Origin of the sequence: Streptomyces albus subsp. albus (assembly GCF_000725885.1) — a bacterium.
GTDB classification, from domain to species: domain Bacteria; phylum Actinomycetota; class Actinomycetes; order Streptomycetales; family Streptomycetaceae; genus Streptomyces; species Streptomyces albus.
The window spans coordinates 1-56,994 of record NZ_JODR01000005.1 but is presented as its reverse complement, the minus strand read 5'-3'; the positions used below and the strand labels follow the sequence as shown (position 1 = coordinate 56,994).

Below are 56,994 nucleotides of genomic sequence, written 5' to 3'. Positions count from 1 at the left end.
GCCCGCCCTGGAGGGCACCTCGCTGGCGGGCGCGCTGGAGCGGCTGTGCGCGTCCACGTCGGCACAGCATCCGCTGGCCGTCCGCTTCCATGTGACCGGACAGCCCGTGCCGCTGCCGGCGCCGCACCGAACGGCCCTGCTGCGTATCGCCCAGTCCGCGCTGTCGAACACCGTGCGGCACGCCGCCGCCCGGCACGCCGAGGTCACCCTCAGCTACCTCGGGGACCGGGTGGCGGTGGACGTCGTCGACGACGGGGCCGGTTTCGACCCGGAGCGCACTGGGGCCCCGGACCCGGGCACGGGCGGCTTCGGGCTGCCGGCCATGCGGGCCCGGGTGCGTGCTCTGGGCGGCACCCTCATCGTGGAGTCCGCACCCGGCCGGGGCACCGCGCTGGCCGCCCAGCTGCCGGTGAGCGGTGTGCCTTCCGTCCCCTCGCCCTCCGACGACGAGGAGCGTCCGTGACCGGCTCCCCCATCCGCCTACTGATCGCCGACGACCACCCGGTGGTGCGCGCCGGGCTGCGTGCCGTGCTGGAGACGGAGGAGGACATCGCCGTGGTCGCTGAGGCCGCGACCGCCGAGGAAGCCGTCGCCCGTGCCGGGCAGGGCGGGGTGGATGTCGTGCTGATGGACCTCCAGTTCGGTGCCGGCATGACGGGCGCACAGGCCACCGCCGCCATCACCGCGCGCCCCGGCGCACCCCGTGTCCTGGTGGTGACGACGTACGGGACGGACGCGGACACCCTGCCCGCCATCGAGGCGGGCGCCACCGGCTACCTGCTCAAGGACGCCCCGCCGGAGGAGCTGGCGGCGGCCGTGCGCACGGCCGCCGCGGGCCGCACCACGCTCGCCCCGGCTGTCGCCGACCGTCTCATGCAGCGGCTGCGCAGCCCGCACAGTTCGCTGACCCAGCGTGAGACGGAGGTCCTCTCCCTGGTCGCGGAGGGGCTGTCCAACCAGGGCATCGGCCGCCGGCTCCACCTCACCGAGGGGACGGTGAAGTCCCATCTGGCGCGGATCTTCGCCAAGTTGGGTGTCGAGTCCCGCACCGCGGCGGTCGCCACCGCGACCGATCTGGGTCTCATCCGCCGCTGAGAATCCCCGGACGCCCGCCCGGCGCCCCCGACCCGGCCGTCCGCCCCCTCGGCGTTCGGGACCCGGCGCGCTCTGTTAGAAAGTGGGCCCGGAGGAGGGGGAGGTACGCATGGTCACCGCGGAAACGACTCGGCACAGCACGGACCAGCCGCACAGTGCTCGCATGTACGACTATTTCCTGGGCGGCAAGACCAACTACGAGGTCGACCGCAAGGCCGCCGCCGTGGCGCTCGGCGCGCTGCCGAACATCATGGTGGCGGCCCGGCAGAACCGGGAGTTCATGCACCGTGCCGTCCGGCTGCTGGCCCGCGAGCACGGTCTCACCCAGTTCCTCGACATCGGGACGGGCATCCCCACCGGTCCCAATCTGCATCAGGTCGCCCAGCGGGAGCGGCCGGAGGCGAGAGTCGTCTACTCCGACAACGACCCGATCGTGCTCACCTACGCCCGCGCGCTGATGAGCAGCACCCCCGAAGGCGCCACCGACTACATCGAGGCGGATGTGCGGCAGCCCCACGTCATCCTCGAACACGCCCGGCGGCGGCTGGACTTCACCCGGCCCGTCGCACTGTCCCTGGTCGCACTGCTGCACTTCGTGCCCGACGAGGACGGTCCGCACGCCCTGGTCCGCGAGCTGCTGGCTCCGCTGCCGCCGGGCAGCGCGCTGGTGCTCTCCCACGGAACCGCCGATCTGGAGCCGGACGCCGAGGAGGTGGCCCGTATCTACCGGGAGCGGGGGATCACCCTGCACGTGCGGACCCGTGCGGCCGTCGAGCGGTTCTTCGACGGGCTGCGGCTGGTGGAGCCGGGCATAGTGGCCAGTTGCGACTGGCGTCCGGAGTACATCGGCGAGGACGATCTGCCCGCGCTGCCCGGCTCCGTCACCCCCGAGCAGTCGTGCGTGTGGGCGGGCGTCGCCCTCAAGCCCTGAACGGGCCGCGCCCGCCCCCGCGTCACAGCGCCGGGTCGCGGTGGGTGGGGCGCCCGTCGAGGACGGTGAGCAGCACCGGGAGTTCGGCCAGTTCGGTGGCCGGAGTGGTGAGCGGGTTGTCGGCGAGGACGGTCAGGTCCGCACGGTGGCCGACGGCGAGGCGGCCGGCGTGGTGGCCGTCCCCCGTGGCGAGGGCAGGGTTGACGGTCATCCCCTGGAGTGCTTCGAGAGCGGTGAGTGCCTGGTCGGGACCGTGCGGCGGGCGGCTCAGATCGCGGGTGGGGCGGCGGTGGCGGGCCCCGGCCATGACGGTCAGCGGCCGGTGGTCGGCGACGGGCCAGTCCGAGCCCAGGACGACGAGCGCGCCGGAGTCCCACAGGTCGCGGCAGCGCCAGGCGCGGGCGGCCCGTTCCTCCCCGAGGCGGCGGGACCAGTTGTCGGTGTGGTCGGCGCGGGTGAAGTCGCAGCAGTGGGTGGGCTGCATGGAGGCGACGACACCGAGCCAGGCGAAGCGGCCGAGGGTGTCGTCGGGAACGGTCTCGATGTGTTCGACGCGGTGGCGGGGTGCGGCGGCGGCTCCGGGCCGGGCGGCGAGTGCCTTCTCGACGGAGTCGAGGACGTGACGCACGGCGGCGTCACCGATGGCGTGGGTGGCGGTGGGCACTCCGGCTCGGTGCAGTTCGGCGATGATGCGGCTGTAGTCGGCCGGGTCCGGCCAGAAGGCGTGGGTGGACCCGCCGTGGCAGTCCGGGCGCTCCAGCCAGGCGGTGCCGTTGTCCACGGTGCCGTCCATGAACAGCTTGACGCCGGCGACCTGCCAGAGCCGGCCGCCCGTGTGCTGCTGCCGGATCAGTTCGTGCAGCGCGTCGGCGTCGGTGCCGGGCTGGCACCAGGGGGCGACGCGCAGCCGGAGGGGGAGTTCGCCTGCCGCGTCGAGTTCGGCGAGGAGGTCGAGACCTTCGCCGTCCATGACGTGACCGCCGGTCAGACCGGAGGCCGCCATACCGCGCAGCGCGGTGGCGAGGCGGTCGCGGCGCCCGGCGCGGGTGGGCTGCGGGGCGGCGCGCTCGACGAGGTGGCAGGCGGCGGACTCCAGCAGCAGCCCGGTGGGCCGGCCCTCGGTGTCGCAGACGACCTCGGCGGCCTGGTCGAAGGTGCGCGGCCCGTCGACCCCGGCCAGTTCGAGTGCGCGGGGGCTGACCAGCATGGAGTGGGCGTCGAACATCTGGAGCAGCGCCGGCACCCCGTCCAGGACGGGGGCGAGGGGTGCGGCCTCGACGGGTCCGTCGCCGAAGACGTTGGGGTCCAGTCCCCAGCCGTGCAGCCACTCCCCGGGGGCGAGACGGCGCACCTCGCGGGAGAGGGTCTCGCGGAGCGTGCCGAGATCGGTGCAGCCCGACAGGTCGAGTCCGCGGGCCAGTTCGGCGCCGTGCACCGGGTGGAGGTGCCCGTCGACCAGGCCCGGGGTGACCACGGCTCCCTTCAGGTCGACGACGGTGGTGCCCGCACCGGCCAGGGCGCGGATGCCGGCGTCGTCACCGAGGGCGTGTATCCGCCCGTCGGCGGCGGCCAGCGCGCACTCCGGGAGGAAGGCGCCGGTCGCCGGGTCGAGCAGGCGGGCGGAGAGCAGGACGAGATCGACGGGCACGGGGGCTCCTCGGTGGACGGGTCGGACGGGCACGAGCGGTCCCACGTCGGCGTGGGGCGTGCGCCGGGGCGGACACGGATCCGCTCGTGCCGAGTGATCGGCGCCCCGGCCAGATGCTATTGAGTGGGCGACCAATAAACAAGGCGGGGCGGCACGGCGGCCACCGCGCCCCGGCCCGGGAGCACCACCGGGGACCTGGTCAGGGCCCGCCCTCGTGCCCCCGGCCCGCCCCCGCGACCGCCCGTCCCGTCGGGTCAGGCGCCGGCGGTGGCTGCCGCTCCGTCCTCCGGCCGGTAGCCGTAGCGCGCCCAGTTGCCGACGACGTGCTCGCGCAACGCACGCGGGAAGGACCCTTCGAAGGAGGCGGTGGTGCCCCGGAAACCGTCGGGCAGCAGACAACTGGTGACGGACTTGCCGCCCCGCGCGCTGCCCGCCTCCTCGGGCGTCAGATACGGAACCATCGGGATACCGGGAGCCTGCGGATAGTGGTGGTGCCCGGTGCCGGGGTGACTGCGGGTGGCCAGGGCCCAGACGACCTGACGGATGTCGGTGACGTCGATGTCGTCGTCGACCAGGATCACCTTGGGCACCAGCCAGCCGGCGTGCGAGGAGAACAGCGTCTCGGCCACCGCGTCCACCAGCCGCTTTTCGGTCATACCGAGCGCGGCACGCCGGGCACGGTTCACCGAGACGACGATCCAGCAGGTGGCCGCCTCGTACGAGCACCAGGCCATCTCGACAGGAAGTTCCGCGGAGCGCAGCACGTCCAGGGCGGACGCGGAGATCATCGTCCCCCAGATGGTGTGGTTCTCCTCCGGCGGCAGCCCCGCCGCGCAGACCGGCAGGATCGGGTCGTCGCGCCAGGTCACCGCCTCGACGTGGAAGACCGGCTGCCGCTTCCCCTCCGGGAACGCGTACCCGTGGTACTCCCCCATCGGGCTCTCGGGAGCCGTCTCGTCCTTGCTGAGGTAGCCCTCCAGCACGATCTCGGCCCGGGCCGGCACGTACAGGTCGTTGGTCTGCGCGCGCACCACCTCGACCGGGCCGCCGGCCAGCGCGCCGACGTACCCGTCCTCGCTGACCCGTTCCGGCAGGGGCATGCCCGCCGCCGCCAGGGCTGCGGGCGGGGCGCCCAGCACCATCGCCCAGGGGGTGTGTTCGCCGCGCTGCCGCCACATTTCGTGGATCATCCCGATGTGCTGCTGCGGCATGGCCGGGCCGACCAGTGTGGTGCGGTCGCGCAGCATGGTGCGGGCCACCGACCAACTGGTCCACTCGCCGTCCGGGCTGCGCACGATGTGGAACCCGTAGGTGCCGAAGTAGCGCCCGCCGTCCTCCTGGTGCAGCAGCGGCACCGGGAACTTCTCCAGGTCCACCTCGTCCCCGGTCCGGACGTTCTGGCGGCACGGCCCCGTGGGCACGACGACCGGGTTCGCGTGCATGGCCGCCACCAGCCGCTCCAGGATGTCGCGCGGCCCCGCGGTGCGCGGCAGCCCCAGATGCCGGGCGATCCTGCCGTACTCCCCCAGCCGCCCGCTGCTCATCCCGGCCGGGGCGCCGAGGATCCGGAAACCCGGTTCGGCGCCGGTGAGGGAGGTGAACAGCGGTGCGGGCGCGGCCAGTTCGTAGGCCCGCCGGGTCACCGCGCCCACTTCGAGATGCGGATCGACGGTCTGCTCGACGGCCACGGCGTCGCCTTCGTCGAGCAGTTGCTCGACGAAGGCGCGGAAGTCCAGCGCGGGACCGGCCTCGTCCGGCTGCTGGGGGCTTGTGGACTCTCCGGGATGCTCGGGGTGCGGCATGGGTTTCCCTTCTCCTCGGGCGGGGGCGCTCAGCCGGCCCGGCCGCCGCGCATGCGCCCGCCACGGGCCGGACCGCACGCGGGACCGGCGACGACGGACCGCGTGCCGGTTGTGCGATATCGGTCGGCGGGAACGGTGATGCGGGGCGACCACGGCACTGTCCGTGCCGGGCCGCGGAGCTTTCTCCCTGCTCACCGTAGGGGCGTCCATGCCGGTCGAAGAGATAGTCTCGGGCAGGTGATGAGCCAGAACGGACAGCCTGATGTGGCGGACTTCCCGTTCCCGGGCACCCCCGGCGGGCCGCCCGGCATCGAGGTCACCGACCTGCCGGGCCTCGGCGAGCGGATCCGCCGGCTCGGGGTCGCCGCCGGGGCACCCGTCCGGCCGGGCTTCCACCTGGTGTTCACCGTGCACGAGGGAAACCTGCCGTGCGCGGTGGACCTGACGACGTGCACCGTGGAGCCCGGTCACTGGCTGTGGGTCCGGCCGGGACAGGTCTTCCGGCTGCATGCGGAGGGAGCACCGGCGGACGGCCACGACGGCTCCCGCCCGGCGACGGGGACAGTGGTGCTGTTCGAGGCGAGCGTGCTGGACCCGGGCACGGTGACCGAAGCCCGGCTGGACCGGCGGGCCTGGCGGCTCCCGCTGGAGCCCGCACCGCAGGTCAGGGCGCCGGTGGAGCAGACGTTGAACCTCCTGGAGAGCGAGTACCACCGGCTGCGCGACCTGCCGCTGGAGGCGCACGTCGAGGTCGTCCGCCATCTGCTCGCCGTCCTCGTGCTGCGGCTGTCGCATCTGCCCGGGGGGCAGCGGCGGAGCACCGCGGGGGACGAGACCTTCCGCTGCTTCCGCGCCGCGGTCGAACGGGACTACGCCCGCGCGCACCAGGTGGAGGACTACGCCGCCCGGCTCGGCTACAGCGTCCGCTCCCTCACCCGGGCCAGCAACGCGGCTGTCGGACGCGGCGCGAAGGCCGTCATCGACGACCGTCTGGTGCTGGAGGCGGAACGACTGCTGCTGCACACGGACCTGACCGTCGGTGCCGTCGCGGAACGGCTGGGGTTTACCAGCACCACGGTCTTCACCCGGTTCTTCCGGCACCGGGCGGGCGAGACCCCGACCGGCTTCCGGAACCGGGCGCAGGCCCGCGCGCCGGAGTGAGACGACCACCGACCGCGCACAGACGGCCTCCGGCCTGGGCCGCGGACGGTCCCTGCCCCGGCCGCCGTTCCCGGGCCGCAGGCGGCTCCTGCCCTGGGCCGCCGGTCCCGGGCAGGAGCCGCCGCGTTCCTCCCGTCCGGCTCAGCGGGCCCCGGCGTCCCGCAGCAGCCGGGCGATCTCGTCGAAGCCCCGGCGCCGCGCGTGCTCCAGGGGCGTCACGCCGTCCTTGTCGGCCAGCTCCGGGTCCGCGCCGTGGTCCAGCAGCAGGGCCACCACCTTCCGGTGGTCGGGCCCGCCGTCACCGAGGATGACGGCCTCCAGCAGCGCGGTCCACCCGAGCCGGTTGACGTGGTCGACCTCGATCGAGGTCCGCTCCAGCACCTCCCGTACGTAGGCGACGTGGCCGCGCTCGCTCGCCGGGATCAGCGAGGTGCCGCCGAACCGGTTGGTCAGCCCGAGATCGGGCCCGGCCTCCAGCAGGACCCGCGCCATCCGCACGCTGCCCGTCACCCCGGTGACCAGCCACGGACTGTCGGAACGCTCGTCCTGCGCATCGGGGTCCGCGCCCGCCTCGACCAGCACGCGGGCCGCCGCCACATGGTCGCCGAGTGCTGCCAGCAGCAAGGGCGTACGGCGCTTCGCGTCCCGCGCCTCGGTACGGGCGCCGGCGCGCAGCGCGGCACGGACGGCCGCCTCGTCCCCCTCGCGGGCCGCCTCCAGCAGCCGCCGGTCGGCCCCCGGCGAAGGGGAGGACGAAGTGGGCGGGGCGGAGGACGACGCCGAGGGAGCCGCGGACTTCCCCGGCGACGAGGATGCCGGGGCGCCGGCCTTCGTGCCGTGCTCGCCGCCCGGGCTTCCCCGGCCGTCCTGCACCGTGCACGCCGCCAGAACCGTGAGCACCACCATGCCGAGCATGCGGACCGTCCTCCTTCTCGTCACTCGCCGAGAGCCTTCGCACCGGCCCGGGCGAACTCCTCGTCCAGCGCGCCGCTGGGCGCTCCGGCCACCCCGATGCCGGCCACCGGGGCGTCACCGGCCCGCACGGGGACGCCGCCGGCCAGGAACAGGGTGCCGGGTATGTCCTTGAGGTTGGGGGTCTTCTCCAGGTTCTTCACCAACTGGGAGGTCGGCGCGTTCCACGACACGGCCGTGAAGCCCTTCCGCTCGGCCGACTCGTACGACTGCGGACCGGCGCCGTCCCCGCGCAGCGTCACCACGGTGTTGCCGTTGCGGTCGACGACGGCGACGGACACCTTCTGGCCGCCCTTCGCCGCGGCGGCGAGCACGGCCTGCGCGGCGCGGGTCGCCGCCGCGACGGACAGATGCCGGCTGGTGGTCAGGTCCTTGCCCGCCGCCTTGGCCGCGACGGGGGCCGTCCGCTGCGCGGAGGGGGACGCGGTGGCCTGCACCGCGCCGAAGGTGCCGAGTCCGGCGACCGCGACCACACCGACGGCGGTGCCGGCCAGGACACGGGTGCGGCGCCTGCCGGCGCGCTCGGGCGACGGGGAGGGGGCTGCGGAAGTACGGCGGGCGTCGTCCATGGGGTACTCCTCGAAGACTCGTGGCTCCGCGCCCCGGCGGGGCGCCGGGGCCGGGTGGGGCGCCGCCGGCAGGCCGGTGCGCCGTGTCTCCATGCTCTGCGGCGTGCACCGCCCCGGGGGTCGCCGGGACGGCTGCCGTCCGCGGGCATGATGGGGGATGCCGGGGTCGACCGATCGGCTGATGCGCGGGGTGGCCCGCGCGGGTTACGACTGCCTCGGAAGACCCTGTCGAGGAGGCCGCCGCGTGCACAGTGAGCATGCACAACCCCAGGACCGCTGGCTGGCGCCCGTCATCCACGCGGCCTTCTTCCTGCTGCTCGGGGCCTCGCTCTCCCGCTACCTGCTCAACCATCCGGGCAATCCCCGCACCCCGTGGGTCGTCGCCCTGAGCACCGTGCTCGCGCTCTGCTACGTACTGGGCCACGTCCTCGCCCCGGGCTTCGGGGCGGGTACGCGATCCGGGGCGAGAGCGCGTACGGCGGCCGGGAAACGGACCGGCACGACGCGGACAGGCGGGGCGGCGGACCCGCGGACGGGCGGCCCGGCAGGGGCGCAGGCAGGCGCGACAGCGGACGCGCGAACGGACGGGCCGGCGAGGGCGCAGGCGGGCGCCGCAGCGGAACCGCGGACGGGCGGCCCGGCAGAGGCGCAGGCGGACCCGCGGACAGGTGCGGCGACGCCGCGGCCCCGAGGCGGACCACAGGCCGGTGCGGCGGCGGACGTCTCCCACGTACGAGGCGGCCGTGCCGGGTCACGGCCCCGTTGGCTGCGTCCGCCCTCCCGCGGTCTGTACCCGCTGGGCGCGGTCCTCGCCGTATGGGTCGTCCTGGTCCTGCTGGCGCCCAGCTTCGCCTGGTGCGCGGTCCCTCTCGTCTACACGGGGCTGCGCACCCTGCCGCCGCGCGCCGCCGTCGCGCTGGTGGTGCTGCTCACCGGGCTCGTGGTCTTCGCGCAGGTGCGGCTGGCCGCGGTGTTCGACCCCAACCTCCTGCTCGCGCCGCCCGCCGTCGCGGCACTGGCGACCGCCGTCTTCCTCCATATGGAACGGCAGGCGGAACGCCAGCGCTCCCTCATCGACGATCTGCTGCGCACCCGCAGGGAACTGGCCGCCACCGAGCGGCGCGAAGGCATGCTCGCGGAGCGGCAGCGGCTGGCCATGGAGATCCACGACACCCTCGCCCAGGGGCTGTCCAGCCAGCAGATGCTCCTCCAGGCCGCCGAACGCACATGGGAGGCCGACCCGGCCGCGGCCCGGGCGCACGTGCGCACGGCCGCCGGCATCGCCGGACGCGATCTGGCGGAGGCGCGCCGTTTCGTCCACGGCCTCGCTCCCCCCCCGCTGGCCGGCGGCGTCCCGCTGGAGCGGGCCCTGTACGAACTGGCGGCGCACGAAGGCGAGCAGGCGGGCCGCGACAGTCCGGAGGTGCGCTTCCATCTGGAGGGCACCCCCGTACCGCTGCCCGAGAGCGTCGCCTCGGCACTGCTGCGCATCGCGCAGGGCGCCCTCGCGAACGTACGGGAACACGCCGAGGCGGCCACGGCCGCGCTGACGCTCAGCTACCTGGGCGACCAGGTGGTGCTGGACGTGGCGGACGACGGCCGCGGTTTCGTCCCGCCCGGGGAAGGACCGGGTGAGGCGCCCGGCCGGCGCCGTACGCGCGGCCACGGGCTGCCCGCCATACGGGCACGCGTACGGCGGCTCGGCGGCACGCTCACCGTCGAGTCCGCCCCTGGAGAAGGCACCGTCCTGTCCGCCGCCGTCCCCCTGGAGCCCACGCCATGATGTCCGCCGACCCGTCCGGTCCGCCCACCGCCGCCGCGCCCGGCGGCCGTTCCGGGGCCGTGCGGCTGCTGTTGTGCGACGACCACACCGTCGTGCGGGCCGGGCTGCTGGCCCTGCTCGGCAGCGCTCCCGGCATCGAGGTGGTGGGCGAGGCGGGCAGCGGCGAGGAGGCGGTCGCCCTGGCCGCCGCCCTGTCCCCCGACGTCGTGCTGATGGACCTCCAGCTCGGCGCGGGCATCGACGGCGTGGAGGCCACCCGGCGCATCCTGGCGGCGCCGCCCGGCCCGCACGCCTCGGCGGCTCCCCGGGTGCTGGTGCTGACCACGTACGACACCGACGCGGACATCACCCGTGCCGTCGAGGCGGGTGCCACCGGCTATCTACTCAAGGCGGAGCGCCCGGAAGAGCTGTTCTCCGCGATCCGCGCTGCGGCGGAGGGCCGCACCACGCTGTCGCCGCCCGTCGCCCAGCGGGTGATGTCCCGGCTGCGCGACCCGCGCCCGGCACTCACCCCACGGGAGCGGGACATCCTCGGCCAGCTCGCACGCGGCCTCGGCAACCGGGAGATCGCGCGGGCGCTGTTCATCAGCGAGGCCACGGTCAAGACGCATCTGGGCCGCATCTACGACAAGCTCGGGGTGCAGACCCGGGCCGGCGCGGTGGCCGTCGCCAAGGAGCGCCGGCTGCTGCCCTGATCCGGGCCACGCCACGTCCCTGACGGCCGGCCGCCGCCCGGCGGCGGCTGCTGTGACGGCGGCAGCCCGGGTGCCGGCCGGCGACCGCACCGGCACCGCGCCAGGCGCCGACGCCGACGCCGGAACAGACGCAGACGCCGGGGCAGGCGCAGACGCCGGGGCAGGCGCAGACGCCGGAGCAGGCGCAGACGCCGGAGCAGGCGCAGACGCCGGAGCAGGCGCAGACGCCGGGACAGACACCTAGTCGGCCGAACCAGGGCGCGTCGCCGCGCTGTTGGCGGCGCTCCGGATTCGAGTGCGTGGTGGTGCCGGGTGGCGGGTGGGGCCGTGGCCGCCCCCGCATACCCTGGCCGGACCACACCGTACGTCCCAGGAGCACCACATATGACAGCAACCGAACAGCAAGCGTCCTCCCCCGTCGCCGTCGTCACCGGCGCGAGCAGCGGCATCGGCGCCGCCACCGCCCGCGGGCTGGCGGCGGCCGGTTACCGCGTCGTGCTGACCGCCCGCCGCAAGGAGCGGATCGACGCACTGGCCGCCGAGATCACCGAGGCGGGGCAGCAGGCCGAGGCGTACGTCCTCGACGTGACCGACCGCGCCGCCGTCGACGCGTTCGCCGAACGGTTCCCGACCCTGGACGTCGTCGTCAACAACGCGGGCGGTGCACTGGGCGCCGATCCGGTCGCCACCGGCGACCCCGACGAGTGGCGCCGGATGTACGAGACGAACGTCATCGGGACGCTCCACGTCACCCAGGCCCTGCTGCCGGCGCTGACGGCGAGCGGCGACGGCACCGTCGTGGTGGTCTCCTCCACCGCTGGGCACGGCACTTACGAGGGCGGAGCGGGGTATGTCGCGGCGAAGCACGCGGAGCACGTGCTCGCCGAGACGCTGCGGCTGGAGATCGTCGGCTCCCCGGTGCGGGTCATCGAAATCGCTCCCGGCCTGGTCAAGACCGAGGAGTTCGCCCTCACCCGGTTCCACGGCGACCCGGAGAAGGCGGCCAAGGTCTACGCGGGTGTGGCCGCGCCGCTGACCGCCGACGACGTGGCGGACACCATCACCTGGGCCGTCACCCGCCCCAGTCACGTCAACATCGATCTGCTGGTCGTCCGCCCCCGTGCCCAGGCGTCCAACTACAAGCTGCACAGGGAGGGCTGACACCCGGGGCGGGGCCGGCCGCGACGGCGCACCGCGTCGGGGACCGGCGGCCGGCCTCTGACGCGGTGCCCGTGGCCGGCGCCTCCGGTCCGGTCCGCGCGGGCGGCGCCGCCGCTCGCCGCCGTGGGGCCGCCGCTCAGCTCGACGGCTGTTCGAGCGTCAGCCCGAAGTAGTCGACCCAGTAGCCGTCGACCTCCTGGGCGCTGTCGGAGAGCAGCAGGTGCGCGGGGGACGGCACGCCGACCGCCCGCAGGTAGTCGACCAGCACGCCCGCCGTCGCCGCGCCGTCCGACTCGCCCGGCTGGAAGGGACCGACGACGTGGTCCACCGGGTCCCAGTGCTCGCGGGTGGGCGCCTGTTCCTCCGCCGGGGTCCAGCCGAGCCGGCGCATGGCCTCGGCACCGAGGTCCGTGACGTGCTCGGTGGTCCAGGTGAAGTGGGCGATCTCCAGGGTGTCGCCGCTGGAGATGTTGCACAGCATCGGGCCGCCGGAGCCGGGTATGCGGCCGTGCAGGGCGAAGTCGATCACGGTGCCGAGCGCGCGGGTCTCGGCCGGCAAGGTGTGCAGGAAGTCGCCGAGCGCGCGGCGGAAGGTGTCCCAGTCGTCGGTACGCCATCCGCCGGGTATGCCCAGTCCGGCGTTGGCGGGGTCGGCGTTCCGGACGCCGAAGAAGCCGCCCAGCTCGCCGGGTTCGCCCTGGCTTATGCGCCAGTGCCAGTTCTCCTGCGGCCCGGTCGGCATCAGCAGCAGTTCGGGGCCGTCCTGCGACGGGTGCAGCTCCAGACTGGTGTCCCTGCCGCGCCAGCGCAGGAACGGGCTGCCCCAGACCGGCGGTGAGTCGAAGAACGGCATCGGGAAACCGTACGCGCCCATGACCGAGGCGGGGCCGAGGGCGTCGCGCAGCGCGCGGCCCGCAGCGCGGAAGGCGTCGGCGCAACCGGCCGGGCCGCGCTCCTCGTCGTGCGGCACCAGGGGTATGTACAGACCGAGGTACTCCTCGCCGTCGTGCACGTAGTCCTTCTCCAGCGCGTCCACCGGCCGCAGCCGCGCGGGGGCCGCGCCGGGCAGTTCCGTGCGCAGCAGCGGACCGCCCGGGGCGTCCTTCCACTCCCAGCCGAGTTCCCCGGCGAGTTGGCGCAGCCCCGCTTCCCGCCAGTCCGTGCCGGCGGCGCGCAGCCGCTGCGCCAGTCCGGGCAGCCAGGAGAAGTCCGGCCGGGTTTCGCTCATGCTCGGGTGCCTTCCTCGTGCCGCGGCCGTCCGCCGCGTTGTCGCTCCGACGGGCCCCATCATCACCGACGGCACTGACAGCCCGTCGGCCCGGACGGGGCTGCCGGTCGGTGCCGGCGCTGTCGTCCTCGGCGCGCGGCCGGTGCGCGGCTTCGCCGCCGCGCGGGAAGGACCGGCCCGCCCGGCAGGACGGGACCGCCCCGTCTGCGGGGCAGCGGCGACGGTGTCACAGTGCCTCGCCGCTCGGTGTGAGGGGCCGCGACGCGGGCAGCGGGCCCAGCGCTGCCCGGCCCGGGAAGGCGAGGCCGGCCACCGCGCCGAGCAGGGCCGCAACGGCGCACGCACCCCAGGACCACTGGTACCCGGCGAGTGCGATGACGCCGTCCGGGCCTGTCGTCCGGTGCCCGGCCAGCAGGGCGCCGATGACGGCGGCGCCGATGGCCGCGCCCAGGGAGAGGGCCAGTTCGTTGAGGCCGACGGAGACGGCCGTCTCGTCCTCGGCGACGACTTCCGCGGACAGGGTCCGGGTGGCCGCTTCGAAGAGCCCGGTCGCCAGCCCGACGACGAGGACACCGCACACATAGGGGAACAGCGCGCGGTGGCCGAGGACCATGGTGGTGAAACCCGCGGCGCACAGGATGCCCGCCGCGGCGAGCACCGTGCGGTCGCCGAGCGCGCGTGCCAGTCGCGGTGTGAGTGCCGAGCCGAGGCAGCCGGTGAGGACCATGGCGAAGGAGACCGTCGCGATGGACCGGGCGCCCAGGTGCATGCCGTAGCCGGCCTCGTGCGGGTCGGTGCCGAGGAAGACGGCGTTGGTGCCCATGAAGCCGACGGCGCCGAAGGCGGCGCAGAAGGTGTGGGTGTTGACGAGTGCCAGCCGCCGGTTGTGCAGCAGCCGGACCTTCACCAGCGGCTGTGCGGAGCGGTGTTCGACTCTCACCCACAGGGCCAGCAGGACGACGGCGAGTGCGGCGGTCAGCAGGGCCTTCGGGGAGGACCAGCCCCAGGTGCCGCCCTGGGTCAGTACGAGGACGAGCGCCACCAGTCCGGCGGTGAGGAGTGCCGCGGCGCCGAAGTGGAAGCGTCCGCCGCGCGGGGCCGTGCTGTCGGGCAGGACCATGGCCGCCGCCAGGGCGAGGATGCTGACGGGCACCGCGGTCCACAGTCCGGCGACGGCGTGCCGTTCGCTGAGGGAGCCGGCCACCAGACTGCCCGCGCCGACGGCCATCAGGAGCGCGGCGACCAGTATCGACATCCCGGTGCGCGCCTGCCGCGGTGCCCGGGTCCGCAGGATGCCGGCGAGCAGCGGGAAGAAGCCGACGACGGCTCCTTGCAGATTCATGCCGACGGCGAGGGTGACGGCCGTCGGCCGGGCGGCCATCAGCACGGACCCGGTCGCGACCATCGCCACCGAGATGCGGAGCAGCCGGCGGTGTCCGTACAGGTCGCCCAGTCTCGACAGCAGCGGCGTCATGACGGCGAACGCCAACTGGGCCAGCAGGTAGAGGTTGTTCTGTCCGACGCCGCTGAGGCCGACGTGCCCGCCGATGCGCGGCAGCAGCGGCGTCAGATAGCCCTGCACGACGCCGCTGCACACGACGACGACCGCCATCGTCGCGAGCATGCCGCGGGCCGGTGCGCTGTCCTGGGCCACGGTTGTCCCTCCCCTTCCGGTGGCCGGTCCCCGGGCCGGCGCCCTGTGGGCGCCGGCCGGAACCGCCCGGAACCTTTCGAGAAACGTGCGGGGAGACCCTCCCCAGTGGGGGAAACGGCCATGGCCGGTGAGCCGGATCCGGCTGGGCTTCGTGGGTGGCAGGAAGCGGGTGGTGCACCGGGGGCGTGCGCCCCCAGGCGCGGTTCCTGGAGCGCCCTGGCTGCCTCTCCGCCCTGGTGACGGCCGTCCGCCGGCCGGACGAGTACCCTTGTTGCATATCACTTGCAATTGCATTCGACTGGCAAGGAGTGGATGTGGGGTCTCCGGTGGTGCTCGGCATCGAGTCCTCGTGCGACGAGACGGGTGCCGGACTCGTCCGCAACGGCCGGCTGCTCGGCCACGCGGTGGCCTCCAGCATGGACGAGCACGCACGCTTCGGCGGGGTCGTCCCCGAGATCGCCGCGCGCGCCCATGTGCACGCGCTCCAGCCGGTCGTCCGCCGGGCGCTGGACACGGCGGGGATGCGGCTGTCCGACGTGGGGGCGGTCGCCGTCACCACGGGACCCGGACTGTCCGGTGCCCTCCAGGTCGGCGTCGCCGGTGCCAAGAGCCTCGCCTACGCGCTCGGCGTCCCGCTGTACGGAGTGCACCACCTCGCCGGACACGTGGCCGCCGACACCCTGGAGCACGGGCCGCTCCCCGATCCCTGCGTGGTGCTCGTCGTCTCCGGTGGGCACACCTCGCTGCTGCTCGTCCGCGATCTGGCCCGCGACCCCGTCGTCCACCTGGGGGACACGCGGGACGACGCGGCCGGCGAGTGCTTCGACAAGGTCGCCCGTGTCTTCGGGCTGCCCTACCCCGGCGGCCCCGCGATCGACCGGGCGGCCCGCGAGGGCGACCCCGAGGCGGTGGCCTTCCCCCGGCCGCTGACCGGGCCCGGTGACGACCCGTACGCCTTCTCCTTCTCCGGCCTCAAGACCGCCGCCGCCCGCTGGGCGGAACGGCACGCCCCCGAGCGGCTGCCCGTGGCCGACGGGGCCGCCGCGCTCCAGGAGGCCGTCGCCGACGTACTGACCCGCAAGGCGGTGACCGCCTGCACCGCGCACGGGGTCGGCACCCTCGTCGTCGTCGGCGGTGTGGCCGCCAACTCACGCGTCAGGGCCCTGGCCGAGCAGCGCTGCCGGGAGGCGGGGATCGAGCTGCGGGTGCCCCCGCTGCGCCTGTGCACCGACAACGGGGCCATGATCGCCGCCGTGGGCGACCTCCTGGCACGGGCGGGCGCTCCGCCGGCCCCGCCGCAGCTGTCGGTGGACCCCTCGGCCCCGCTGGAGCGGGCGGCCCTGACACCCGTCGCACCGGCCGCCGCGCCCGCCGCGTGACCGCGCCCCTCCCGCCGACCGCACCGACTGCCCCACGTACGCCCGGGAGCCACCATGCGCACCGATGAGATCCGCCGCCGTTTCCTCGACTTCTTCGCCGAACGTGGCCACACCGTAGTCCCCAGTGCCCCGCTGCCCACTCCGGATCCGACGCTGCTGTTCGTCAACGCGGGCATGGTGCCCTTCAAGCCGTATCTGACCGGCGAGGCACCGGCTCCGTGGCCGCGTGCGGCCAGCGTGCAGAAATGCGTGCGCACCCTCGACATCGAGGAGGTGGGCCGCACCACCCGGCACGGCTCGTTCTTCCAGATGAACGGGAACTTCTCCTTCGGCGACTACTTCAAACCCACCGCGATCAGCCACGCCTGGGAGCTGTCCACCACACCCGTCACCGAGGGCGGCTTCGGCCTGGACCCGGACCGGATCTGGGTGACCGTGCACACCTCGGACGACGAGGCGCGGGCGCTGTGGCGGCGGATCGCCGGTCTGCCCGACGAGCGGATCGTGACACGCGGGGACGAGGACAACTTCTGGTCTATGGGCGTGCCGGGCCCCTGCGGCCCGTGCTCGGAGCTGTACTACGACCGCGGCCCCGCGTTCGGCCCGGCGGGCGGCCCCGCCGTCGACGAGGACCGCTACATGGAGTTCTGGAACCTCGTCTTCATGCAGTACGAGCGCGGCGAGGGCAGCGGCAAGTCGGGTTACCCCGTCCTCGGCGCACTCCCCCGCCGCAACATCGACACCGGCATGGGCCTCGAGCGGATGGCCACCCTCCTCCAGGGCGTCGAGAATCTGTACGAGACCGACGAACTGCGGCCCGTCCTGGAGCGCGCAGCCGAACTGGCCGGGGTCCGTTACGGCGCCGACCCGGCAGCCGATGTGCGCCTGCGCGTGGTGGCCGACCACGTCCGCACCGCCCTGATGCTGCTCGCCGACGGCACCGCCCCGGGCAACGAGGGCCCCGGCTACGTGCTGCGCCGCATCCTGCGGCGCGCCGTACGCGCCATGCGGCAGCTCGGCTGTCACGATCCGGCCCTCCCCGAGCTGCTCCCCGTCGCACGCGACCGGATGGCCCCCGGCTATCCCGAGGTCTTCGAGGCGTACCCGAGGATCGCCGACCAGGCGCAGGCCGAGGAGGAGGCCTTCCGGGCCACTCTCAAACAGGGCACCACCGTCCTGGACACCGCCGTCGCCGAGGCCAGGCGCGACGGGGGCCGGCTTCCCGGTGCGCAGGCGTTCCTCCTCCACGACACCTACGGCTTCCCCATCGACCTCACCCTGGAGATGGCCGCCGAACAGGGCGTCGAGGTGGACCGCGAGGGTTTCACCGCGCTGATGGAGGAGCAGCGCGAGCGGGCCCGCGCCGACACCCGGGCCCGCAAGTCGGGCGGCACGGCCGACACCTCGCTGCTGCGCGGCGTGCTGGAGCGGCACGGCACCACCGACTGGCGGGCATGGGACACGCTGGAGACCACCTCGCGGGTGCTCGCCCTGCTGGGCCCCGCCGGGCCGGTGCCGGTGGCCCGCAGCGGCGAGATCGTCACCGCCGTACTGGACCGCACTCCGTTCTACGCCGAATCGGGCGGCCAGGAGAGCGACGCGGGGACGCTGTCGGCCGCGTCGGCCCGCGCGGAGGTGATCGATGTGCAGCGCCCGCTGCCGGGCCTGGTCGTCCACCGGGTACGGGTCACCGAGGGGGAACTCGCCGAGGGCGACGAGGTGGCCGCGGCGGTCGATCCCGAGTGGCGCACCGGTGCCCGTCAGGCCCACTCCGGCACCCATGTGCTGCACGCCGCCCTGCGTCAGGTGCTCGGCCCCGCCGCCCTCCAGTCCGGCTCCTACAACCGGCCCGGCTATCTGCGGCTGGACTTCCCGTGGCGCGGACCGCTGTCGGCGGCGGCGCGCAGCGAGGTGGAGGAGGTCGCCAACCGCGCGCTGCGCCGCGATCTTCCGGTGACCGTGCGCTGGACCACTCTCGCGGAGGCCAGGGAGCTGGGTGCGCTGGCCCTCTTCGAGGAGACCTACGGCGAACGGGTACGCGTCGTCGAGATCGGCGGGCCCTGGTCGCGGGAGCTGTGCGGCGGGACGCATGTCGAGCACGCCGCGCAGATCGGTGTCGTCGCGCTGACCGCGGAGTCGTCGGTCGGTGCGGGGACGCGCCGGCTGGAGGCCGCTGTCGGGCTGGAGGGCTTCGGCTATCTGGCACGCGAACGGGACCTCGTCTCGCGGCTCGCCGAGCAGTTGCAGGCGCCGCGCGGGGAGTTGCCCGACCGGATCGCCGGGCTGCTGGAGCGGCTCAAGGCGGCGGACCGGGAGAACCGGCGGCTGCGGCAGCAGGCGGTCCAGGCCCGGGCGGCGCGGCTGGCGGCCGGTGCCGAGGAGGCGGCGGGGACGGCCGTGGTGGCCGCCACCGCCGACGGCGGCCCGGACGACGCCCGCGCCCTGGCGACCGCGGTACGCGACCGGCTGGATGCGAGGCGCCCCGGCGCCGTCGCGGTCGGAGTGCCCACCGGGGAGACGGCCGTGGTGGTCGTCGCCGTGAACGAGGCCGCACGCGGCGCGGGCGCGGACGCCTCCGTGCTGGTGAAGCGGCTGTTGTCGGGGCGGGGCGGGGGCTCGCCCGTCCTGGCCCAGGGCGGCGGCCTGCGCGCCGGACAGCTCCCGGCGGTGCTGGCCGGCTTCCCGGGCCTGCTCGCCGAGCGCTGAGCCGGCCGGGTCAGTCGGACAGGTCCCACAGCAGCCGGTAGTAGGCGATCCGTTCGGCGTCGGGTGCCGCCCCGTAGGCGTCCAGCAGCATCTCCTCCCAGCCGGGCCCGTAGTTCCACCGGGTGCTCCAGGTGGCGACGGCCAGGTCCGCCCAGCGGTCGGCGACCCCGAGCGCGCCCAGATCGACGTGCCCGGTCCACGTGCCGTCGTCGCCGACCAGGGTGTTGGGGGCGCAGGCGTCGCCGTGGCAGACGACGAGGATGTCGACGTCCGGCGGGTCGGCGAGAGCGGCCAGGGCCTGCTCCGCGGTGCCGAAGTGGTGCAGGTCCTCGTGCAGGCCGGCCGGGTCGATCCGGCCGGCCGCCGCCCTCTCGCGTACGGCCGCCAGCCGGCTTCCGGCCGACCAGTCGAACGGGCAGTCGGCGACGGGCAGGGCGTCGTGCAGGGCGCGCAGTCCGGCGCCGATCGCCCGTACGGCGGTGCCGGGATCGCGCAGCCAGTGGGCGTCCACGGCCGAACGGCCCGGCAGCCCGTGGGTGGCCAGCCAGGAGCCGGCGTCGTCCGTGCCGTGGGTGATCACCCGGGGCACCGTGGCCCAGCGGCCGGCCCAGCGCAGCCGGACCGCCTCGGCCGCCAGGTCGAGGCCGCTGCCGTGCGGCGCCCACTTGACGAACTGCCGTCCCTCTCCCCTGCCGACCTCGAACGTCAGTCCGCCCAGGAGGTTCTGCCAGACGGCCCGTACCGGCCGTCCGGCGGCGAAGGCGGTGACGGCTTCGGGTACTCCGACCGGTCCCTGCGGAGGTGAGGCGATCATCCGGGCATTGTCGGCGAGGCGGCCGGCCGTCGGCAGCCGGTTTTCCCCGCCGCGGGCCGGCCCGGGAGAGGTGACGGACATCCCGGGAAGCGGACGAGGCCCGGGCGGGGGGCGGCTTCAGCGTGCGAGGAAGTCCAGCAGGTCCTTGGTGAACCTCTCCTTGTCCCCCGGCACCAGGGCGATGCCGTGGCTGCCGCCCTCGTACACCTTCAGTTCGGCGTCGGGGATGATCCGGGCGGCTTTGCGGCCCGTGGCCTCCAGGGGCACCACTTGGTCGTCGTCACCGTGCACGACGAGGGTGGGGATGTCGAACTTCTTCAGGTCCTCGGTGAAGTCGGTGTACGCGAAAGCGTCCACGCATTTGACGCCGCCCTCGATCGTCTCGGCCATGGCCATGTACCAGAAGGCGTCGCGGTTGCCCTGGGTGGCCTTGCTGTCCGGCCGCCCGGCGGAGAAGAAGCCCTCGGAGGTGTCCTTCCAGAACTGCGACCGCTCGGTGAGGATGCCGTTCTTGATCTGCTGGAACACCTCGTCGGGGACGCCCTCCGGGTTGCTGTCCGATTTGATCATCACCGGCGGGATGGCGGAGAGCAGGACGGCCGAGCGCACCCGCTCGGTACCGTGCCGGCCGATGTAGCGGGCCAGTTCGCCGCCGCCCATCGAGTGGGCCACAAGGGTGACGTCCCGCAGGTCGAGGCCCGTGATCAAATCGGCGAGGTCATCGGCGAAGGTGTCGAAGTCGTAGCCGTCCCACACCGGGGTGGACCGGCCGTGGCCGCGCCGGTCGTGGGCGATGCCGCGGTAGCCGGCGTCCGCGACCGCCTTGAGCTGGTCCTGCCAGGCGTCCCCGTTCAGCGGCCACCCGTGGATGAAGACCACCGGCCGGCCGCGCCCCCAGCTCTTGTAGAAGATCTCCGTGCCGTCTCGCGTCGTGCACACGGGCATGCTGGTGTCCTCTCGTCGCCCGTACGGTCGGCGGCCGGTCCCGCCTCGGGGGGGGGCCGGGCTCGCCGCTGGGAGCAGGGGCACCTGCGGGGGTGCCCCTGCTCCCATGGTGCGCACGAACCGCGGATCCGCAGCTCGGACGGGCACCGGATGGCCGCCCTGTCCGGCCCCGGGCGGCCGTCAGCCGGCCGCCCGGGGCGACAGTCCGGTGACGGGGAGGGCGGCTATGCCGTGGAAGAAGTAGTTCGGCATCAGGGGCGGCTGCCGGTCGGGGTCGGCCGGCCGGAGGCCGGGGTGACGCACCAGAAGCGCGGTCAGGGCGATGCGGCCTTCCAGCCGGGCCAGGTGCTGGCCCACGCAGGTGTGGGCTCCCGCGCCGAAGGCGAGGTGGTCGCGGGGCCGTTCCCGGTGCGGGTCGAAGCGCTGCGGCTCGGACACGTGCTCGGGATCGCGGTTGGCGGCAGTCAGGATGGGCAGCACCTGGGCGCCGGCGGGCAGGGTGGTGCCGCCCAGTGTGGTCTCGCGGGTGGTGACCCGGACCAGGCCGCGGTGCGGGGCGGTGTGCCGCAGCCCCTCTTCCAGCGCCCGGGCGGCCCAGGTCTCCGGCTCGGCGACGGCCTGTTCCCACAGTTTCCGGTCGCGCAGCAGCAGGTGGGCGGTGGTGGTGATGGCATGACAGGTGGTGACCGTGCCCGCGACCCAGTGGACCAGCAGGTTGTTCACCTGGTTCGCGGGGCTGAACGGCCGGGCCGCGGCAGCCGGTTCGCCGTGGACGTAGACGCCGAGGGCACCGGGGTGGTCCTCGGGCAGTCCGGCGCAGAAGCCGCGCGCCCACTGCTCGTACTCGCACAGCCGCCGCGCGGCGGCCTTCTTGTCCGGAACGGAGATGTCGGGCGACAGGAGCGAGGCCATGTCCTGGGCCCAGGCGGCGACTTGGGGCACCATGCCCGCGGGCAGGCCCATGGCCGCTCCCATGGACCCGTGCACCAGGGGCAGCGCGTAGTGCTCCACCAGGTCCGGCTGCTCGTGCCGGGCGAGCCCGTCGGCCAGTTCACGGGCCAGTTCGGTGATCTGCGCGGTGAGCGGGTTGACGCGCGGCCCCGCGTAGGCGCGCTGCACGGTGGTGCGCAGCTGCCCGTGCGCGGGCGGGTCGGTGTCCACCACCCCGCTGACCGGTTCCCGGAGGAAGCCGGGCAGTTCCTCGACGATCTCCTGGGGCAGCCCCGCGCTCAGCGGCCCGCCGAGCGCGTAGGCGGAGGAGTAGGTCTCCGGGTCCTCCAGCACCTCGGTGGCCTCACGATGCGAGAGCACCAAGTAAGCGCCGTTCATCCGGGGGCTGCGCACCACGCGGTGACCGGCGGCAAGGAGGGCGTCGAGCTCGGCGACGGGGTCGGGAACCCCGGGATCGAAATCGACCTGCGTGACTGTTTCCTCCATGGCGCTGCCCCCAATTGTCGTTTCGCTGACCGGTATTGACGAAGTGATGGGCTCCACTATCCCGCACCCGTGCCCGGCGTGAACCCTGAGCACCAACGATCCGCAGGGGACGGCGGTGTCGGATCGGCCGGGCACGGCTCTCGGTCCGGTCCGGGCGCCTACGGATGCTCCGACGCGCCCGGGGATGCGGGCCGCTCCCCCGCCGGACGCGACCACCACAGGGCCTCGCCCCGGGTCAGACCCAGCAGCATCTGCCGCACCCTGGGCACGTGCCGGGCGGGGAGAGCACCGGTCAGGGTGCAGACCGCTCCCGCCGTCACCGTGTCGGTGACCGTGCCGCCCAGCGGCGCCAGCGCCCCGGTGACCCGGTGCAGGGCCGCGAGCGGGATCTCCAGCTCGAAGGCGTGGTACGGCTCGTACACGCACGTCCCCGCCCGGTCCAGTGCCCGCGCCACCAACAGCCGGGTCAGACCGCGGAAATCGGCGGCCGTACTGACCGGTCCGGCGAAACCGGAGCGGATGAGGGTGACGACGCAGTCGGTGACCGCCCACCCGTGCGGTCCGGTGCGCAGCGCCTCGTGCACCGTCTCCTCGACGGCCCGGTGGAAGGCGTACGGGAGGGCGCCCAGTTCCGTCTCGTACCGGAAGACGACGCCGCTGCCGTGCGGTCCCGGCTCCACACGCAGCCCCACCGTGGCCCAGTGCCCGCTGGCCGCGGGCGTGTACCGGCCACCGGCCCCGATCCCGTCCGCGGCCTCGCCGACGCCGACGGGACGCTCCCGGCACACCACCCGGCTCGGCTCGAACACCGCCTCGATGCCGTACCGCTCGGCGAGCGTGGCGGCGATGATCTCCTTCTGGACCTCTCCGTGCAGCAGCACCGACGTGGCGCCGTCCGGTTCGGCCCGGGCGTGCAGCAGCGGGTCCTCCTCGGCCATCAGGGTCAGCGCCGTGTGCAGCCGTGCCGTGGCGTCCGGGCCCGGCTGGGCGGGCCGGACCACCGACTGGAGGACGGGGGTGGCCAGGCGTACGCCCGCCGGACCGGGGGCGTCGTCGCCGGGCGCCCCGACGGTGTCGCCGACGCGGATCCCGGTCAGTCCGCGGACACGTCCGATCTCTCCGGCCACCAGCCGCTGGGCACGCGGCGCGGGATCACCGGCGACCTGGAGAGAGCTGATCCGTCCCGTGTGCTCCTGACGGGTGCCCTCGGCCGAGCGCCGGTGGTAGGTGACGCGCCGGCGCGGCTCGAGCTGCCCGGTGAACATCCGCACGTACGCGGTCCTGCCGCCGGACGGTTCGCGTTCCAGCGCGAAGACCCGTCCGTGCGGTGCTCCGCCGGCCGCCCCGTCGGGGGTGCCCGGGAGCAGCTCCGTGATCCCGGCGACGAGCCGTTCGATGCCCTCACCGGTCAGCGCGGAGCCGAAGTACAGCGGCTGGACGGTGCCCCGTGCGGTGTGCCCGGCGAGTGCGGTGCGCAGTTCGTCCGGGGAGAGGGGCGGTCCGTCGACCACGCGGGCGAGGAGTGCGTCGTCCACGTCGGCGCCGTCCGCCGCGTCGTCCTGGGGGCGCAGCGGCAGTGCCCGCGCCCCGCTGCTGCCCGCGGCCTGGACCCTGCTGAGCGGGACGGCATGCGGGGCCAGCTTCCGGCGGATCTCCGCCACCAGTTCCCCGGGCCGGGCGCCGGGCCGGTCGATCTTGTTGACGAACAGCAGGGTGGGCAGCCGCATCTGGCGCAGCGTCCGCATGAGCACCCGGGTCTGCGGCTGGACCCCCTCGACGGCGGAGAGGACGAGCACCGCGCCGTCCAGCACCTCCAGCGCCCTCTCGACCTCCGCGACGAAGTCCGCGTGGCCGGGCGTATCGATGAGGTTGACGCGGGTGCCGCGGGCGGTGAACGAGGCGACGGCCGAGCGCACGGTGATGCCGCGCCGCCGCTCCAGGGCGTCGCTGTCGGTGCGGGTCGTCCCGGCGTCCACGCTGCCGAGGGTGTCGATCGCCCCGGTGTCGTACAGCAGGCGTTCGGTCAGGCTCGTCTTGCCGGCGTCGACGTGGGCGACGATGCCGATGTTGCGCGTGGTGCCGGTGCTGCTCGTCCGGGTGCTGTTGTCCGGGGCGCCGCCGGGGCGGCGGTCCTCACGGCTTGCTGCGGGGGCGTGCGGGGTGCGGGCGGGCGCGGTGCGGCGCCCTTCGCGGGGTGCGGGCATGGGTGCGGAAGTCCTCGGAGTCCGTCGGCCGGTGGGGGCACTGGGTCGTCACGAGGAATCGCCGCATGTCACGCTCCGCTGAGAGGGGTGCCGGGGGCTCCCGGCCGGTCGGGGGTCATCCTGCCACCGGCGGCGCGGCGGAATGCAACCGGTTTTCCGGACGGTGCCGGCCGGGCACCGCCGCACGCCCGCCCGGACGCCAACCGTCCCGCCCGTCAGGCCACCGCCGCCGCCCGTGCGGGGACCCGGCCGTACCCGCACGCACGCGCGGGCACGGCGGATACGGGCTCACACACGTGCGGGCGTGCCAGGGATGCACATCCGTGGCACGCCCGCACGTGCGCGGCGCGGACAGGCCTTCCCGGCGGCCGGAGAAAGGTCTCAGGCGGCCTGGGTGAGTTCGGCGCGGCCGAACAGCAGGGCGTAGCCGGCGGGGAGCTGGGCGAGGACGCGGTCGAGGAGTTCGTCCCCGGCGAGCCGGGCGAGGAGGGAGAGGACGGTGCCCACGTCCCAGCGCGTGGTGGCCGCCGTGCCGCCGGTGCGGCCCGCGAGTTCCTTGACGAACTCCCAGCCGGTCAGCCGCTCGGGCTCGGGGATCTGCGCGGTGAACGTGCGGGCGGCCTCCTCGGGGAGGCGGGCGGCGAGTTCGACGCGCTCCTCACCGGTCAGCCGCCGGCCGAGCGCGGCGAGTACCGCGTGTATGACGGCCTCGGCCCGCTCGCGGGTGGGATAGGCGCCGTCGTACCTCACGCGCTCCACCATCTGGGAGAACGTCATCGTTCGCATGGTGGCGGTGGGGCCGGTCACAGGCTGCGTGGTCTGCTGGGTCGTCGGGGACACGTGTGCGTTCTCCAGTTGTCGTCGTGTACAGGGCGGCGCCGGGGGCAGCACGGCTGTGCGGGCGCGCGGCGGCGCGTGGTGACGGTCGCTGCGGCGCGTTCGCGCCGGGTGCGGCCGTGCTGCGCGGCGTTACTGCAGGGCGCGTTGCGGGCGCCCGAAGAGCAGGTCGTAGCCGGGCGGGAGCTGCAACAGGATCCGGTGGACGAGGTCTTCGCCCACGAGGTCCGCGGTGACGCTGAGTACGGCGCTCACATCCCAGGTGGCCGTCTGCTCGGTGGAACCCGCGATCCACGCCGAGGTGGCGCGGACGAACCGCTCGGGAGTCAGCGGCTCGGCGGCTCGCAGCGGGTTGAGCAGGATCACGGCGAAGGTCTCCGGCAGGCGGGCGGCCACCTGTTCGCGGACGTCGCCCACCACATGCGCGCCGAGCAGTGCCAGTACGGCCCGCGCCGCCCGGTCGGCTTCTTCCCGTGTGGCGTATTCGCCGCGTTCCAGGATCTGGTCGAGGAACGCTTCCCGTTGCATGCTCATGACTCCCCCTTGTGGTTCGCGGCGCTCAAGGGGCCGGCCGGGGGGACGTGCTTCCCCTTCCGTCCTCGGCCGGGGCCGGTGGGTTCAGCCGGTGAGCTGCTCGTTCCGCTCGCGGCCGGAACGGGACCGGACCGTGATCTTGCGCGCCTTGGCGCGTTCGGTGACGGGGATGCGGACGGTGAGCACGCCCGCTTCGTAGTCGGCTTCGATGTTGTCGATGTCCAGGTTGTCGGAGAGCACGACCTGGCGGGAGAAGACACCCAGGGGGCGTTCGGCACGCTCCATGCGCACCTCGTTGTTCTCCCCCGCGACCGGACGGCGCTCGGCCTTGACGGTGAGCGTGTGACCGTCGACGTCGATGTCGATGGCGTCCGGCGAGACCCCCGGCAGATCGTAGGCGAGCACGTACCGGTCACCGTCACGGTAGGCGTCCATCGGCATCGCGGCGGGCCTGGACCAGGTGCCGCCCGGGGCCATCAGCTGCTGGGCGATGCGGTCGAGCTCGCGGAAAGGGTCGGTGCGCATCAACATAACGAAACACCTCCGATGAGCTGGGCAGTATCTGTGTCTGCCAATGCGCTGCACCTCGCTTTCCTTGTATCATGTCATCCGGACGATGACAAGCGACGTTGTCACCATGAGGACGACACCGTGAGGGGAGGCTCCCCATGCCCGCGCCGGACAAACCTTCGGGCAAGGCCGCACAGAGCGGCCCGCACCCCGCGTTCTTCCTCGCCGCTGCCGCGGCGCTGAGCAGGATCGAGGAGGCGGTACGCACCGCCCAGTCACCGCCCGGCGGACGGCAGCACCCCGAGTCCCGTGAGCCGAGCTGCGACCAGGCGCTGGCCGCCCTGTTGCAACTGCGCGAGATCCGTGACCAGCTCGCCTGCTGGGAGACGCCCCTCATCGAGACCGCCCGTGCGGCCGGGGCCAGTTGGGCCGACCTGGCCGCGCCGCTCGGCGTCGCCAGCCGGCAGGCGGCCGAGCGCCGCTATCTGCGCGGCCGGCCCGGGTCCCCGGGCAGCACGGGTGAGGAGCGGGTGCAGGCCACCCGCGACCAGCGGGCAGCCGACCGCACGGTGGCCGCCTGGGCCCGCGACAACGCCTCCGATCTGCGCCAGCTCGCCGGCCAGATCACGGCGCTGCCCGATCTGCCCAGGGAGCCGCGCGCACTGCTCACCGGAGCGCTCGCCCACGACGACGCGGCGCGGCTCGTCGAGCCGCTGATAGGAGCCCAACGGCATCTGGCCGCCGGCCATCCCGAGCTGGCCGCCAGGGTGGACACCGTCGCCTCCCACACCGGCCGGCTCCGCCAGGACAGCGACGTCTCGCGCCGCGGCGGCTGAGCTCCCCCGCGGGGCACCCCGCACGCACCGGCCCTGCCGCCTCCCCACGCGCCGTGCCGCCCACGCCGTACGACCGGCTCAGAAGAGCGCGGTTGACCTCGGGCGGCGGCGGGGCTAGCGTGCTTGACGCTCCCGGCCCTGGGTGCCCGTACGGGCGCACCGGCCGTGACCGTAGGCGTTAACGTCAACCAACGCGTCCCTTCAGCCTGCTCGAGCGGCCGGGGTGGCGTGAGAGTGTCAGCGCTGCGGTGTGCCCGGCCGAGAACGGAGACCGGCCGGTGGCCACCCGCACCCCGTCCCAGGATCATTCCGGTCCGCCCTCTTCCGGCCCGCACATACCGTCCGGCGACGCCGACGACGGGCCCGGCACCGCCGGGGCCGCACGAAGAGCGTCACCGCGCGGCATACGCCGGTTCGCCGTGGACACGACGCCCTTGCGCATCGCGCCGTTCCGGTGGCTGTGGTCCTCGACCGTGGTGACGTCGGTCGGCAGCCAGCTGACCGCTGTGGCCGTGCCCTTGCAGATCTACGACGACACCGGTTCCTCCGCGCTCGTGGGCCTCGCCGGGGCCGCCGCGCTCGTACCGCTGGTCGTCTTCGCGCTGTGGGGCGGAGCCGTCGCCGATCTGATGGACCGGCGCCGGCTGCTGCTGATCAGCAACGCGGGCATCGCGGTGACCTCGCTGCTGTTCTGGGCCCAGGCCGCCGCCGGCATGCGTTCCGTCACCGTGCTGCTGGTGCTGCTCGCCGTGCAGCAGGCGCTGTTCGGCATCAACCAGCCGACGCGGACCGCCTCAGTGGCCCGGCTCGTCCCGGCCGGCCAACTGCCGTCGGCGACCGCGCTGACCTCCACCGTCGCGCAGTTCGGACAGATCGCCGGTCCCCTGCTGGCCGGCGCGCTGGTGCCGGTGCTCGGGCTGCCCGTGCTGTACCTGCTCGACACGGTGGCCCTCGTGCTCGCCCTGCTGGCGGTCTGGCGGCTGCCGCCGTTGCCGCCGCTGAAGGCCGCCGCCCGGCGTGCCGGGCTCGCGGACATCGTCGACGGCTTCCGCTACCTGGTGCGCCGCCGCCTTCTGCTCGTCTCGTTCCTCGCCGACGTCATCGCCATGGTCCTGGGCATGCCCCGCGCGCTGTTCCCGCAGATGGCACAGCTGGACTTCGGCGGCCCGGAGGGCGGCGGCACCGCGCTGGGGGTGCTGTACGCGGCGATCCCGGTCGGTGCGCTGCTGTGCGGGCTGGTCTCCGGGCTGTACGCGCGGGTGCGCCGGCACGGTGTGATGGTGGTGCTCGCGGTCGTGGTGTGGGGGCTGTCGATCGCCGGGTTCGGCATGTCGGGACCGCTGTGGCTGGCGGCGGTGCTGCTCGCGGTGGCGGGCGCCGCCGACATGGTCTCGATGGTCTTCCGCGGCGCCATCCTGCAGTCCGCGGCGACCGATGAGATGCGCGGCCGGATGCAGGGCGTCTTCACGGTGGTGGTGGCCGGGGGGCCGCGCCTCGCCGATCTGCTGCACGGCACGGTGGGCGCCGCCGCCGGCACCCGGCCGACGGTGGCGGGCGGGGGGCTGCTGGTCGTCGTCGCCATGGTGGCGCTGACCCTCGCGGTGCCGGCTTTTTGGCGTTACGTGCCGGAGCGGTGACGGGCTCCGCGTCCGCGCCCGCCGCACGAGAGCCCGGGCGGGTTCCGGTGGAACCAGGTTTTTGCCTCAGAGGCAAAACTTTTGCCCCAGAGGGAAGGGCTGTGCCTTAATCGACGGCATGAGCCCGAACCCTCACCATCATGAGGCAGGCGGAGCGGACGCGGGGGAGGCTCCCGCCTTCGCACCGCGCATGCGTCTGCTGAGACGGCGCAGCGGGCTGAGTCTCGAGGCGGCTGCGCGCAGGGCGGGCCTCTCCCCCGCCCACCTCTCCCGCCTGGAGACGGGGAAGCGGCAGCCGTCCCTGCCGCTCCTCCTCACCCTGGCCCGCGTCTACGCCACCACCGTCGGGGATCTGCTCGGCGAGTCCGCGGCGGCGGCCGACCCCGTGGTGCGGGGTGCCGACATGGAAGCCGTCGACGCGGGCGGCTGGCGCTACCGGCGGGCCGGGCTGGCGGGCCGGGCCATGCAGGCCCTTCGCGTCCATGTGCCGCAGGGCACGCAGCAGGACCTGGTCCGGGTGCACCCCGGGGAGGAGTGGATCCACGTCCAGCGCGGCCGGCTGCGGCTCACCCTGGGCCGGACGACGGAGGTGCTGGGGCCGGGCGACTCGGCCCACTTCGACTCCCTCACCCCGCACCGGCTGGAAGCCGCCTCCGCCGACGGGGCGGACCTGCTGTTCGTCCACACCCTGTTGCAGTCCCCCACGGCCGATCTGTGCGTGGTCGGTCCCCCCGGACACGGCCCTGGCCCCGCTCCGACAGTCGGCTGACCCGACGGGCCGGCCCACCAGGCGGCCGGCCCGCCGGTCCGCCGGCCCGCCGCACGTCCGGCCGGCCGGCGCTCCCCTCGACCATGCACGCCCCCGCGTGCGGAAAGGCCGTGCCATGAGCACTCCGGCATCCGAACCCCAGCCCGCGGGAACCCCCGCCTCGTCCCCGGCCGACGGGGGCGGGGCACCGGCGCAGCCGCGGAGAGCACGCGACGAACCTGGCGCCGAACGCGGTGACGGCCGCTTCCCCCGCGGTCTGGCCCTGCGGCTGTTCGTCTACGTCGTCGCCGGGCACCTGCTGGCCGCGTTCCTCTTCCTGCTGTTCGAACTGGGCGGCGGCAAGTGACGCCGCGGGGCGGCGCGGGCCCCGGGCCGGGTGCGCCGCTCAGGGCGTGACGACGATCTTTCCGTGCACGTGCCCGGCCTGGCTGGCCGCGAACGCGTCGGCCAGCCGGGCCAGCGGGAACTCCTCGGCCACCCTCACCGTCAGCCTGCCCTCGTCGGCGAGGGCGGCGAGCCGGCCCAGGTCGCTGCCGCTGGGGCGCACCCACATCCACTGGCCGCCGGACCCGGTCACCGAGTCGTCCGCGATGGACGCGTGCCGGCCGCCCTCACCCAGGACCTCGAGCGTGGTGTCCAGGACGCCGCCCACGAAGTCGGCGACCACATCGACACCGTCCGGGGCCGTCTCGCGTACCCGTGCGGCGAGTCCGTCGCCGTAGGCGACGGGTTCGGCGCCCAGCTCCCGCAGCCGGTCGTGGTTGGCCGGGGAGGCCGTGCCGATGACGCGGGCGCCGAGGGCACGGGCGATCTGCACGCCGAGCGAGCCGACCCCGCCGGCCGCGTTGTGGATCAGTACGGTCTCGCCCTCCTTGGTGCCGAGGCGGGTGAGCGTCTGGTAGGCGGTGAGGCCGGCCAGCGGGAGCCCCGCCGCCTGCTGCCACGACAGCGCGGAGGGCCGCCGGGCCAGACAGCGCACGGGCACGGTCACGTACTCGGCGAACGTCCCGCCGTGCACATAGTCCTTGCGGGCGTAGGCGATCACCTCGTCGCCCTCGGAGAACTCGGGTGCGTCGATCCCGGTGCGCTCCACCACCCCGGCGACGTCCCAGCCGGGGACGACGGGGAAGACGGTGTCCATCAGGTCACGCAGCCCGCCCGCCATGATCTTCCAGTCCACGGGGTTGACCGCGGCGCACCGCACCCGGACGAGGACCTCCCCGGGACCCACCTTGGGCAGCGGCTGCTCGGTCTGCGAGAGCACCTCGTTGCCGCCGAACCTGTCGTAGGTCATCGCCCGCATGGTCGCGCCGCCCGTGCTGCCGTCCGTCATGGTCTCGTCTTCCTTCCGTCGTCCGGTGGCCGTTCCGGGGTGCGGGTGTTCCCGCGTACCCCAGCCCTAACCCGCCGCGGTCGGCTGTAACGCCCCTCGCCCGTACGGCCCCTCAACGGCCGGGGGTGCCCCGCGCCTGGGCGCGGAACGCCAGCGGGGTGCGCCCGTCGAGCCTGCGGAAGAACTTGCCGAAGTCGCCGGGATCGCCGAACCCGAGACGGCGGGCGATGTCGGCGGAGCCCGCGTCGGTGTGCACGAGGAGGCGCTTGGCCTCCAGCAGGATCCGGGTGTCCAGATAGTTCTTGGCGGTGGTGCCGGTGGCGGCCCGGGTCGCGCGGGTGAGGGTGCGGGTGCTGTAGCCGAGCGCGGCGGCGTAGTCGGCGACGCGGTGGGTGCGGGAGAGATCGCGTTCGACTGCGGCGCGGAACCGGGCGAACGGACCGTCGGGCGGGCCGGGGGCGGCACCGGCCGGACAGGCGTGGGCCAGCCGCAGCAGCAGCACGGAGAGCAGGGAGCGCAGCGTCCTGTTGTGCGCCTCCAGCGGCAGCGAGCCCACCTCGTCGTACTCGGCGACGAGGTGGTCGAGCGCGAGCCGGACCAGCCGGGCCTGCGCTCCGGACGGCACCAGCGGGCCGGCCTGCGGGGGCGGGTCGTCGGCCACGAAGCCCGGGCGCCAGATGACCATGAGGCCGCGGGGGACGGCCGGTCCGCCGTCCGGCCCGGCCGTGTACTGGTGCACCTGCCGGGGGCGCACCCACAGCCAGCCGCCCGGTGGCACGACGTGGGTGGCGAAGTCGACCGTGTGCGCCAGCGGCCGGGCGTCGGGGTGGACGTGGATGAGGTGGTGGAAGTCCGGGCGCTGCGGAGCCGTCAGATCGATGCCCCGGCGGCGTCCGCGGGCCCACAGCTCCGGGAAGTCCACCACGTCCATGCCCAGCGGCGCGCTCATCGCCGGCCGGTAGGCGACGTCCGTGATTCCCGGGGCGGCGTGTGCGTCGTCCCCGGCCCGTGTACGGCCGGCCGCCGCAGGTCCGCGATCCTGTCCGATTTTCCCCATGGCGTGTCCCGAGCGTACCGCTGACCTGCCACGAGCCGCTCCTAGCGTGAGGACGAGGGATAAGCGATGTCCGAAAAGGGGTACGTGCGGCCGTGCGACTGATCGTGGGAATGACCGGAGCGACCGGGGCACCGTTCGGGGTGCGGCTGCTGGAGCGGCTGGCCGAGCTGCCCGAGGTCGAGACCCATCTGGTGATGAGCCGCTGGGCGCGGGCCACGGTCGAGGTGGAGACCGACCGCACGGTGCGGGAGGTCGGCGAGCTGGCCGATGTGGTCCACCACCCCGACGACCAGGGGGCCACGCTCTCGTCCGGCTCGTTCCGCACGGACGGCATGGTGATCGTCCCCTGTTCGATGAAGACGGTTGCCGGAATCCGCGCCGGGTACGCGGACGGACTGGTGGGCCGGGCCGCCGACGTGACCCTCAAGGAGCGCCGCCCGCTGGTGCTGGTACCGCGGGAGACGCCGCTGAGCGAGATCCATCTGGAGAACATGCTGGCGCTGGCCCGGATGGGGGTGCGGATCGTGCCGCCCATGCCCGCCTTCTACAACCGGCCCGCCACCGTCGCGGACATCGTCGAGCACATCACCACGCGGATCCTCGACCAGCTGGGGCTGGCACCCGACGGTGCCGCCCGCTGGGCGGGGCTGCGCGCGGCCCGCTCGGCGCCGTCGCCGCGGCCCTCCGGTACCGGCCCGCTGCCGTGACCGGCCGCCGCCCCACCGGCGGCCCCACCGCCCGCTTCCGCCGTTCTTCCGAGGAGAAGTATCGATGCCGTACGACGATCTGCGGTCCTTCCTGAACACCCTGGAGAAGGAAGGGCAACTGCTGCGCATCACCGACGAGGTGCTGCCCGAACCGGACCTGGCCGCGGCGGCGAACGCCGCCGGCCGCATCGGGGACGGTGCGCCCGCCCTGTGGTTCGACCGGATCCAGGGCTTCACCGACGCCCGTGTCGTGATGAACGTGCACGGCTCCTGGCGCAACCACGCCCTGGCCCTCGGGCTGCCGAAGGAAACCTCGACACGGGAACAGGTGGAGGAGTTCGCACGCCGCTGGGACGCCTTCCCCGTGGCCCCCGAGCGCCGGGCGGACGCGCCGTGGCAGGAGAACACCCTCACGGGCGACGACGTGGACCTCTTCCGGGTGCTGCCGCTCTTCCGCCTCAACGACGGCGACGGCGGCTTCTACCTGGACAAGGCCGCCGTGGTCTCCCGCGACCCCGAGGCCCCCGACGACTTCGGCAGGCAGAACGTGGGCACCTACCGGCTGGAGGTCGTCGGCCGCGACCGGCTGGGGTTGCAGCCGGTGCCGATGCACGACATCGCCCAGCACCTGCGCAAGGCCGAGGAGCGGGGCGAGGACCTGCCGGTGGCGATAACGCTGGGCAACGACCCCGTCGTACCGATCGTCGCGGGCATGCCCATGGGCTACGACCAGTCCGAGTACGAGATGGCGGGAGCGCTGCGCGGCGCGCCGCTGCCGCTGGCCGTGGCCCCGCACACCGGGCTGGACGTGCCGTGGGGCGCCGAGGTGGTGATCGAGGGCGTCATCGAAGCCGGGGTGCGCCAACTGGAGGGCCCCTTCGGTGAGTTCACCGGCCACTACTCGGGCGGCCGGCGGATGCCGGTGGTGCGGATCGAGCGGATCTCCTACCGCACCGATCCCGTCTTCGAGTCCCTTTACCTGGGCATGCCGTGGACGGAGTGCGACTACCTGGTCGGACCCAACACCTGCGTGCCGCTGCTCAAGCAGCTGCGCGCGGAGTTCCCCGAGGTGCGGGCGGTCAACGCGATGTACACGCACGGACTGCTGGTCATCATCTCCACGGCCAAGCGGTACGGCGGCTTCGCCAAGGCGGTCGGTATGCGCGCCATGACCACGCCGCACGGCCTCGGCTACGTCACCCAGGTCATCCTCGTCGACGAGGACGTGGACCCGTTCGACCTGCCGCAGGTGATGTGGGCGCAGTCGTCCAAGGTGAACCCCCGGGAGGACGTGGTCGTCGTCCCGAACCTGTCCGTGCTGGGGCTGGCGCCCGCCGCCGAACCCGCCGGAGTCACCAGCAAGATGATCATTGACGCCACCACTCCCGTGGCACCCGACCGGCGCGGCAACTTCGGTATGCCGACCCGCGATCTGCCCGAGACGGCGGAGTGGACGCAGCGACTGCGCTCGCTGCTCGCCGAACGCTGACCGGCCGGCACTCCCCCTGATCCCTTGCGCCCTGGCCGCCCGGCCCCTGACTCCGGGGCCGGCCACGGCAAGGGCAAGAGACGAGAAAGGACCCTTAGTCATGGAATCCGCAAGTTCCGGACGTGAAGCGACCACGGGTGGCGCCACCGTCTGCCCGCGGTGCGCCGGGGAGGACGTCACGGCCGTGGCCTCCTCCCCCGTCCCCGGCGTGTGGCAGGTGCTGCAGTGCGGCCGGTGCCTGTACATGTGGCGCACGACCGAACCCGCCCGCCGCACCCGGCGGGACGCCTACCCCCGGCAGTTCCGGCTGACGGCCGCGGACATCGCCGACGCAGCGGAGGTGCCACCCGTGCCGCCCCGCGTCGCGGGCTGACCGTCCGGCGTCCCGCCCCGTGCCCCGCTCGCTCGCGGGAGCACGGGGCGGGGGGCACGGGGCGGACTGCTCGCCAGGAGGCGGTCGAGGGCGGGAGGCCGCGGACGGATCATCCGGTCCGGACGTGAGGTGACGGCGGGTCAGCTGCCCGCGCACTGGTCAACTCGACGTGTCCCGTGCCGAGTTGGAGGTTCCGCCGAGCGGTGGCGGTGCGGAACGGCACGGTTTTGGGCGGTCGTCCGGAACCCGGTGCCCAGCCTTTACACACTCACAGCGTGCACCCACTGTGGCAACCACGCCGGCGGAGCACTCCCCCGTTCCCCCACCGCACGGAAGGAGGCGCCGCGATGACCGACCCGGCCACGCCCCGCGAAGAGTTCCAGGTACCCGTCATCGACGTCTCGCGCTGGACCGCCAGCAGCACCGAGGAACGCGCCGCGCTCGCCCTGGCCGTGGACGAGGCGGCCCGCACGACCGGTTTCCTCCAGATCACCGGCCATGGCATCCCCGACACGGTCCAAGCGGACCTGGCCGCAGCGATGGACGCCTTCTTCGCACTCCCCCTCGCCGAGAAGAAGGCACTGTGCGCGCCGCCCGAGATCAACCGCGGTTACACCCCGCCCAGAGCCGAGAAGCTCAGCCTCTCGCTGGGCGTCTCCTCTCCCGAGGACCTGTTCGAGGCGTTCAACGTGGGGGTGGACGGCAGCACGTGCCCCGACGGCACACTGCCCGCCGCGTACTTCCCCGCCAACGCGTGGCCCGACCCGCAGCGCGTACCCGGGTTCCGGGAAGCCGTGGAGGGCTGGTTCGACCGTGCGGGGGCGCTCGCCCGGCGGCTGACCGGCATCTTCGCGTGCGCCCTCGGTCTGCCCGAGGACTTCTTCCGTCCGTACACCGACCGCTCCGTCGACGTCCTGCGGCTGAACAACTACGCGCTGCCCGACGGGGAGACCCGGATCGAGCCCGACCGCATGGGCATGGGCGCGCACACCGACTACGGCATCGTGACCGTCCTGTGGGCCGACCGCGTACCCGGACTCCAGATCCTCGATCTGGAGGGCAGGTGGCGGGACGTGCTCCCCGCCGAGGGCGCCCTGCTGGTCAACCTCGGTGACGCGCTGGCCCGTTGGACCAACGACCGCTGGCGCTCCACCCTGCACCGGGTGCTGCCGCCGGCCGACCCGGAGGGGCGGCTGGTACGGCGCCGCTCCGCCGCCTACTTCCACGACGGCAACCATGACGCCGTCATCAGCCCGCTCCCCGTCTGCGTCCCGGCGGGCAGCGAGCCGCTCTACCCGCCGCTCACCATCGGCGACCACATCGCGGCCAAGCTGTCCGGCTCCCGCGCCCTGCGGCCGAACGACGACGCCGCGCGGGAGAGCGCACGGCTGCTCGCCGCCGACAGCGGCGACAGCGCTCACAGCGGCGACAGGGGCGGCAACCGGCGCTGAGGGGGCCCGCCGCGTACCTTCGGCGGGGCACCGGCTCCCTGGAGCTCCGCCCCCGGCTGCCGCGTGTTCGGGCGCACCGCACGCGGCGGCCGGGTGTCTTCCGTTCCGGTCCGGGCCAAGATCGGACCCGCCGTGGCGGTCACCCTCGCGTCGTACCACCCGGACCGTCACGCACGCATGTTCGACCGACGGGCCACGACGATGCCCCGTCGGCCCCGCCGGGTGGTGTCGGGCGGCAGCGAAGCCCGGAAGTTTCCTGTCCGACCCTTGACACCCCCGTGGCCTGCGCCCATAGTGCTCCCCTCACAGCGCAACAGCGTTGCGCTGAGCGCACCGACAGAGCAGCACGGCACGGGCAGGAGAGACGCGTATGGCCACTGCGGCAGACCGTCCGCCACAGGCATCGACACAGGCCGGTACGGCCGGACGGACACGGCCCGCCTCCGGCGCGCTCCAGTCCGCCGACCGCGCCCTGGTCGCGCTGCTCTCCTTCACCGAGCAGCGGCCCGAGTGGGGCGTCAGCGAACTCGCCCGGCACCACGGATGGGACAAGGCGGTCGCCCAGCGCCTGCTGACGACCCTCGCCGGCCGGGGCTTCCTCACCTGCGACAGCACCACCCGGCGCTACCGGCTGGGGCCCGCCGTCTGGCGCCTGGCCCGGGTGGGCGAGCACAGCGGCGTCCTGCCCTCGCTGGTCCGCCCCGTGCTCGCCCGGCTGCTGCGCGAGACCGGTGAGAGCGTCGTCCTCAACGTTCCCAACGGCGGCGGCTACCGCTGTGCAGCGGCCGTGGACGGCACCGGTCCCATCCGGTACACCGCGCTCGTGGGCGCCCTGATGCCCGGGCACGCGGGCGCCTCCGGGCACGCCATCTTCGCCTACTACCCCGAGGCCGAGGTCCGCCAGATCTTCGGGGCCACCGCACTGCAACGCTTCACCGACACCACCCTCACCACCGTCGACGCCCTGCTGGAGCGCTACGCACTGCTGCGGGAAACCGGCTTCGGCATCAGCCACGGCGAGTACGACGAGGCCGTGACCGCCGTCTCGGCGCCCGTCTTCCAGGCCGGGACCATCGCCGCGTCCCTGACCGTCATCGGCCCCAGCCACCGCGTCACCGCGGCGGCCGACCGCATCACCGAAGCCGTACTCACGGGCGCCGCCGAGGCCACCACCGCCTTCGGCGACTGACGGCGGCACCCTCACCCCTCATCCCTCACCCCTCACCCGCACCGGGCCCCGCACGGGCCCGGGCTCCCACCCCTCCACCGGCGACGGTCCCCGGCCGCCGCCGGGCTCCGCCCTGCCCTCAAAGAGGTCTCGCATGCCTTCTTCCGCAGCCCCGGACACGGACGGCGGCGCCGCGCCGCCGCAGGCCGGACCCGCCACCCACCCCAGAGTGCGCGAGCCCTTCCTGTTCGTCCTCCTGGTCGTCCTCTCGGTCGTCGGCGCCGTCATCGGCATCGACCTGGTCGCCAAACTCGGCATCTCCGCGAACACCGCCGTCGTCGGCGCGCTCATCGCCATGCTGATCGGCCGCATCCCGCTCACGGCGCTGCGCCGGATGCGCTCCGTCCACCGGCAGAACCTCGCCCAGAGCGCCATCTCCGCAGCGACGTTCGCCGCCGCCAACGCGCTGCTGACCTCGGCGGCCGTCCCCTTCGTCTTCGGCCGCGAGGACCTGGTGTGGCCGATGCTGGCCGGTTCCTTCCTCGGCCTGCTCATCGACGCCTGGGTGCTCTACAAGTCGTTCGGCTCCCGGCTGCTGCCCGCCGAGGCCGCCTGGCCGCCCGGGGTGGCCGCCGCCGAGACCATCAAGGCGGGTGACAAGGGCGGCAAGCGCGCGGCGGTGCTGGCGGGCGGCACCCTGGCCGGCCTGGCGGGCACCTTCTGCGGACTGCCGCTGTCCGCCGCCGGCGTCGCCTTCCTCGGCAACATCTGGGCCCTGCTGATGTTCGGCATCGGGCTGGGGCTGCGCGAGTTCGGCCCCCAGCTGTTCGGCACCGACCTGGGCGGCGGATATGTGCCGCACGGCGTGATGATCGGCGCGGGCCTCGTCGCCCTCGGGCAGGCGGTGGCGGTACTGACGCGGCGCCGCGGCGAGCGCACCGGGGAGGGCGACGGGCAGTCTGCCGCCGCCGCGCCCTCCGCACCGCCCGCTCGCCCCGGGGCGCCCGCCCCCACCGTCGACGAGGCGGCGCTGCGCAGGGCCCTGCTGCGCGGCTACGCCCTGTTCACGGCGGGCGCCGTGGTGCTGGCGCTGGCGGGCGGACTGCTCGGTGCGATGAGCGTGCCGGCGCTGATCGGCTGGGTGCTGTTCGCCGCGTTCGCCGCCCTCGTCCACGAGCTGATCGTCGGGCTGGCGGCGATGCAGTCCGGCTGGTTCCCGTCGTTCGCCGTCACCCTGATCTTCCTCATCCTCGGGCTGGTCATCGGCATCCCCTCCGTACCGCTCGCCCTCCTCGTCGGCTACGTGTCGGCCACCGGCCCCGCCTTCGCCGACATGGGCTACGACCTCAAGGCAGGCTGGCTGCTGCGCCGCGACCACCGGCCGTGGGACCCGTACGAGCGGGCGGGCCGGCGCGAACAGTTCCGCGCCGCCCTCATCGGCTTCGCCGTCGCGCTGGCCGTCGTGGCCGTGCTGTGGCAGTCGTACTTCCACCAGAAGCTGATCCCGCCGGTCGCCCAGGTGTACGCCGACACCGTGCGGCACGGCCTCGGCGACCCGGGCGCGCTGCGCACCATGCTCCTGTGGGCCGTCCCCGGCGCCCTCATCCAGCTGCTGGGCGGCACCCGGCGGCAGATGGGCGTCATGCTGGCGACCGGGCTGCTCATCCTCACCCCGCACGCCTGTCTGCTGGTGCTGGCCGCGCTCGCCGTCCGCGTGCTCTACCGGCGGCTGCGCGGGGACCAGGCCGACGCCGAACTCAACCTGGTCGGCGCCGGACTCATCGCCGGCAGCTCGCTCGGGGACTCCGCACAGATCATCAAGGCCGAGTGACCGCCCCGCAGCGCCCGCCGCGCGCCCGTCCGCCGCCGGCCCACCGCTCCGCCGCACCGTCCGGCGGTCCACGCACCACGCACACAGCATGAGGAGAAAATCCATGGAAATGCACAGCCGTCTCGAACCCCGCCCCGAGTACCTCGGCTTCGAACTCGCCCTGGCGGCCCGCAAGCTGGTCGAGCAGGTCATGCTCGTCAAGCCCGGGGAGCACGTGGTGCTCACCGGCGACACCAGCAGCGACCGCCGCGTCATCGACGCGACCGCGCAGGCCGTCGCCGCCGCCCGCGCGCACCCCGTGGTGGTGTGGTACGAGACGCTGCCCGGCTCCTCGATGGAACCGCCGCGGCCGGTCGCCGGTGCCATCGCGGACGCGGACGTGTGGATCGAGTTCGCCGTCTCCTACCTCATGCACTCCGACGCGTTCCGCGCCGCCATGAAGAACGGCTGCCGCTACACGAATCTGACCGCGATGGACGTGCAGATGCTCGTCGCGACCGTCGGCCGTCCCGACTTCGAGGGCGTCATGCGGCTCGGCAAGGCGCTGGTCAAGCTGCTGGAGGAGGCCGACGAGGTCCGCATCACCTCGGCGAACGGCACCGACATCACCGGACGCAACGGCGACCGTCCGATCAATCTGCGCGGCAAGCCCGCCGAGAAGCCGGGCGAGACCGTGATGCTCTCCGGGCAGATCTCCTGGAACCCGCTGGAGGAGACCCAGCAGGGCACCCTCGTCTTCGACGGTGCCCTGTGGCCGCCGGACGAGCTGGGCCTGCTGCGCTCCCCGGTCCGCTGCACGGTCGAGAACGGCGTGGTCACCGCCATCGAGGGCGGCCAGGACGCCGAGACCTTCCGCCGCTGGATGGAGTCCTGGGACGATCCGAACATGTTCCGGGTGGCGCACTGGTCGCTCGGCTTCAACCCCGGTGTGCCGGCACCCACCGGCCGCATCGTCGAGGACGAGCGGGTCTTCGGCTGCGTCGAGCTGGGCATCGGCACCAAGGGCGCGTGGATCGGCGGTGAGCCGTGGGTCGCCGCGGCACACACCGACGGCAGTGTGCTGGCGCCGTCCATCTACCTGGACGGCGTCGCCATCGAGAAGGACGGCCGCTACGTCCACCCCGAACTGGTCCGCATCTGCGCGGAGCTGGGCGTCGCCGGGTACTGACCGGCCCAGCCGTCACACCGCACCGTCACCGGGAGGGGCGGGCCCCGCGCCCGCCCCTCCCCCACCCACCCCTGGAGCCAGCGCGATGGACACCCACCCGAACGCCGGGCCGAAGGCCCCGGTCACCTACCGTCATGACGGACTCGTCTGCGTCGACCACAGCCTGGACGTACCCCTCGACCACGCGGACCCGCACGGCCCCACCCTGTCGCTGTTCGCCCGCGAAGTGACCGCCGCCGGCCGCGAACACGAGGACCTGCCGCGGCTGCTGTGGCTCCAGGGCGGGCCCGGCGGACGGGCCGAGCGGCCCAACGCCGCCGGCGCCTGGCTGCGGCGTGCCCTGCGGGACTACCGCGTCGTCCTCATGGACCAGCGCGGCACCGGCCGCAGCACCCCGGCGGACCGCCGCACCCTGGCCGCCTTCCCCGACGCCGCCGCGACCGCCGCCCACCTGGCGCACTTCCGCGCCGACTCCATCGTCCGCGACGCCGAACTCCTGCGCGCCCACCTCGGCGGCGACGCCGCCCGGCCCTGGTCGGTGCTCGGGCAGAGCTTCGGCGGCTTCTGCGCGCTGACCTACCTCAGCCTCGCCCCGGAAGGGCTGGCCGAGGTCTTCATCACCGGCGGGCTGCCCACCCTCACCGGGCACGCCGACGACGTCTACCGGGCCGCCTACGCCCGCACGCTCGCCCACAACGAACGCTATTTCGCCCGCTACCCGGGCGACCAGCCGCTCGCGGACGCGGTGGCAGCCCACCTGGAGCGGAACGATGTGCGCATGCCGTCCGGCGAGCGGCTGAGCGTGCGCCGCTTCCAGACGCTGGGCATCACCTTCGGCACCGCCGCCAAGTTCGACAGCCTCCACTATCTGCTGGAGACCGCCTTCGTGCCCGGGCCCCGCGGACCGGAGCTGTCGGACACCTTCCTGCGCGGCGCCGACGCGGTGCTGTCCTTCGCCGAGCGCCCCCTGTACGCGCTGCTGCACGAGCCGATCTACGCCCAGGGCGGGCGGCCGACGGCCTGGTCGGCACACCGGATCCGGGAGGAGTTCCCCGCCTTCGACGCCACCGGCATCGCGGACGGCGACGCCGGGCCGCTCCGCTTCACCGGCGAGATGATCTACCCCTGGCAGTTCGAGGAGGACCCTGCCCTCGTCCCGCTGCGGGAGACGGCCGGTCTGCTGGCACACCGCACCGACTGGCCTCCGCTGTACGACCTCGGCCGGCTCGCCGCCAACGAGGTGCCGGTGGTGGCGGCCGTCTACTACGACGACATGTTCGTCGACCGCGAGCAGGCCCTCGAAACGGCGTCGGCGGTGCGCGGGCTGCGGCCGTGGATCACCAACACCCACGCCCACGACGGTGTCCGCGCCGACGCCGCCGTCCTCGACCGCCTGCTGGCGATGGCCCGCGGCACCGCCTGACGGGCGGGCCGTCCCGGCCCGCCCGGTGTGTGACGGTCCCCTTCCTCCGGGCCCCCGCCGGGGAGGGTTCGACGTCGCGGGGCAGCCGGTCACGAGGAAGGGCGGCCGGGCCCCCGGCCGGGCAGGGAACGACGGCCCCTGCCGTTCAGCCCCCGACCACCCGTCCCTCCCAGCCCTCACCCAGCCCCCGACGGGCCCTTCCGTCCGGCCGCGCCGGGCGCTTGACCGTCCGTTTCCTCCGCGTGTCTCGCCGGGCACGGGACGGCCCGTTCCTCCGGGCCCCCGCCCAGCGTCCGACGGCTGGTTCGGCCCGGCCCCGCCAGGGCCGGCGGCTCCTTCCGTCCGGGCCCTTCCCGCCCCCCGGTCGGCCTTTCCGCACGCACCTCGGCGGCAAACGGGTTCTCCGGGACGGTCGCCGCAGACCCGGGGGACGGCTGTCCGCGCCCCATTGCAGCCGTCCCCGGTTCCGGCGGCGCGCCGGACGGGAGGGCGCGGGCGGCGGCGCCGCTGAGCGCCTTCCCCGGCGCCCGTTCGCAGGCGCCGTACGATCGGCGGGACCGGCTACGCGGGGCGGCAGCAGCGGAAGGGCGGCGAAGCGGGATGAAGACGCACAGGACGGCCGCGGACGCCGGAGACATCGTCTTCCGGTCCCCCACCGGACGCTGGATGCTCGCGGCGACCGTACTGGGCTCGGCCATGGGGTTCCTCGATGCCACCGTCGTCAATGTGGCGCTCCCCGCGATCGGCCGCGACGTGGGCGCGGACGTCTCCGAACTCCAGTGGGTGCTGGACAGCTACCTGCTGACCCTCGCCGCGCTCATCCTGCTCGGCGGTTCGCTGGCGGACCGCTACGGGCGGCGCCGCGTCTTCACGCTCGGCGTCGTCTGTTTCATGATCCCGTCGGTGCTGTGCGCGGTGGCGCCGACAGCCGGAATCCTCATCGTCGCCCGCGCCCTGCAGGGCGTCGGTGCCGCGCTGCTGACTCCCGGGAGCCTGGCCATCATCCAGTCGACCTACCGGTCGGCCGACCGGCCCGCGGCCATCGGCACCTGGTCGGCGCTCACCGGGGTGGCGTCCGCGCTGGGCCCGATCATTGGGGGCTGGCTCATCGACGCCTTCTCCTGGCGGTGGATCTTCCTCCTCAACGTGCCGATCGGGCTGGTCGTCATCGCGATCACCGGCCGGCACGTGCCCGAGAGCCGCGACCCGCACGTGACGGGCCGGCTCGACCTGCGGGGCGCCGTCCTGGCGACGGCCGGACTGGCCGGGATCACCTACGCCCTCATCGAGGGCCCACGCGGCGGCTCCCCCTTGTGGGTGACCGCCACCGCGCTGGGCGTCGGCCTGGCCGCGCTCGCCGGTTTCGCCGTCACCGAGCGGCACGCCGCCGGTCCGATACTGCCGCCGGGCGTCTTCGCCTCCGGTCAGTTCCTCAGCGCGAACGCCGTCACCTTCGTGGTCTACGCGGCGCTGGGCGGCGTCTTCTTCCTGCTCGTCGTCTTCCTCCAGACCTCGCTCGGCTACAGCCCGCTGGCCGCGGGCGCGGCCTCGCTGCCGGTGACGCTGCTGATGCTGGCGCTCTCCTCGCGGGCCGGTGCGCTCGCCCAGCGCGTCGGGCCGCGCCTGCCGCTGACGGTCGGTCCGCTGCTGCTGGCGGCGGGCATGCTGCTGATGCTGCGGATCGATGTGGGCGCCGGGCGGGGCGTCGCCGACTACGCCGTCTTCGTACTGCCCGCCGTCCTCGTCTTCGGGCTGGGGCTGGCCACCACGGTCGCGCCGGTCACGGCCACGGCGCTGGCAGCCGCCCCGGCGACGCACTCAGGGGTGGCCTCCGGGGTCAACAACGCCGTCTCCCGGGTGGCCCAGCTGACGGCGGTCGCCGCCCTGCCGGTGCTCGCGGGCATCGGCGGCAAGGACTTCCAGGACCCGGGAGCGCTGGCGGACGGTTTCCACACCGCCATGCTCATCACCGCGGCCTTGTCCGCCGCGGGCGGTCTCCTCGCGGCGGCGACCATCCGCTCCGACGTTCTCGTCGGCGCCCCCGAGCCCGCCCGCGCGGCCCCCGCACGGCGGCAGCCCGCCCCGGAGGCGGAACCCTGCCCGTACGAGTGCCCGGTGGCGGGCACCCCGCTGCGTCCCGCCCCGGCACCGGCAAAGACCCGGCAGGGCGGCACGCCCGGCCCCGACCGGCCGGGCGGGACGGACGGCACCCACGAAGCCCCGGGCCCCGGCGGACGCGGCGGGGCCGACGGCACCGACGAGGCGTAGAGGCCGGCACGCACGGCCCTGCCGGACGGAACGGGTAGCGGAGGAACCGGCCGCGGTGGGCGGGCCGGTACGCGGATGCCCCGGCGCGCGGCGTACCCGGCACGCGGCGGCGTACCCCGACGCACGCGGCGGATGTTCCGGTGCCCGCACACGGACCGGGTTCCGGCGTTGCGTCGTGTCGCAGCCGGGCGGCTGCCGGGCCACGCGCGTACGTTCGGTGCGGGACACCGTCGTTGACACCTACGAGGTCGAGGGGGTCCGGGTGCGGCATTCCGCGTACGTCACCGCCGCGGCACGCGTGCTCGTCACGCTGGCCGGGCTCTCGCTGCTGGCGCCGCCGGCCGCCGCGCACGGCGGGGAGGCGGGCCGCAGGCCCGGGACTGTCCGGGAGGCGGCGGACGGACTGCCGGGCTTCGCCCGCGGTTTCGACCGGCCCTACCGGGGATTCGCCCCCGCGAACACGGTGCTGCACCATGCCACGCCCGAACAGGCGGGGCTGGACCCGCGGCCCGTCGAGGCGCTCACCCGCCGGCTGGCCGAGTGGACCGATCCGGGGCGCGGCGCCGGTTATCTGTTCCCCGGGGCCACCGCGCTGCTGGCCCACGACGGCGAGGTCGTCGCCCGGTTCGCGGTGGGCGACGCCGTACGGTACGGGCCCACGCGCCGTCAGCTGCCGCCGCGCAGCCGCGTCCCGGCCCGGACCGACACCGTCTACGACCTGGCCTCGCTCTCGAAGCTGTTCACCTCGGTCGTCGCCGTGCAGCAGATCGAGGCGGGGCGGCTGCGGCTGGACGCGCCCGTCGCCCGCTATCTGCCCGCCTTCGCCGCGCACGGCAAGGGCCGGATCACCGTCGAACAGTTGCTCACGCACACCTCCGGCCTGCCGCCCGACCCGAGACCCCCGCTGTGGCAGGTCAGGGGCGGGCTGCGTGCCCGCGAACAGGCGATCGCACGGGTGGCGCCGCAGTCGCCGCCGGGTGCCGCGTACCGCTACTCGGATCTGAACCTGCTCAGCGCGCAGTTGCTCGTGGAGAAGGTGACGGGCCGCCGGCTCGACGCGCTCGTACGGGAGGGGATCACCGGACCGCTGGGCATGAAGGACACCGGTTACCGCCCACCGGCGTCGCTGCGGTCCAGGATCGCCGCGACCGGCGTCCAGCACAGTCCGCCCAGGGGGCTGCTGCGCGGCGCGGTGCACGACACGAACGCCTGGGCGATGGGCGGCGTGGCGGGGCACGCGGGGGTCTTCTCCACGGTGGACGACCTGGCCGTGTTCGCCCAGACACTGCTCAACGGCGGCACCTACCGGGGACACACGGTCCTGAGCCGGCACGGGGTCCGGCTCCTGGCGCACAACTACACCAGCCGGTTCGCCGGGGACGACCACGGGCTGGGCTTCGAGCTGAACCAGAGCTGGTACATGGGGGGACTGACCGGCCCCCGGACGCTGGGCCACACCGGATTCACCGGTACGTCGCTGGTCGTCGACCCCGCCTCGCGGTCGTTCGCGATCCTGCTGACCAACCGGGTGCATCCCGACGACGAGACGCCGTCCACCAATCCGGCGCGGCGCGCGGTGGCCACCGCGCTGGCGCGGTCGGTGCCGGTCCGGCCGCCGGGCGGCGGACGCACCTGGTCCAGCGAGGAGCCGGCCGGGCCGCCGGCGACGCTGACGACCGGTCCGCTCCGCGGGCACGGCCGGCTGTACGTCGGCTACCGCGCCTTCGTGGACACCGGTTCACGCGAGGGCTTCGTGGCGGAGTGGAGCGCGGACGGCGGACGCACCTGGCAGCCCGTCCCGGGGACGGCGCTGTCCGGGCACTACCGGCGTGGCTGGCAGCGGGTGCGGGCACCGCTGCCGGCCGGGCCCTACCCCGCCGGTCTGCGGCTGCGCTGGCTGCACACCGGCGGCCGGCCCTTCGAGGGCCGGGGCGTCGAGGTGACGGGGCTCCGGGTGACCGACGGGACGCGGGTGCTGTTCGACGGCGACTGCGCCACCGCCCCGCTGACCGCACGCGGCTGGCGGCTGCTGCTGCCCCCTCCCTGGCGGCTGGCCGGCACCCCGGACACCGGGGGCGGTGCGGCGTTCGGCTGCCCGCGGAGCGGCACGGACCGGTCCAGAGAGGGGTGACCTGCCTGCGGGGCCGGGCAGGGACGCCGCTTCCCCGGGCGGGTCACGTGGAGCGGCCTCCCGGCCCGGAGGCCCGGGGTGGGAGGCCGCTCCGGTGGTCGGTCACCCCACGCCGGGACGGGTGCCCGGGCCGGACGGGCCGGACCGGTCGGGGTGCGCCACGCCGCCGGGCCGGTCGGCTGTCGCGAGGACCGTCAGGAGCGATACTCCGCTGAGGACGACGATGCGGATGGCGGCGTCGAGGCCGTTCCACTTCTCGGACTGCCACATGGCGAACCACTCCCCGCCCACGGCCATGAACCCGGCGCCGAAGAGCAGCAGGAGCATCAGCAGCCCGGCCGCCGAGGTGCGCCGCGCCCGCGGTACGTCCCGGCGGAGCCACAGCCAGCAGCCGGCGATGAGCACGAGTGCGGCTGCGGTCTCCCACACGATGATCGCCACGTAGGCGGCGTCCTGCCAGGTGCGGGAGGTGACCGCCCGCCACATCAGGTCCTCGTCCCGGAAGGTGGTGTCCATGGCCAGGACGTGCCGGACGAACTGCCGGTTGGTGTCGAAGTCGGTGATGTTGCCGAACGCGACCAGGGCTATGTACAGGGCGACCGTGACGGTGAGGACCGCGGCTGCGGCCTCGCGAACGCCGAACGGGGCGCGCGCCGTGGACGGTGACGTCCGCTCGCGCCGGGTACGGGAGTGCTCCGGTGAGGCATGCATGCCCTGATCATGAGGCACCGGCACGGTGTCCTTGAAGGCCGCGTCGGCTCCGGTTTCGCGGCGGCCCGGGCAACCGTCCGGGCCCGCGAGGTGTCCAACTGGTGCGGGCAGGTCCGGGTGAGGGCGTGCCCGGTGAGAGCGAGGGGGACGCTCATGGTCGCGTGGCTGGTGTTCGGGGCGCTCGTCGTGGTGGTCGCGGTGCTGATACGCCTGCTGACCGTCGCGCCGCCCAATCTCCGTGACCGCCGGAACGGCCGGGGACGAGGCGCGGCAGGACCGTACCGGGGGCGGGCGTGGACGGCAGGACCCGACGACCGCCGTCCGGCCGAGGACGGCCCCGACGGGAACGGTCCGGGCGGGGACGGCCCGGGCGGCGGCGGTACCGGTGGTGACAGCTTTTCCGGAGGCTGCGGGGGCGGGGGCGGGGGCGGCGGGGACTGAGCGGTTTCACGCCTCCGCGGGCGTCAGCGGGAAGGTGGCCTCCACCTGGAACCCTCCCGTGTCGCCGGGGCCGGTGACGAGGGTGCCGCCGGCCAGCCGGACGCGTTCCGTGAGACCGATCAGTCCGTGGCCGCCGCTGGGCAGAAGCGGGCCACTGCCGTCCGGGTCCGCGTCCGCGGTGCGCGGCGCCGGACCGTTGCGGACGCTCACCCGCAGACTGTCGGGGGTGGCCGCGAGGCGGATGTCGGTGGCCGCGCCGGGTGCGTGCTTGTGCACGTTGGTGAGCGCTTCCTGCACCACCCGGTAGGCGGCGCGTTCGACCGGTTCGGGCAGCGACCGGGGCGGGGACGTGGGTGCGATGTGGACGGTGACGGGCAGTCCCGCGGCGCGTGAGCTGTCGGCGAGCGCGGTGACGCGGTCGGCGACGGAGCCGGAGGGCGCGTCCCCGTCCGCGGAGGCCGGCTTCCGATCGGGGGCGGCCTCGTCGCTGCGCAGCACTCCGACCATCTCGCGGAGTTCCATCAGCGCGCGCCGCCCGGCTGTGCGGATGGTGGCGGCGGCCTCGGCCGTCACGCCGGGATCGTGGGCCACGGCGGTCAGCGCGTTGGCGTGGACGACGATGAGGCTCACCTGGTGCGAGACCACATCGTGCATCTCGCCGGCGATCCGCTGCCGCTCCTGGGAGCGCGCCGCCTCGGCGATGAGCCGCTGTTCACGCTCGGCGCGTTCGGCGCGCTCCACCAGCCCTTCGACGACCGCGCGCCGCTCGCCCGTGTAGAGGCCCAGCAGCAGCGGCACGACGACGACCAGCACAAAGTTCACCAGGAACCAGTTGGCCAGCATGCTGGGATGCGACCAGGTCTCGGCGTTCCACGGCAGGGCGCCCACCAGGCCGGCCACGGCCGTGGCCCATACGGCGCGCCGGGCGTGCGGGCCGCGGCGATAGGCGCCCTCGGCGTAGTACGCGAACGGCACCACGAACGACGCCGTGTGGGCCTGCTGCGCGATCAGGGCCGCCAGGACGACGAGCTCCGGGAAGCGGCGCCGGGCCAGCAGCGGAAGGGCGCTGCACACGGCGAGCACGGTGTTGCCCCAGGGGCTGACGGGCCCGAGGTAGGGGTTGGCGCGGCTCTGCCATACCGACAGCGCGAGGACGAAAGCGGTGAGCAGGAGGTCCGCCGCCCGGGGCGACAGCCGGGGGCGTGGCGTCCGGGGGTGGGCGGGGGCGTCGGGCCCCGGGTGCGTCGGGGTGCTGAGCCGTGCCGCCCAGGAGCGGAGGAAGTGTCGTACGGGACTGCCGGGGACGGTGTTGCGCATCCCGGCGAGCATAAGTGGCCACCGGCCGGTCGCCGCCCTCCACCCCCGTGCGTGACGGCTTCCGTCCTGTGCGTGACGGTTCGTGCGGTACGGCAGGCGGCCTCCGGCACACCACCGCCAGCCCCGGCCAGTGAGCCGACCGCGGACCGACCGGCGCCGGTCCCGAGCGGAGCGGCGGGCGACCGCAGACCGACCGGCGCCCGTCCCGCCAGCGGGGCAGACGCTCCCGGACCGACCAGCGCCGGCCCCAGACGGGGGCTTCAGGCCCCGACCGATCCGCGCCCGTCCCGAGCCGCAGCAGCACACGCTCTCCGACCCTCCAGCGCCCGTCCCGGGCCGAGCGGCGGGCGGCCTTCACCCAGGCAGCGGCGCCCTCGCAAGGAACAGCGGCCTCACGAGGAGCGGCGGCCTCATGAAAGGCAGCGGTCTCACGAGGAGCAGCGCTCTCACGAGGAGCGGCGCCGGACCAGTTCCGTGGGCAGTACCAGGTGGTGTTGCCCCGCAGTGTCGCGGACGGCCCGCTCCCGCCGCCCGGTCATCAGACCCAGCAGCATCCGGACCATGGCGCGGCCCATCTCCTCGATGGGCTGGCGCACGGTGGTCAGCGGCGGGTCCATATGGCGTGCGACGGCCGAGTCGTCGAAGCCGACCAGGGCCACCTCGTCGGGCACCTCGCGTCCGGCCTCGCGCAGCGCGATCCGGGCGCCGGCGGCCATCACGTCGGAGGCGCAGAAGACGGCGTCGAGTCCGGGTTCCCGCTCCAGCAGGCGCCGCATGGCCCGGTGGCCGCCCTCCTCGGTGAAGTCGCCCTCCTCCACCAGGTGCCCGTCCGGCCGGCCGGCGGCGCGCAGCGCCTCGTGGTAGCCGTCGAGGCGGCAGCGGGCCGCGTACATGTCCAGCGGGCCGGTGACGGTGGCGACCTTGCGGCGCCCGCGCCCGATGAGGTGTTCGACGGCGAGCTGTGCTCCCAGCAGGTTGTCGGAGTCGACGTAGGGCACGTGCTCGTCGTGCGAGCGGCGTCCGCTGATGACGGCGGGCATGCCGATGTCGCGCAGCAGGTCGGGGAGCGGGTCGTCGCCGTGCACGGACACCAGCAGCACCCCGTCGACCCGATGGGCGGCGGCGTACTGCCGGAAGCGCTCCCGCCCGCGTTCGTCACGGATGAGGGTCAACAGCAGTTGCATGTCCGTGTCGGCGAGTTCGGTGCTGACCCCGCGCAGAATCTCGGAGAAGTACGGCTCGGCGAAGAGCCTGTTCTCCTGCTCGGGGACGACCAGGGCGATGGCGTCCATGCTGCCTGCGGCCAGGGCGCGGGCGGCGCGGTTGGGGACGTAGCCCAGTTCGGCGACGGCGGCCTGGACGGCGGCGCGGGTGCGCTCGCTGACCCGGGGTGAGCCGTTGATGACCCGGGAGGCCGTTCCCCGGCCGACGCCGGCGCGCGCGGCGACCTGTTCGAGGGTCGGCCCCGGCTTCCCGGTGCCTCCCCCGCGGGCTGCTGGCATGGACGGGTCCTCCTTCTGAGGCGAACTTCTGCGGCTGAGGCGCCGACGGCTGCGGTCTTCCGCCGCCGTGGGACGGCACCGGCGGTGCGTGTGGATCTCATTCAACTACACGGGCCCGTGGAAGCGCTTCCCTGCCATAACCCTTGACGGGCCACGGCTTCTCGCCCATGCTGCATCGCACGAATGGGAGCGCTCCCACTGCTTTCCACTGCATCGAGGGGGCGGGCTTCCGGCATTCCGCGGCTTCGGAGGGGACGGCACCACCATGGGCACCACCAGGGAGACAGGCACCACAGGGAAGAGAACCGTGCGGGGGACACACCGCACCCGCCCCCTCGCGCTGGGCCTGGCGGCCGTGCTGGGCGCGGGGCTGCTGAGCGGATGCGCCGACGACGGCGGATCCAGCGCCGGCGCCGACGGCAAGACGACGCTCTCGGTCGGGGTCTTCGGCGTCTTCGGCTACAAGCAGGCCGGCCTCTACGACGAGTACGAGAAGCTCCACCCCGGCATCCGCATCCAGGAGAACTCGACCGAGCGGAACGAGGACTACTACCCGGCGCTGCTCAACCACCTGTCGGCCAACAGCGGACTGAGCGACATCCAGGCCGTCGAAGTGGACAACATCGCCGAGGTCTCCCGCCTGCACGCGGACAAGTTCGTCGACATGGCCAAGGCCGGCGGAGTGGACAAGTCCGACTGGCTGACGTGGAAGTGGGACCAGGCCAAGGCACCGGGCGGCCAGGTCGTCGGCCTGGGCACCGACATCGGCCCCATGGGGGTCTGCTACCGCAAGGACCTCTTCGAGAAGGCTGGCTTGCCCACCGACCGGGAGGAGGTCGGCATGCTGTGGCGGGGCGACTGGTCCAAGTACGTCGAAACCGGCGAGAAGTACATGAAGAAGGCCCCGAAGGGCACGGCGTTCATGGACGGCGCCGCCGGCCTGTACAACGGCGCGGTCGCCAGCTATCCGGTCAAGTACTACAGCGCCGACGGCAAGCTGGTCTACAAGAAGAGCAAGGCCGTCCGCGAGTCCTGGGACCTGGCGATGCGCGCCGTGGACAGCAAGATGACCGGCCGCCTCAAGCAGTTCGACAAGGAATGGGACCAGGCGTACGCCAACGGCACCTTCGCCACCGTGGTCTGCCCGCCCTGGATGCTCGGCTACATCAAGGAGAAGGCCGGTGACAAGGGCGCCGGCAAGTGGGACGTGGCGGCAGCGCCCAAGCCCGCCAACTGGGGCGGCTCCTTCCTGACCGTGCCCAAGGGCGGCAAGCACGAGAAGGAGGCCCTCAAGCTGGCCACCTGGCTGACCGCGCCCGAGCAGCAGGCGAAACTCTTCCAGAAGCAGGCCAGCTTCCCCAGCGCGCAGACCGCCTACAAGCTGCCCGAGGTCAAGGACGCCGAGCACGCCTATTTCGACAAGGCGCCCATCGGCAAGATCTTCTCCCAGGCGGCCGAGGGCATCCCCACCACGCCGCTGGGCCCGAAGGACCAGATCATCAAGACCACCATCTCCGACATCGGCATCCTCCAGGTCGAGCAGCAGGGCAAGTCGCCCGAGGAGGGCTGGAACGCCGCGGTGAAGAAGATCGATGACGTCGTCGAGGACTGATCCGCTCCCCGGGGCCCGGGCGACCACCGCGCCTCCCGCCGCGGGAGCCGCCGGCCGCGCACACCGCCAGGTGCGCGGCGGCCGGCGGCGGCACCGCTGGGACGCACGCTTCAGCCCCTACGCCTTCATCGCCCCGTTCTTCCTGTTCTTCGCCGCCTTCGGGCTCTTCCCGCTGCTGTACACCGGCTGGGCCTCCCTGCACCGCGTGTCGCTGCACGATCCCACGCACATGGAGTGGGTGGGGTTGCAGAACTTCTCGCGGCTGCTGGAGGACGACTTCTTCTGGAACGCCCTGCGCAACACCTTCACCATCGGTGTGCTCTCCACCGTGCCGCAGCTGCTGATGGCCCTGGGCCTGGCCCATCTGCTCAACTACAAGCTGCGCGGCTCGACGTTCTTCCGGGTCGCCGTGCTCACCCCGTACGCGACCTCCGTCGCCGCCGCCACGCTGGTGTTCGCCATGCTCTTCGGCCGCGACTACGGAATGATCAACTGGGCGCTGGGCCTGGTCGGCATCGACCATGTCGACTGGGAGAACGGGACCTGGACCTCGCAACTGGCCGTCTCCGCCATCGTCGTGTGGCGGTGGACCGGCTACAACGCGCTGATCTACCTCGCCGCGATGCAGGCCGTCCCCCATGACCTGTACGAGTCGGCCGCCTTGGACGGCGCCTCCCGCTGGCAGCAGTTCCGGCATGTGACGGTGCCCAGCCTGCGGCCGACGATCCTGTTCACCGTGGTGGTCTCCACCATCGGCGCCACCCAGCTGTTCGGCGAGCCGCTGCTGTTCGGCGGCTCGCAGACCGGCGGCGGCTCCCACCAGTACCAGACGCTGGGGCTGTACCTGTACGAGCAGGGCTGGTTCAACTTCCAGCTCGGCAGGGCCTCCGCCATCGCCTGGGCGATGCTCCTCATCCTCATCGCGGTCGGCCTGCTCAACTGGCTGATCGCCCGACGACTGGGCAGGACCCGGTGAAGGGGGCGGACATGCCGGCCACTCTCCGGCGCCGTACCCCGGGCAGCCGCCCCGGCGGCCGGCCCGGCACGGAAGCGGACGACGCGACCGAAGGGCACACCCGCGCGGACGGTACCGGCACGGCACGCCGGGGACGCGGCCCACGGCTGAGGAAGGCGGGCGGCGCGGGACGGCAGCTGCACGCCGGGCCCTTCGCCTACGCCGTACTGGTCCTTTTCACGGTCGGCTCGCTCTTCCCCCTGGTCTGGACGGCCATCGCCGCCTCGCGGGACAACCAGAGGCTGGCCGAGACCCCGCCGCCGTTCTGGTTCGGCGGCAACCTGTTCGCCAACCTGACCACCGCGTGGCAGGACGCGAACATGGGCAAGGCGCTGGTCAACACGGTCTTCGTGGCGGGCTGCATCACGCTGAGCACCGTGCTGTTCGCCACGCTGGCCGGGTACGCCTTCGCCAAACTGCGGTTCCGCGCCAAGAACCTGCTGCTGATGATGGTGATCGGCACGATGATGGTGCCCCCGCAGCTGAGCGTCGTCCCGCTGTTCATGGCGGTGGCCGAGCTGGAGTGGACCAACCAGCTCCAGGCGGTCATCCTGCCGATGATGGTCAACGCCTTCGGGGTGTTCTTCATGCGCCAGTACCTGACAGGCGCGCTGCCGACCGAACTCATCGAGGCCGCACGGGTGGACGGCGCACACAGCCTGCGCATCGTGTGGCACGTGGTCTTCCCCGTGGCTCGGCCCGCGATGGCCGTACTGGGCATGCTGACCTTCGTCCTGGCCTGGAACGAGTTCTTCTGGCCGATCATCGCGCTCACCCAGGACAACCCGACCGTCCAGGTGGCGCTGACCGGCCTCGGCCGCGGCTACATCCCCGACGAATCCGTGATCATGGCGGGCGCGCTGCTGGGCACCCTGCCGCTCCTGATCGCCTTCACGCTGTTCGGCAAGCAGATCGTCGGCGGCGTCATGCAGGGAGCGGTCAAGGGCTGACCCGCACCCGGGGCAGGGGCCGCGGGCGGAACCGGCGTGGGGGCCGGCCACCGCCCGCGGCCCCACCACCCCGCCACCCGGTGGATTCCGGTACGACCCCGGGCCGGAGCACCCGCGCCCGGCCACCACGCACCAACGATGGGAGCGCTCCTATGACCCTGCCCACCGAAGAGACCCGGCCCGCCGACGAGACCGGCCCGGCCCAGGCGGACCGCCTCGCAGAGCGCACCCGGCCGGCCGCCTCGCCGGGCGGCGCCCCCGCCCTGCGCTTCCCCGCGGGCTTCCTGTGGGGCGCCGCCACCGCCGCGTACCAGATCGAGGGCGCGGTGGCGGAGGACGGCCGTACGCCGTCCATCTGGGACACGTTCTCGCACACGCCCGGTGCGACCGCCGGCGGCGACACCGGTGATGTCGCCTGCGACCACTACCACCGGTACCGGGACGACGTGGCCCTGATGTCCGAACTGGGCCTGGGCTCCTACCGTTTCTCCGTCTCCTGGTCCCGCGTCCAGCCGGCCGGCCGCGGCCCCGCCGACCGGCGCGGACTCGACTTCTACCGCTCCCTCACCGACGAGCTGCTCGCCGCGGGGATCACCCCCGCCCTCACCCTCTACCACTGGGACCTGCCCCAGGAGCTGGAGGACGCGGGCGGCTGGCCGGCACGGGATACGGCGTACCGGTTCGCGGAGTACGCCGGGCTGGTCGCCGACGCGCTGGACGACCGCGTCGAGCTGTGGACGACGCTCAACGAGCCGTGGTGCAGCGCCTTCCTCGGCTACGGCTCGGGCGTGCACGCGCCCGGCCGTACCGATCCCGTCGACGCGCTGCGTGCGGCCCACCACCTCAACCTGGGCCACGGCCTCGCCGTCCAGGCCCTGCGCGCCGCGCTGCCCGGCAGCGCCCAGGTGACCGTCAGCCTCAACCCCGCCGCGGTCCGGCCCCGCACCGCCGGTCCGGCCGACCAGGACGCGGCCCGCCGCATCGACGCCCTGGCCACCCGCGTCTTCACCGGCCCGATGCTGCGCGGCGCCTACGACGAGGATCTGCTGGCGGACACGGCGGCGGTCACCGACTGGTCCTTCGTCCAGGACGGCGACACCGCGCTGGCGCAGCAGCCGCTGGACGGTATCTGCCTCAACTACTACACGCCCAACGTGGTCTCCGCCGCCCCCGAGGGCACCGAACCCGAGCGCCAGGACGGCCACGGCGCCAGCGCGCACTCCCCCTGGCCGGGCGCGGACCGGGTCGCCTTCCACCGGCAGCCCGGCGAGCAGACCGCCATGGGCTGGAGCATCGACCCCAGCGGGCTGACGGAGCTGCTGCTGCGCTTCCACCGCGAGGCTCCGGGCGTCCCGCTGTACGTGACCGAGAACGGCGCGGCCTACCCCGACAGCCCCGACGAGGACGGCCGCTTCCACGACCCCGAGCGGATCGCGTATCTGCGCAGCCACCTGGCCGCCGTGCACGAGGCACTGCGGGCGGGGGCCGACGTGCGCGGCTACTTCGTGTGGTCGCTCCTGGACAACTTCGAGTGGGCGTGGGGATACGACAAGCGCTTCGGTCTCGTCCACGTCGACTACGCCACCCAGCGGCGCACCCCGAAGTCCAGCGCGGGCTGGTACGGGCAGGTGGCCCGTACGGGTCTGCTGCCGCAGGAGTGACCGCGCGCCCGCCGGGGCCTGCCGGCCGTCAGCCGTCGCCGCGGCCCTCGGCGGCCTGGGCCTCGGCGGCGCGTTCGATCGCCTTCCTCTCCCGCCGGGCCCGGCGGCGGTCCTCCCGGTCCGCGTCGACCACGTCCAGGAAGACGTGGTCGACGTGCGGGCACTGCCTGGCCAGGTTCCGCTTCACCCGGACCAGGACGTCCTCCAGCAACTCGCTCTCGACCCCCGGCATCAGATCGACCCGCGCCGCGAGCAGCACGGAGTCCGGGCCCAGCCGCATGGTGAGCAGTTCCGTGACGGCGTCGATCTCCGGCTGGCCGTCCAGGAAGTCGAGGATCTCGCGCCGCAGCACCGGATCGGCCGCCACACCGACGAGCCGGTCCTTGGCACTGCGCCCGAGCGCGAAGGCGATGTGCACCAGCAGCCCGCCGATCAGCAGCGAGGCGACGCCCTCGTACCAGCCCTCGCCGGTCACCATGTGCAGCACCATCCCGGCCATGGCCAGCAGCACACCCAGACAGGCCGCACTGTCCTCCGCGAACACCGTCCGCAGCGCCGGGTCCTCGCTCTGCCGCATCTCGGCCCGCACCGACCGGCCCGCCTGCCGGGCCTGACGCCGCACCTGGAGCAGCGCCCGCGAGGTCCCCTCGGCCAGCAGCGCGACGAACAGGACCACCAGGCCGATCACATAGCCGCTCAGTGTCTCCTGTCCCTCGGAGCGGAACGCCTCGAACCCCTGGAAGAAGGAGAAGCAGCCACCGGTGATGAAAATGCCCACGGCGGCAAGCAGCGACCAGAAGAACCGCTCCTTGCCGTAACCGAACGGGTGCGCGCTGTCCGCCGGTTTGCGGCTGCGCTTGAGGGAGGCGAGGAGGAACACCTCGTTGAGGCTGTCGGCCACCGAGTGCGCGGCCTCCGACAGCAGCGCGGGCGAGCCGGCGAAGAGCCCGCCGACGAGCTTCGCGACGGCGATGAGGAGATTGGCCCCCAGCGCCACCCAGACAGTGGTCCTCGTCTCACCGTCCTGCTGCCGACCCGAGGTGGCGCCGGACACCACCCCCGGCCCGGCCGTCGTCGCCTCGCTCATCGCGATACTGCCCCTCCCCTGTCCCTCTCGGCCGGTCCCCGTCCCGGAAGAGACCGGCACCTCCCGTCCAGGACGTCACCGGCGCGGCGCCTCTCCGGCGGTGCGGCGGTGTGTCCGGTGCGCGGTGGCCGGCACGGCGGTCTTTGCCGGTGCGCACGTACTCCCTGACTCCATGCACCGGGTCCACCACGGACGTACCGGTCCGCTGCGGACCCGTGGCGTCAGGCGCTGCCCGGCGCACCCTCCTGCCCGCCGCCCTGGGAGGCGCCCTGCTGCTGCGCCTGTGCGGCGGCCCGCCGGACCTCGTCCATGTCCAGAGCACGGGCCTGGCCGATGAGGTCCTCCAGCGCGGCCTCCGGAAGCGCTCCCGGCTGTGCGAACAGGAGGGTGCGGTCCCGGATGATCGCCAGCGTCGGAATGGACTGCACCTTGAAGGCGGCGGCGAGCTCCTGCTGGGCCTCGGTGTCCACCTTGGCGAAGGTGAGGTCGCTGTGCCGTTCCGCCGCGGCCTCGTAGACCGGGGCGAAGCTGCGGCAGGGACCGCACCAGGAGGCCCAGAAGTCGATCAGGACGAAATCGTTCTCCTTGACGATCTCGTCGAAGTTGTCCTTGGTCAGCTCGACCGTCGCGTTCATCGCTGCCTCCTGCCGTGGGTATTTCCCAGGTCACGGTTCCCCGGACAGCCCGCCCCACACGTGCGGGCCCGTTCGTTGAGGGCTGAAGACTGGTGGCAGGGGGTGCGGGGCCGGTGTCCTGTGGGTGAGGGCGCGGGAGGCGGGATGTGAGGGCGCCCATAGGGGACGGGTCACATACGACCCCGCTTCGTATGTCCGGTATGCCGGGAACAGGGGTGGGGGTGGGGCGGCTTCCCGTATCGGGCATATCGGACTATTCGGGGTCGTAGGTCACATGTTTGCGGGGGTGGGGAGCCGGTTCCCAGGGTGGGTGCCAGGTCGCGAGGAGACCGGGCAACAGTCCGCCGCGCGGCCGGA

At 74.0% G+C, this 56,994-nt stretch carries 48 protein-coding genes (1 of these 48 only partly in view); 28 read left to right on the top strand and 20 right to left on the bottom strand.

What is annotated here, in order from left to right:
- The 3 genes from IO40_RS0106315 to IO40_RS0106305 all read left to right on the top strand — a co-directional run.
- Positions 1-463, top strand: the final stretch of a protein-coding gene (locus tag IO40_RS0106315; protein WP_030408566.1) for a sensor histidine kinase. The gene continues 758 nt to the left of window position 1, outside the view; 463 of the gene's 1,221 nt are visible here — the last part of the coding sequence; its start codon lies off the left edge, out of view; its stop codon occupies positions 461-463.
- The gene (locus tag IO40_RS0106310; RefSeq protein ID WP_031028508.1) at positions 460-1,095 is read left to right on the top strand and encodes a response regulator; all 636 of its coding nucleotides are present in this window, start codon (positions 460-462) and stop codon (positions 1,093-1,095) included. Before IO40_RS0106315 ends, IO40_RS0106310 begins: the two co-directional genes overlap by 4 nt.
- 109 nt (positions 1,096-1,204) lie before the next feature.
- Entirely contained in the window at positions 1,205-2,026 is an 822-nt protein-coding gene (locus IO40_RS0106305) for an SAM-dependent methyltransferase (RefSeq protein ID WP_030408564.1), read from the top strand.
- 22 nt (positions 2,027-2,048) lie between these two features.
- Here IO40_RS0106305 and IO40_RS0106300 read toward each other — a convergent pair whose 3' ends face one another.
- Entirely contained in the window at positions 2,049-3,674 is a 1,626-nt protein-coding gene (locus IO40_RS0106300; RefSeq protein ID WP_031175008.1) for an amidohydrolase, read from the bottom strand.
- 254 nt (positions 3,675-3,928) lie between these two features.
- Positions 3,929-5,476 carry a UbiD family decarboxylase gene (locus IO40_RS0106295; RefSeq protein ID WP_078659770.1) on the bottom strand — a complete coding sequence of 516 codons (1,548 nt, stop codon included), beginning with the start codon at positions 5,474-5,476 and terminating at the stop codon, positions 3,929-3,931.
- 240 nt (positions 5,477-5,716) lie between these two features.
- On the opposite strand from IO40_RS0106295, the gene IO40_RS0106290 reads away from it, so the two are divergent.
- The gene (locus tag IO40_RS0106290) at positions 5,717-6,637 is read left to right on the top strand and encodes a helix-turn-helix transcriptional regulator (protein ID WP_016471529.1); all 921 of its coding nucleotides are present in this window, start codon (positions 5,717-5,719) and stop codon (positions 6,635-6,637) included.
- A 141-nt stretch (positions 6,638-6,778) separates the two neighbouring features.
- On the opposite strand, the gene IO40_RS0106285 is transcribed toward IO40_RS0106290, so the two are convergent.
- On the bottom strand, positions 6,779-7,360 hold the full coding sequence (locus IO40_RS0106285) for an ankyrin repeat domain-containing protein (protein ID WP_030408561.1): 582 nt from the start codon (positions 7,358-7,360) through the stop codon (positions 6,779-6,781).
- Positions 7,361-7,572: 212 nt separating this feature from the next.
- On the bottom strand, positions 7,573-8,178 hold the full coding sequence (locus IO40_RS0106280) for a GlcG/HbpS family heme-binding protein (RefSeq protein WP_016471527.1): 606 nt from the start codon (positions 8,176-8,178) through the stop codon (positions 7,573-7,575).
- Positions 8,179-8,563: 385 nt separating this feature from the next.
- Here IO40_RS0106280 and IO40_RS35575 point away from each other — a divergent pair, with 385 nt between their 5' ends.
- The 3 genes from IO40_RS35575 (at position 8,564) to IO40_RS0106265 (ending at position 11,817) form a co-directional block, all read left to right on the top strand.
- Positions 8,564-9,961: a sensor histidine kinase gene (locus tag IO40_RS35575; protein ID WP_418952591.1), complete on the top strand. Its 1,398-nt coding sequence runs from the start codon at positions 8,564-8,566 to the stop codon at positions 9,959-9,961.
- Positions 9,961-10,656: a response regulator gene (locus tag IO40_RS0106270; RefSeq protein WP_031175005.1), complete on the top strand. Its 696-nt coding sequence runs from the start codon at positions 9,961-9,963 to the stop codon at positions 10,654-10,656. Before IO40_RS35575 ends, IO40_RS0106270 begins: the two co-directional genes overlap by 1 nt.
- Before the next feature lie 384 nt (positions 10,657-11,040).
- Complete coding sequence (locus tag IO40_RS0106265) at positions 11,041-11,817, top strand: SDR family NAD(P)-dependent oxidoreductase (protein WP_016471524.1); 777 nt, start codon at positions 11,041-11,043, stop codon at positions 11,815-11,817.
- A gap of 136 nt (positions 11,818-11,953) precedes the next feature.
- On the opposite strand, the gene IO40_RS0106260 is transcribed toward IO40_RS0106265, so the two are convergent.
- Positions 11,954-13,045: a TY-Chap domain-containing protein gene (locus tag IO40_RS0106260; protein WP_016471523.1), complete on the bottom strand. Its 1,092-nt coding sequence runs from the start codon at positions 13,043-13,045 to the stop codon at positions 11,954-11,956.
- Positions 13,046-13,271: 226 nt separating this feature from the next.
- Complete coding sequence (locus IO40_RS0106255) at positions 13,272-14,699, bottom strand: MFS transporter (protein WP_016471522.1); 1,428 nt, start codon at positions 14,697-14,699, stop codon at positions 13,272-13,274.
- 314 nt (positions 14,700-15,013) lie between these two features.
- Here IO40_RS0106255 and tsaD point away from each other — a divergent pair, with 314 nt between their 5' ends.
- Positions 15,014-16,078 carry a tRNA (adenosine(37)-N6)-threonylcarbamoyltransferase complex transferase subunit TsaD gene (gene tsaD / locus IO40_RS0106250; RefSeq protein ID WP_016471521.1) on the top strand — a complete coding sequence of 355 codons (1,065 nt, stop codon included), beginning with the start codon at positions 15,014-15,016 and terminating at the stop codon, positions 16,076-16,078.
- A 54-nt stretch (positions 16,079-16,132) separates the two neighbouring features.
- Positions 16,133-18,784 (top strand): alanine--tRNA ligase, encoded by a 2,652-nt coding sequence (alaS, locus tag IO40_RS0106245; RefSeq protein WP_016471520.1) that lies wholly within the window; start codon positions 16,133-16,135, stop codon positions 18,782-18,784.
- Positions 18,785-18,794: 10 nt separating this feature from the next.
- Here the strand turns inward: alaS and IO40_RS0106240 are convergent, their stop codons facing one another.
- The 7 genes from IO40_RS0106240 to IO40_RS0106210 form a co-directional block, all read right to left on the bottom strand.
- A complete protein-coding gene (locus tag IO40_RS0106240; RefSeq protein ID WP_031175004.1) occupies positions 18,795-19,598 on the bottom strand; it encodes an aminoglycoside 3'-phosphotransferase in 804 nt (267 codons plus the stop codon).
- A 117-nt stretch (positions 19,599-19,715) separates the two neighbouring features.
- Positions 19,716-20,543, bottom strand: a complete 828-nt coding sequence (locus IO40_RS0106235) for an alpha/beta fold hydrolase (RefSeq protein ID WP_016471518.1) — start codon at positions 20,541-20,543, stop codon at positions 19,716-19,718.
- Between the two features lie 180 nt (positions 20,544-20,723).
- Positions 20,724-21,980: a cytochrome P450 gene (locus IO40_RS0106230; RefSeq protein WP_031175003.1), complete on the bottom strand. Its 1,257-nt coding sequence runs from the start codon at positions 21,978-21,980 to the stop codon at positions 20,724-20,726.
- A gap of 158 nt (positions 21,981-22,138) precedes the next feature.
- On the bottom strand, positions 22,139-24,184 hold the full coding sequence (locus tag IO40_RS0106225) for an elongation factor G (protein WP_031175002.1): 2,046 nt from the start codon (positions 24,182-24,184) through the stop codon (positions 22,139-22,141).
- A 381-nt stretch (positions 24,185-24,565) separates the two neighbouring features.
- Positions 24,566-24,961 carry a DUF2267 domain-containing protein gene (locus tag IO40_RS0106220; protein ID WP_041968673.1) on the bottom strand — a complete coding sequence of 132 codons (396 nt, stop codon included), beginning with the start codon at positions 24,959-24,961 and terminating at the stop codon, positions 24,566-24,568.
- Between the two features lie 192 nt (positions 24,962-25,153).
- Positions 25,154-25,555: a DUF2267 domain-containing protein gene (locus IO40_RS0106215; RefSeq protein WP_016471514.1), complete on the bottom strand. Its 402-nt coding sequence runs from the start codon at positions 25,553-25,555 to the stop codon at positions 25,154-25,156.
- Between the two features lie 84 nt (positions 25,556-25,639).
- The gene (locus tag IO40_RS0106210) at positions 25,640-26,086 is read right to left on the bottom strand and encodes an Hsp20/alpha crystallin family protein (protein WP_016471513.1); all 447 of its coding nucleotides are present in this window, start codon (positions 26,084-26,086) and stop codon (positions 25,640-25,642) included.
- Positions 26,087-26,223: 137 nt separating this feature from the next.
- On the opposite strand from IO40_RS0106210, the gene IO40_RS0106205 reads away from it, so the two are divergent.
- The 4 genes from IO40_RS0106205 (at position 26,224) to IO40_RS0106190 (ending at position 29,653) form a co-directional block, all read left to right on the top strand.
- Entirely contained in the window at positions 26,224-26,901 is a 678-nt protein-coding gene (locus IO40_RS0106205) for a hypothetical protein (protein ID WP_016471512.1), read from the top strand.
- 335 nt (positions 26,902-27,236) lie between these two features.
- Positions 27,237-28,538 (top strand): MFS transporter, encoded by a 1,302-nt coding sequence (locus tag IO40_RS0106200; protein ID WP_041968671.1) that lies wholly within the window; start codon positions 27,237-27,239, stop codon positions 28,536-28,538.
- Between the two features lie 118 nt (positions 28,539-28,656).
- Positions 28,657-29,307 carry a helix-turn-helix domain-containing protein gene (locus IO40_RS0106195; protein ID WP_016471510.1) on the top strand — a complete coding sequence of 217 codons (651 nt, stop codon included), beginning with the start codon at positions 28,657-28,659 and terminating at the stop codon, positions 29,305-29,307.
- A gap of 115 nt (positions 29,308-29,422) precedes the next feature.
- Positions 29,423-29,653 carry a DUF6126 family protein gene (locus tag IO40_RS0106190; protein ID WP_016471509.1) on the top strand — a complete coding sequence of 77 codons (231 nt, stop codon included), beginning with the start codon at positions 29,423-29,425 and terminating at the stop codon, positions 29,651-29,653.
- Between the two features lie 39 nt (positions 29,654-29,692).
- Here IO40_RS0106190 and IO40_RS0106185 read toward each other — a convergent pair whose 3' ends face one another.
- Both IO40_RS0106185 and IO40_RS39365 read right to left on the bottom strand, forming a co-directional pair.
- The gene (locus tag IO40_RS0106185; RefSeq protein ID WP_031175001.1) at positions 29,693-30,610 is read right to left on the bottom strand and encodes an NADP-dependent oxidoreductase; all 918 of its coding nucleotides are present in this window, start codon (positions 30,608-30,610) and stop codon (positions 29,693-29,695) included.
- 142 nt (positions 30,611-30,752) lie between these two features.
- A complete protein-coding gene (locus IO40_RS39365) occupies positions 30,753-31,589 on the bottom strand; it encodes a helix-turn-helix domain-containing protein (protein WP_033229667.1) in 837 nt (278 codons plus the stop codon).
- Between the two features lie 200 nt (positions 31,590-31,789).
- On the opposite strand from IO40_RS39365, the gene IO40_RS0106175 reads away from it, so the two are divergent.
- The 10 genes from IO40_RS0106175 (at position 31,790) to IO40_RS0106130 (ending at position 45,706) form a co-directional block, all read left to right on the top strand.
- The gene (locus tag IO40_RS0106175; RefSeq protein ID WP_016471506.1) at positions 31,790-32,404 is read left to right on the top strand and encodes a non-oxidative hydroxyarylic acid decarboxylases subunit B; all 615 of its coding nucleotides are present in this window, start codon (positions 31,790-31,792) and stop codon (positions 32,402-32,404) included.
- Between the two features lie 64 nt (positions 32,405-32,468).
- Entirely contained in the window at positions 32,469-33,893 is a 1,425-nt protein-coding gene (locus IO40_RS0106170) for a non-oxidative hydroxyarylic acid decarboxylases subunit C (protein ID WP_031175000.1), read from the top strand.
- A gap of 100 nt (positions 33,894-33,993) precedes the next feature.
- Positions 33,994-34,266, top strand: coding sequence for a non-oxidative hydroxyarylic acid decarboxylases subunit D (locus IO40_RS0106165; RefSeq protein WP_016471504.1), 273 nt, complete (start codon positions 33,994-33,996; stop codon positions 34,264-34,266).
- Positions 34,267-34,613: 347 nt separating this feature from the next.
- Positions 34,614-35,717, top strand: a complete 1,104-nt coding sequence (locus IO40_RS0106160; RefSeq protein ID WP_016471503.1) for an isopenicillin N synthase family dioxygenase — start codon at positions 34,614-34,616, stop codon at positions 35,715-35,717.
- A gap of 370 nt (positions 35,718-36,087) precedes the next feature.
- Entirely contained in the window at positions 36,088-36,906 is an 819-nt protein-coding gene (locus tag IO40_RS0106155; protein ID WP_016471502.1) for an IclR family transcriptional regulator, read from the top strand.
- 133 nt (positions 36,907-37,039) lie between these two features.
- Positions 37,040-38,716 carry an OPT/YSL family transporter gene (locus IO40_RS0106150; RefSeq protein ID WP_031174999.1) on the top strand — a complete coding sequence of 559 codons (1,677 nt, stop codon included), beginning with the start codon at positions 37,040-37,042 and terminating at the stop codon, positions 38,714-38,716.
- Positions 38,717-38,819: 103 nt separating this feature from the next.
- The gene (locus IO40_RS0106145; protein ID WP_016471500.1) at positions 38,820-39,884 is read left to right on the top strand and encodes a 2,5-dihydroxypyridine 5,6-dioxygenase NicX family protein; all 1,065 of its coding nucleotides are present in this window, start codon (positions 38,820-38,822) and stop codon (positions 39,882-39,884) included.
- An 85-nt stretch (positions 39,885-39,969) separates the two neighbouring features.
- Positions 39,970-41,307, top strand: a complete 1,338-nt coding sequence (locus IO40_RS0106140; RefSeq protein ID WP_031028524.1) for an alpha/beta fold hydrolase — start codon at positions 39,970-39,972, stop codon at positions 41,305-41,307.
- A 600-nt stretch (positions 41,308-41,907) separates the two neighbouring features.
- On the top strand, positions 41,908-43,575 hold the full coding sequence (locus IO40_RS0106135; RefSeq protein WP_031174998.1) for a DHA2 family efflux MFS transporter permease subunit: 1,668 nt from the start codon (positions 41,908-41,910) through the stop codon (positions 43,573-43,575).
- A 217-nt stretch (positions 43,576-43,792) separates the two neighbouring features.
- Complete coding sequence (locus IO40_RS0106130) at positions 43,793-45,706, top strand: serine hydrolase (RefSeq protein WP_031174997.1); 1,914 nt, start codon at positions 43,793-43,795, stop codon at positions 45,704-45,706.
- A gap of 102 nt (positions 45,707-45,808) precedes the next feature.
- Here the strand turns inward: IO40_RS0106130 and IO40_RS0106125 are convergent, their stop codons facing one another.
- Positions 45,809-46,417: a DUF2165 domain-containing protein gene (locus tag IO40_RS0106125; RefSeq protein WP_031028530.1), complete on the bottom strand. Its 609-nt coding sequence runs from the start codon at positions 46,415-46,417 to the stop codon at positions 45,809-45,811.
- 153 nt (positions 46,418-46,570) lie between these two features.
- Here IO40_RS0106125 and IO40_RS0106120 point away from each other — a divergent pair, with 153 nt between their 5' ends.
- The gene (locus tag IO40_RS0106120; protein ID WP_016471495.1) at positions 46,571-46,858 is read left to right on the top strand and encodes a hypothetical protein; all 288 of its coding nucleotides are present in this window, start codon (positions 46,571-46,573) and stop codon (positions 46,856-46,858) included.
- 6 nt (positions 46,859-46,864) lie between these two features.
- Here IO40_RS0106120 and IO40_RS0106115 read toward each other — a convergent pair whose 3' ends face one another.
- Both IO40_RS0106115 and IO40_RS0106110 read right to left on the bottom strand, forming a co-directional pair.
- Positions 46,865-48,175 (bottom strand): sensor histidine kinase, encoded by a 1,311-nt coding sequence (locus IO40_RS0106115; protein ID WP_234336580.1) that lies wholly within the window; start codon positions 48,173-48,175, stop codon positions 46,865-46,867.
- A gap of 446 nt (positions 48,176-48,621) precedes the next feature.
- Positions 48,622-49,677 (bottom strand): LacI family DNA-binding transcriptional regulator, encoded by a 1,056-nt coding sequence (locus IO40_RS0106110; RefSeq protein WP_016471493.1) that lies wholly within the window; start codon positions 49,675-49,677, stop codon positions 48,622-48,624.
- A gap of 265 nt (positions 49,678-49,942) precedes the next feature.
- Here IO40_RS0106110 and IO40_RS0106105 point away from each other — a divergent pair, with 265 nt between their 5' ends.
- From IO40_RS0106105 to IO40_RS0106090, 4 genes are all read left to right on the top strand, one after another.
- Positions 49,943-51,289, top strand: a complete 1,347-nt coding sequence (locus IO40_RS0106105; protein ID WP_016471492.1) for an ABC transporter substrate-binding protein — start codon at positions 49,943-49,945, stop codon at positions 51,287-51,289.
- Complete coding sequence (locus tag IO40_RS0106100; RefSeq protein ID WP_016471491.1) at positions 51,270-52,265, top strand: carbohydrate ABC transporter permease; 996 nt, start codon at positions 51,270-51,272, stop codon at positions 52,263-52,265. Before IO40_RS0106105 ends, IO40_RS0106100 begins: the two co-directional genes overlap by 20 nt.
- A gap of 11 nt (positions 52,266-52,276) precedes the next feature.
- Entirely contained in the window at positions 52,277-53,254 is a 978-nt protein-coding gene (locus IO40_RS0106095) for a carbohydrate ABC transporter permease (protein ID WP_016471490.1), read from the top strand.
- A gap of 152 nt (positions 53,255-53,406) precedes the next feature.
- The gene (locus IO40_RS0106090) at positions 53,407-54,915 is read left to right on the top strand and encodes a GH1 family beta-glucosidase (protein ID WP_016471489.1); all 1,509 of its coding nucleotides are present in this window, start codon (positions 53,407-53,409) and stop codon (positions 54,913-54,915) included.
- 28 nt (positions 54,916-54,943) lie between these two features.
- On the opposite strand, the gene IO40_RS0106085 is transcribed toward IO40_RS0106090, so the two are convergent.
- Together IO40_RS0106085 and trxA are read right to left on the bottom strand one after the other, a co-directional pair.
- Positions 54,944-56,002 (bottom strand): cation diffusion facilitator family transporter, encoded by a 1,059-nt coding sequence (locus IO40_RS0106085; protein ID WP_016471488.1) that lies wholly within the window; start codon positions 56,000-56,002, stop codon positions 54,944-54,946.
- Between the two features lie 221 nt (positions 56,003-56,223).
- The gene (gene trxA / locus IO40_RS0106080) at positions 56,224-56,637 is read right to left on the bottom strand and encodes a thioredoxin (protein ID WP_016471487.1); all 414 of its coding nucleotides are present in this window, start codon (positions 56,635-56,637) and stop codon (positions 56,224-56,226) included.
- Between the last annotated feature and the right edge of the window lie 357 nt (positions 56,638-56,994).

Bases quoted from the DNA above. Each gene is read 5' to 3' on its own strand.
- IO40_RS0106305 (WP_030408564.1), top strand. From the start codon at position 1,205: ATGGTCACCGCGGAAACGACTCGGCACAGCACGGACCAGCCGCACAGT.
- IO40_RS0106295 (WP_078659770.1), bottom strand. From the start codon at position 5,476: ATGCCGCACCCCGAGCATCCCGGAGAGTCCACAAGCCCCCAGCAGCCG.
- IO40_RS0106290 (WP_016471529.1), top strand. From the start codon at position 5,717: ATGAGCCAGAACGGACAGCCTGATGTGGCGGACTTCCCGTTCCCGGGC.
- IO40_RS0106280 (WP_016471527.1), bottom strand. From the start codon at position 8,178: ATGGACGACGCCCGCCGTACTTCCGCAGCCCCCTCCCCGTCGCCCGAG.
- IO40_RS0106270 (WP_031175005.1), top strand. From the start codon at position 9,961: ATGTCCGCCGACCCGTCCGGTCCGCCCACCGCCGCCGCGCCCGGCGGC.
- IO40_RS0106265 (WP_016471524.1), top strand. From the start codon at position 11,041: ATGACAGCAACCGAACAGCAAGCGTCCTCCCCCGTCGCCGTCGTCACC.
- IO40_RS0106260 (WP_016471523.1), bottom strand. From the start codon at position 13,045: ATGAGCGAAACCCGGCCGGACTTCTCCTGGCTGCCCGGACTGGCGCAG.
- alaS (WP_016471520.1), top strand. From the start codon at position 16,133: ATGCGCACCGATGAGATCCGCCGCCGTTTCCTCGACTTCTTCGCCGAA.
- IO40_RS0106240 (WP_031175004.1), bottom strand. From the start codon at position 19,598: ATGATCGCCTCACCTCCGCAGGGACCGGTCGGAGTACCCGAAGCCGTC.
- IO40_RS0106235 (WP_016471518.1), bottom strand. From the start codon at position 20,543: ATGCCCGTGTGCACGACGCGAGACGGCACGGAGATCTTCTACAAGAGC.
- IO40_RS0106230 (WP_031175003.1), bottom strand. From the start codon at position 21,980: ATGGAGGAAACAGTCACGCAGGTCGATTTCGATCCCGGGGTTCCCGAC.
- IO40_RS0106225 (WP_031175002.1), bottom strand. From the start codon at position 24,184: ATGCCCGCACCCCGCGAAGGGCGCCGCACCGCGCCCGCCCGCACCCCG.
- IO40_RS0106220 (WP_041968673.1), bottom strand. From the start codon at position 24,961: ATGACGTTCTCCCAGATGGTGGAGCGCGTGAGGTACGACGGCGCCTAT.
- IO40_RS0106215 (WP_016471514.1), bottom strand. From the start codon at position 25,555: ATGAGCATGCAACGGGAAGCGTTCCTCGACCAGATCCTGGAACGCGGC.
- IO40_RS0106210 (WP_016471513.1), bottom strand. From the start codon at position 26,086: ATGTTGATGCGCACCGACCCTTTCCGCGAGCTCGACCGCATCGCCCAG.
- IO40_RS0106205 (WP_016471512.1), top strand. From the start codon at position 26,224: ATGCCCGCGCCGGACAAACCTTCGGGCAAGGCCGCACAGAGCGGCCCG.
- IO40_RS0106195 (WP_016471510.1), top strand. From the start codon at position 28,657: ATGAGCCCGAACCCTCACCATCATGAGGCAGGCGGAGCGGACGCGGGG.
- IO40_RS0106190 (WP_016471509.1), top strand. From the start codon at position 29,423: ATGAGCACTCCGGCATCCGAACCCCAGCCCGCGGGAACCCCCGCCTCG.
- IO40_RS0106185 (WP_031175001.1), bottom strand. From the start codon at position 30,610: ATGCGGGCGATGACCTACGACAGGTTCGGCGGCAACGAGGTGCTCTCG.
- IO40_RS39365 (WP_033229667.1), bottom strand. From the start codon at position 31,589: ATGAGCGCGCCGCTGGGCATGGACGTGGTGGACTTCCCGGAGCTGTGG.
- IO40_RS0106170 (WP_031175000.1), top strand. From the start codon at position 32,469: ATGCCGTACGACGATCTGCGGTCCTTCCTGAACACCCTGGAGAAGGAA.
- IO40_RS0106165 (WP_016471504.1), top strand. From the start codon at position 33,994: ATGGAATCCGCAAGTTCCGGACGTGAAGCGACCACGGGTGGCGCCACC.
- IO40_RS0106160 (WP_016471503.1), top strand. From the start codon at position 34,614: ATGACCGACCCGGCCACGCCCCGCGAAGAGTTCCAGGTACCCGTCATC.
- IO40_RS0106155 (WP_016471502.1), top strand. From the start codon at position 36,088: ATGGCCACTGCGGCAGACCGTCCGCCACAGGCATCGACACAGGCCGGT.
- IO40_RS0106150 (WP_031174999.1), top strand. From the start codon at position 37,040: ATGCCTTCTTCCGCAGCCCCGGACACGGACGGCGGCGCCGCGCCGCCG.
- IO40_RS0106145 (WP_016471500.1), top strand. From the start codon at position 38,820: ATGGAAATGCACAGCCGTCTCGAACCCCGCCCCGAGTACCTCGGCTTC.
- IO40_RS0106140 (WP_031028524.1), top strand. From the start codon at position 39,970: ATGGACACCCACCCGAACGCCGGGCCGAAGGCCCCGGTCACCTACCGT.
- IO40_RS0106135 (WP_031174998.1), top strand. From the start codon at position 41,908: ATGAAGACGCACAGGACGGCCGCGGACGCCGGAGACATCGTCTTCCGG.
- IO40_RS0106125 (WP_031028530.1), bottom strand. From the start codon at position 46,417: ATGCATGCCTCACCGGAGCACTCCCGTACCCGGCGCGAGCGGACGTCA.
- IO40_RS0106120 (WP_016471495.1), top strand. From the start codon at position 46,571: ATGGTCGCGTGGCTGGTGTTCGGGGCGCTCGTCGTGGTGGTCGCGGTG.
- IO40_RS0106115 (WP_234336580.1), bottom strand. From the start codon at position 48,175: ATGCGCAACACCGTCCCCGGCAGTCCCGTACGACACTTCCTCCGCTCC.
- IO40_RS0106110 (WP_016471493.1), bottom strand. From the start codon at position 49,677: ATGCCAGCAGCCCGCGGGGGAGGCACCGGGAAGCCGGGGCCGACCCTC.
- IO40_RS0106105 (WP_016471492.1), top strand. From the start codon at position 49,943: ATGGGCACCACCAGGGAGACAGGCACCACAGGGAAGAGAACCGTGCGG.
- IO40_RS0106100 (WP_016471491.1), top strand. From the start codon at position 51,270: ATGACGTCGTCGAGGACTGATCCGCTCCCCGGGGCCCGGGCGACCACC.
- IO40_RS0106095 (WP_016471490.1), top strand. From the start codon at position 52,277: ATGCCGGCCACTCTCCGGCGCCGTACCCCGGGCAGCCGCCCCGGCGGC.
- IO40_RS0106090 (WP_016471489.1), top strand. From the start codon at position 53,407: ATGACCCTGCCCACCGAAGAGACCCGGCCCGCCGACGAGACCGGCCCG.
- IO40_RS0106085 (WP_016471488.1), bottom strand. From the start codon at position 56,002: ATGAGCGAGGCGACGACGGCCGGGCCGGGGGTGGTGTCCGGCGCCACC.
- trxA (WP_016471487.1), bottom strand. From the start codon at position 56,637: ATGAACGCGACGGTCGAGCTGACCAAGGACAACTTCGACGAGATCGTC.